Annotated in this window: 49 protein-coding genes, 1 tRNA gene and 1 pseudogene (2 of these 51 running past the window's edge); 31 read left to right on the top strand and 20 right to left on the bottom strand. The window is 65.1% G+C overall.

From position 1 onward, the window contains the following. Together rpsO and pnp are read left to right on the top strand one after the other, a co-directional pair. Positions 1-12, top strand: partial view of a 30S ribosomal protein S15 gene (gene rpsO / locus AAE027_RS31515; protein ID WP_008540131.1) — the final stretch only. Its footprint begins 258 nt before the window's first position; 12 of the gene's 270 nt are visible here — the last part of the coding sequence; the start codon falls outside the window, past its left edge; it ends in the stop codon at positions 10-12. A 379-nt stretch (positions 13-391) separates the two neighbouring features. Continuing rightward, positions 392-2554 carry a polyribonucleotide nucleotidyltransferase gene (gene pnp / locus AAE027_RS31520; RefSeq protein ID WP_370989817.1) on the top strand — a complete coding sequence of 721 codons (2163 nt, stop codon included), beginning with the start codon at positions 392-394 and terminating at the stop codon, positions 2552-2554. Between the two features lie 217 nt (positions 2555-2771). Here the strand turns inward: pnp and katG are convergent, their stop codons facing one another. Beyond that, positions 2772-4937: a catalase/peroxidase HPI gene (gene katG / locus AAE027_RS31525; protein ID WP_370989816.1), complete on the bottom strand. Its 2166-nt coding sequence runs from the start codon at positions 4935-4937 to the stop codon at positions 2772-2774. Between the two features lie 113 nt (positions 4938-5050). Between katG and AAE027_RS31530 the strand changes: the two genes are divergently transcribed. Genes AAE027_RS31530 through AAE027_RS31540 form a run of 3 tightly spaced genes read left to right on the top strand, consistent with a single transcriptional unit; the run spans position 5051 to position 7042 of the window. Then, on the top strand, positions 5051-5977 hold the full coding sequence (locus AAE027_RS31530; RefSeq protein WP_128940689.1) for a hydrogen peroxide-inducible genes activator: 927 nt from the start codon (positions 5051-5053) through the stop codon (positions 5975-5977). A gap of 7 nt (positions 5978-5984) precedes the next feature. Then, positions 5985-6449, top strand: a complete 465-nt coding sequence (locus AAE027_RS31535) for a GNAT family N-acetyltransferase (RefSeq protein WP_370989815.1) — start codon at positions 5985-5987, stop codon at positions 6447-6449. Next, complete coding sequence (locus AAE027_RS31540) at positions 6446-7042, top strand: glutathione S-transferase family protein (RefSeq protein WP_370989814.1); 597 nt, start codon at positions 6446-6448, stop codon at positions 7040-7042. The genes AAE027_RS31535 and AAE027_RS31540 overlap by 4 nt, the downstream gene beginning before the upstream one ends. 112 nt (positions 7043-7154) lie before the next feature. Here AAE027_RS31540 and fabI read toward each other — a convergent pair whose 3' ends face one another. The 3 genes from fabI to fabA form a co-directional block, all read right to left on the bottom strand. Next, positions 7155-7952: an enoyl-ACP reductase FabI gene (gene fabI, locus AAE027_RS31545; RefSeq protein ID WP_370989856.1), complete on the bottom strand. Its 798-nt coding sequence runs from the start codon at positions 7950-7952 to the stop codon at positions 7155-7157. 137 nt (positions 7953-8089) lie between these two features. Beyond that, complete coding sequence (gene fabB / locus AAE027_RS31550; RefSeq protein WP_128940693.1) at positions 8090-9313, bottom strand: beta-ketoacyl-ACP synthase I; 1224 nt, start codon at positions 9311-9313, stop codon at positions 8090-8092. 39 nt (positions 9314-9352) lie between these two features. After that, entirely contained in the window at positions 9353-9874 is a 522-nt protein-coding gene (gene fabA, locus AAE027_RS31555; RefSeq protein WP_091882246.1) for a 3-hydroxyacyl-[acyl-carrier-protein] dehydratase FabA, read from the bottom strand. Positions 9875-10226: 352 nt separating this feature from the next. On the opposite strand from fabA, the gene irrA reads away from it, so the two are divergent. Then, entirely contained in the window at positions 10227-10718 is a 492-nt protein-coding gene (irrA, locus tag AAE027_RS31560) for an iron response transcriptional regulator IrrA (RefSeq protein WP_091882249.1), read from the top strand. A gap of 162 nt (positions 10719-10880) precedes the next feature. On the opposite strand, the gene AAE027_RS31565 is transcribed toward irrA, so the two are convergent. Then, positions 10881-11411: an SH3 domain-containing protein gene (locus tag AAE027_RS31565; protein ID WP_370989813.1), complete on the bottom strand. Its 531-nt coding sequence runs from the start codon at positions 11409-11411 to the stop codon at positions 10881-10883. 339 nt (positions 11412-11750) lie between these two features. Here AAE027_RS31565 and AAE027_RS31570 point away from each other — a divergent pair, with 339 nt between their 5' ends. After that, entirely contained in the window at positions 11751-12752 is a 1002-nt protein-coding gene (locus tag AAE027_RS31570; protein ID WP_270164177.1) for a 2-hydroxyacid dehydrogenase, read from the top strand. A 13-nt stretch (positions 12753-12765) separates the two neighbouring features. Here the strand turns inward: AAE027_RS31570 and AAE027_RS31575 are convergent, their stop codons facing one another. After that, the gene (locus AAE027_RS31575) at positions 12766-13569 is read right to left on the bottom strand and encodes a HesA/MoeB/ThiF family protein (protein WP_091882261.1); all 804 of its coding nucleotides are present in this window, start codon (positions 13567-13569) and stop codon (positions 12766-12768) included. 233 nt (positions 13570-13802) lie between these two features. On the opposite strand from AAE027_RS31575, the gene AAE027_RS31580 reads away from it, so the two are divergent. Both AAE027_RS31580 and AAE027_RS31585 read left to right on the top strand, forming a co-directional pair. Beyond that, positions 13803-15161, top strand: coding sequence for a serine protease (locus tag AAE027_RS31580; protein ID WP_370989812.1), 1359 nt, complete (start codon positions 13803-13805; stop codon positions 15159-15161). A gap of 360 nt (positions 15162-15521) precedes the next feature. Next, the gene (locus AAE027_RS31585; protein ID WP_370989811.1) at positions 15522-16265 is read left to right on the top strand and encodes a nucleotide-binding protein; all 744 of its coding nucleotides are present in this window, start codon (positions 15522-15524) and stop codon (positions 16263-16265) included. 275 nt (positions 16266-16540) lie between these two features. On the opposite strand, the gene mutM is transcribed toward AAE027_RS31585, so the two are convergent. Next, on the bottom strand, positions 16541-17446 hold the full coding sequence (gene mutM, locus AAE027_RS31590) for a bifunctional DNA-formamidopyrimidine glycosylase/DNA-(apurinic or apyrimidinic site) lyase (protein ID WP_370989810.1): 906 nt from the start codon (positions 17444-17446) through the stop codon (positions 16541-16543). An 81-nt stretch (positions 17447-17527) separates the two neighbouring features. Between mutM and ubiE the strand changes: the two genes are divergently transcribed. From ubiE to AAE027_RS31650, 12 genes are all read left to right on the top strand, one after another. After that, positions 17528-18289: a bifunctional demethylmenaquinone methyltransferase/2-methoxy-6-polyprenyl-1,4-benzoquinol methylase UbiE gene (gene ubiE / locus AAE027_RS31595; protein ID WP_370989809.1), complete on the top strand. Its 762-nt coding sequence runs from the start codon at positions 17528-17530 to the stop codon at positions 18287-18289. Then, complete coding sequence (gene ubiB / locus AAE027_RS31600; protein WP_370989808.1) at positions 18286-19860, top strand: 2-polyprenylphenol 6-hydroxylase; 1575 nt, start codon at positions 18286-18288, stop codon at positions 19858-19860. The genes ubiE and ubiB overlap by 4 nt, the downstream gene beginning before the upstream one ends. 56 nt (positions 19861-19916) lie before the next feature. After that, positions 19917-21368, top strand: coding sequence for a bifunctional phosphopantothenoylcysteine decarboxylase/phosphopantothenate--cysteine ligase CoaBC (gene coaBC, locus AAE027_RS31605; protein ID WP_370989807.1), 1452 nt, complete (start codon positions 19917-19919; stop codon positions 21366-21368). Beyond that, positions 21365-21823, top strand: a complete 459-nt coding sequence (gene dut / locus AAE027_RS31610; RefSeq protein ID WP_370989806.1) for a dUTP diphosphatase — start codon at positions 21365-21367, stop codon at positions 21821-21823. Before coaBC ends, dut begins: the two co-directional genes overlap by 4 nt. A gap of 362 nt (positions 21824-22185) precedes the next feature. Continuing rightward, entirely contained in the window at positions 22186-24690 is a 2505-nt protein-coding gene (locus tag AAE027_RS31615; protein WP_370989805.1) for a sensor histidine kinase, read from the top strand. Next, entirely contained in the window at positions 24687-26207 is a 1521-nt protein-coding gene (gene tsaE / locus AAE027_RS31620; protein ID WP_370989804.1) for a tRNA (adenosine(37)-N6)-threonylcarbamoyltransferase complex ATPase subunit type 1 TsaE, read from the top strand. Before AAE027_RS31615 ends, tsaE begins: the two co-directional genes overlap by 4 nt. An 89-nt stretch (positions 26208-26296) precedes the next feature. Beyond that, positions 26297-26614, top strand: coding sequence for a PilZ domain-containing protein (locus AAE027_RS31625; RefSeq protein WP_370989802.1), 318 nt, complete (start codon positions 26297-26299; stop codon positions 26612-26614). Between the two features lie 124 nt (positions 26615-26738). Next, a complete protein-coding gene (locus AAE027_RS31630; protein ID WP_091882291.1) occupies positions 26739-27461 on the top strand; it encodes a nucleotidyltransferase family protein in 723 nt (240 codons plus the stop codon). 265 nt (positions 27462-27726) lie between these two features. Continuing rightward, a complete protein-coding gene (gene addB / locus AAE027_RS31635) occupies positions 27727-30873 on the top strand; it encodes a double-strand break repair protein AddB (protein ID WP_370989800.1) in 3147 nt (1048 codons plus the stop codon). Beyond that, a complete protein-coding gene (addA, locus tag AAE027_RS31640) occupies positions 30867-34376 on the top strand; it encodes a double-strand break repair helicase AddA (RefSeq protein ID WP_370989799.1) in 3510 nt (1169 codons plus the stop codon). Before addB ends, addA begins: the two co-directional genes overlap by 7 nt. A gap of 67 nt (positions 34377-34443) precedes the next feature. Beyond that, the gene (trxA, locus tag AAE027_RS31645; protein WP_008540017.1) at positions 34444-34764 is read left to right on the top strand and encodes a thioredoxin; all 321 of its coding nucleotides are present in this window, start codon (positions 34444-34446) and stop codon (positions 34762-34764) included. A gap of 145 nt (positions 34765-34909) precedes the next feature. Continuing rightward, positions 34910-35917, top strand: coding sequence for an ATP-dependent DNA ligase (locus AAE027_RS31650; protein ID WP_370989855.1), 1008 nt, complete (start codon positions 34910-34912; stop codon positions 35915-35917). Between the two features lie 103 nt (positions 35918-36020). Here AAE027_RS31650 and AAE027_RS31655 read toward each other — a convergent pair whose 3' ends face one another. The 4 genes from AAE027_RS31655 to trpA all read right to left on the bottom strand — a co-directional run bounded on the left by AAE027_RS31655 (position 36021) and on the right by trpA (position 40093). Further along, positions 36021-36761 carry a metallophosphoesterase family protein gene (locus tag AAE027_RS31655; RefSeq protein WP_370989798.1) on the bottom strand — a complete coding sequence of 247 codons (741 nt, stop codon included), beginning with the start codon at positions 36759-36761 and terminating at the stop codon, positions 36021-36023. 102 nt (positions 36762-36863) lie between these two features. After that, positions 36864-38207 (bottom strand): bifunctional folylpolyglutamate synthase/dihydrofolate synthase, encoded by a 1344-nt coding sequence (locus AAE027_RS31660; protein WP_370989797.1) that lies wholly within the window; start codon positions 38205-38207, stop codon positions 36864-36866. Continuing rightward, a complete protein-coding gene (gene accD, locus AAE027_RS31665) occupies positions 38204-39145 on the bottom strand; it encodes an acetyl-CoA carboxylase, carboxyltransferase subunit beta (RefSeq protein ID WP_091882310.1) in 942 nt (313 codons plus the stop codon). Before accD ends, AAE027_RS31660 begins: the two co-directional genes overlap by 4 nt. Positions 39146-39256: 111 nt before the next feature. After that, positions 39257-40093, bottom strand: a complete 837-nt coding sequence (gene trpA / locus AAE027_RS31670) for a tryptophan synthase subunit alpha (RefSeq protein ID WP_370989796.1) — start codon at positions 40091-40093, stop codon at positions 39257-39259. 106 nt (positions 40094-40199) lie between these two features. On the opposite strand from trpA, the pseudogene AAE027_RS31675 reads away from it, so the two are divergent. Next, positions 40200-40415 (top strand): annotated as a pseudogene (locus AAE027_RS31675) (endonuclease domain-containing protein); the annotation flags it as partial. A gap of 79 nt (positions 40416-40494) precedes the next feature. Here the strand turns inward: AAE027_RS31675 and trpB are convergent. The 8 genes from trpB to aroA all read right to left on the bottom strand — a co-directional run bounded on the left by trpB (position 40495) and on the right by aroA (position 48585). After that, complete coding sequence (trpB, locus tag AAE027_RS31680; protein WP_370989795.1) at positions 40495-41712, bottom strand: tryptophan synthase subunit beta; 1218 nt, start codon at positions 41710-41712, stop codon at positions 40495-40497. Then, positions 41709-42380: a phosphoribosylanthranilate isomerase gene (locus AAE027_RS31685; RefSeq protein ID WP_370989794.1), complete on the bottom strand. Its 672-nt coding sequence runs from the start codon at positions 42378-42380 to the stop codon at positions 41709-41711. Before AAE027_RS31685 ends, trpB begins: the two co-directional genes overlap by 4 nt. Positions 42381-42446: 66 nt before the next feature. Then, a complete protein-coding gene (locus tag AAE027_RS31690) occupies positions 42447-42839 on the bottom strand; it encodes a LapA family protein (RefSeq protein ID WP_091883014.1) in 393 nt (130 codons plus the stop codon). Positions 42840-42909: 70 nt separating this feature from the next. After that, on the bottom strand, positions 42910-43215 hold the full coding sequence (locus AAE027_RS31695) for an integration host factor subunit beta (protein ID WP_008539997.1): 306 nt from the start codon (positions 43213-43215) through the stop codon (positions 42910-42912). A 172-nt stretch (positions 43216-43387) separates the two neighbouring features. Next, positions 43388-44368, bottom strand: coding sequence for a signal peptide peptidase SppA (gene sppA / locus AAE027_RS31700; RefSeq protein WP_370989793.1), 981 nt, complete (start codon positions 44366-44368; stop codon positions 43388-43390). A gap of 271 nt (positions 44369-44639) precedes the next feature. Next, the gene (gene rpsA, locus AAE027_RS31705; protein ID WP_164934835.1) at positions 44640-46346 is read right to left on the bottom strand and encodes a 30S ribosomal protein S1; all 1707 of its coding nucleotides are present in this window, start codon (positions 46344-46346) and stop codon (positions 44640-44642) included. Between the two features lie 266 nt (positions 46347-46612). Then, the gene (gene cmk, locus AAE027_RS31710) at positions 46613-47251 is read right to left on the bottom strand and encodes a (d)CMP kinase (RefSeq protein ID WP_091882330.1); all 639 of its coding nucleotides are present in this window, start codon (positions 47249-47251) and stop codon (positions 46613-46615) included. Beyond that, complete coding sequence (aroA, locus tag AAE027_RS31715; protein WP_370989792.1) at positions 47248-48585, bottom strand: 3-phosphoshikimate 1-carboxyvinyltransferase; 1338 nt, start codon at positions 48583-48585, stop codon at positions 47248-47250. The genes cmk and aroA overlap by 4 nt, the downstream gene beginning before the upstream one ends. Before the next feature lie 158 nt (positions 48586-48743). Between aroA and AAE027_RS31720 the strand changes: the two genes are divergently transcribed. The 3 genes from AAE027_RS31720 (at position 48744) to AAE027_RS31730 (ending at position 49698) form a co-directional block, all read left to right on the top strand. Further along, positions 48744-49151, top strand: a complete 408-nt coding sequence (locus tag AAE027_RS31720) for a TIGR02300 family protein (RefSeq protein ID WP_091882337.1) — start codon at positions 48744-48746, stop codon at positions 49149-49151. A gap of 94 nt (positions 49152-49245) precedes the next feature. Then, positions 49246-49321, top strand: a tRNA-Ala gene (locus AAE027_RS31725). A 134-nt stretch (positions 49322-49455) separates the two neighbouring features. Beyond that, the gene (locus AAE027_RS31730; protein WP_370989791.1) at positions 49456-49698 is read left to right on the top strand and encodes a GIY-YIG nuclease family protein; all 243 of its coding nucleotides are present in this window, start codon (positions 49456-49458) and stop codon (positions 49696-49698) included. 16 nt (positions 49699-49714) lie between these two features. Here AAE027_RS31730 and AAE027_RS31735 read toward each other — a convergent pair whose 3' ends face one another. Next, positions 49715-50176, bottom strand: a complete 462-nt coding sequence (locus AAE027_RS31735; protein WP_370989790.1) for a MarR family winged helix-turn-helix transcriptional regulator — start codon at positions 50174-50176, stop codon at positions 49715-49717. 153 nt (positions 50177-50329) lie between these two features. Between AAE027_RS31735 and AAE027_RS31740 the strand changes: the two genes are divergently transcribed. The 6 genes from AAE027_RS31740 to AAE027_RS31765 form a co-directional block, all read left to right on the top strand. Next, a complete protein-coding gene (locus AAE027_RS31740; protein ID WP_061023501.1) occupies positions 50330-50755 on the top strand; it encodes an organic hydroperoxide resistance protein in 426 nt (141 codons plus the stop codon). Positions 50756-50933: 178 nt separating this feature from the next. Then, entirely contained in the window at positions 50934-52139 is a 1206-nt protein-coding gene (locus AAE027_RS31745) for a CaiB/BaiF CoA transferase family protein (protein WP_370989789.1), read from the top strand. A 387-nt stretch (positions 52140-52526) separates the two neighbouring features. Continuing rightward, positions 52527-53843 carry a sn-glycerol-3-phosphate ABC transporter substrate-binding protein UgpB gene (gene ugpB, locus AAE027_RS31750; protein ID WP_370989788.1) on the top strand — a complete coding sequence of 439 codons (1317 nt, stop codon included), beginning with the start codon at positions 52527-52529 and terminating at the stop codon, positions 53841-53843. Between the two features lie 49 nt (positions 53844-53892). Beyond that, positions 53893-54774, top strand: coding sequence for a sn-glycerol-3-phosphate ABC transporter permease UgpA (gene ugpA, locus AAE027_RS31755; protein ID WP_091882351.1), 882 nt, complete (start codon positions 53893-53895; stop codon positions 54772-54774). Then, the gene (gene ugpE, locus AAE027_RS31760) at positions 54774-55622 is read left to right on the top strand and encodes a sn-glycerol-3-phosphate ABC transporter permease UgpE (protein WP_091882354.1); all 849 of its coding nucleotides are present in this window, start codon (positions 54774-54776) and stop codon (positions 55620-55622) included. The genes ugpA and ugpE overlap by 1 nt, the downstream gene beginning before the upstream one ends. Positions 55623-55642: 20 nt before the next feature. Continuing rightward, positions 55643-56490 carry the 5' portion of a sn-glycerol-3-phosphate import ATP-binding protein UgpC gene (locus AAE027_RS31765; protein WP_370989787.1) on the top strand. Its footprint extends 235 nt past the window's final position, so only the first 848 of its 1083 coding nucleotides appear in the window; its start codon is at positions 55643-55645; the stop codon falls past the right edge of the window.

Raw genomic sequence — 56490 nt, forward strand, 5'->3', positions numbered from 1 at the left:
ATTCGTCGTTAAGAGTTCCTGCGCGCGCCACTGGCGCGCGTTTTCGCGCGTGGTTTCGAACGAAAGCGCTTCCTTAAAGGTTTTTGATCGAGGCTGCGTGCGCGTCGGATGCGAGCCGTTGACGGCGAACATCCGGGGCATGATGAGCGAAGACCAAGGTTCGGTGTTCGCGTTCGTGCCGACTGACAGTCCAGCAGCAATCCGGCGGCTGGGCACAACGGGCAAGGCGCCCGTATGACCCGAAAGGATGGACGCCATCCGACATCCAAAAACCATGGCAGGATCGCAGGACGCTGATCACCCGCTCCGATCAGCGCCCCGCAATCTTGCGCATGGTTTTTGTTTTTCGAAGCGTGTCCCTTCTTTCGAGAACCCATGAAAGAAGACCTCTATGTTCAATAAGCATTCAGTCGAGATCGACTGGGGCGGACGCCCTCTCAAGCTCGAAACCGGCAAGATCGCCCGTCAGGCCGACGGCGCCGTCATCGCCACCTATGGTGAGACCGTGGTGCTTGCCACCGTCGTCGCGGCGAAGGCGCCGCGCGAAGGCGTCGACTTCCTGCCGCTGACCGTCGATTACCAGGAAAAGACCTACGCTGCGGGGCGCATTCCCGGCGGCTATTTCAAGCGCGAGGGACGTCCGACCGAGAAGGAGACGCTGGTCTCCCGCCTGATCGACCGTCCGATCCGCCCGCTGTTCGTCGACGGTTGGCGCAACGAGACCCAGGTGATCGTCACCGTGCTCTCGCACGACATGGAAAACGATCCCGATATCGTGGCGATGGTCGCGGCCTCCGCTGCGCTGACGTTGTCCGGCGCGCCCTTCAAGGGCCCGATCGGCGCGGCGCGTGTCGGCTTTGCCAATGACGAATTCGTCCTCAACCCGACGCTCGACGAGATGGTCGACACCCAGCTCGACCTCGTCGTCGCCGGCACCGCCGACGCCGTGCTGATGGTGGAATCGGAAGCCAAGGAGCTCAACGAAGACGTGATGCTCGGCGCCGTGATGTTCGGTCACCGCCACTTCCAGCCGGTCATCAACGCGATCATCGAGCTCGCCGAGAAGGCCGCCAAGGAGCCGCGCGAAGTCACCGCGATCGACAATTCGGCGCTCGAAAAGGAAATGCTTGGCTTGATCGAGCAGGAGCTGCGCGCTGCCTATGCAATTCCGATCAAGCAGGAGCGTTATGCCGCGGTCGGCGTCGCCAAGGAAAAGGTGATGGCCCACTACTTCCCGGAAGGGCAGGAGCCGAAATACGACAAGCTCCGTGTCGCCGGCGTGTTCAAGGAGCTCGAGGCCAAGATCGTTCGCTGGAACATCCTCGACACCGGCAAGCGTATCGATGGCCGCGACGTCAAGACGGTGCGCAACATCGTCGCCGAAGTCGGCGTGCTGCCCCGCGCCCACGGCTCGGCGCTGTTCACCCGCGGCGAGACCCAGGCGATGGTCGTGACCACGCTCGGCACCGGTGAGGACGAGCAGTACATCGACGCGCTGTCGGGGACGTACAAGGAAACGTTCCTGCTGCACTACAACTTCCCGCCCTACTCGGTCGGTGAGACCGGCCGCCTCGGCGGCACCAAGCGCCGCGAGATCGGCCACGGCAAGCTCGCCTGGCGCGCGATCCACCCGGTGCTGCCGCCGCATCACGAGTTCCCCTACACCACGCGCGTTGTGTCGGAGATCACCGAGTCCAACGGCTCCTCCTCGATGGCTTCGGTCTGCGGCGCCTCGCTGGCGCTGATGGATGCCGGCGTGCCGTTGAAGCGGCCGACCGCGGGCATCGCGATGGGCCTAATCCTCGAGGACAAGCGCTTTGCGGTTCTCTCGGACATCCTCGGTGACGAGGACCATCTCGGCGACATGGACTTCAAGGTCGCCGGTACCGAACAGGGCATCACCTCGCTCCAGATGGACATCAAGATCGAGGGCATCACCGAAGAGATCATGCGCGTCGCCCTTGGCCAGGCCAAGGAAGGCCGCATCCACATCCTCGGCGAGATGGCCAAGGCCCTGACCGCGGCCCGCGCCGAGCTCGGCGAATACGCGCCGCGCATCGAGACCTTCAAGATCCCGACCGACAAGATCCGCGAAGTGATCGGCACCGGCGGCAAGGTGATCCGCGAGATCGTCGAGAAGACCGGCGCCAAGGTCAACATCGAGGACGACGGCACCGTGAAGGTCGCCTCCAGCGACGGCGAGGCGATGAAGGCCGCGATCAAGTGGATCAAGTCGATCGCGTCGGAGCCGGAAGTCGGCCAGATCTATGACGGCACCGTCGTCAAGGTGATGGAGTTCGGCGCCTTCGTGAACTTCTTCGGTTCCAAGGACGGCCTCGTCCACATCAGCCAGCTCGCGGCCAGCCGCGTGCAGAAGACCTCCGACGTCGTCAAGGAAGGCGACAAGGTCAAGGTCAAGCTGCTCGGCTTCGACGACCGCGGCAAGACCCGCCTGTCGATGAAGGTGGTCGACCAGACCACCGGCGAAGACCTCGAAGCCAAGGAGAAGGCCGCCGAGGGCGACAAGGCCCCGCGCGAAGCAGCCGGCGAGTAAGTTCTCGCTACACGGTCAAAAACACGAAGGGCGGCCGAGAGGCCGCCCTTTTTGTTTTATTGCTTCGATAGATCAGCGCGCTGCTCTTCACCTCTCCCCAATGGGGAGAGGTCGATTTGCGAAGCAAATCGGGTGAGGGGGTTTGGTCCCACGAGGAGCGTAACCCCTCACCCGGCGCTTCGCGCCGACCTCTCCCTATGGGAGAGGTGAACCAGCCTCACGCCGCGATGTCGTAGCGGTCGAGGTTCATCACCTTGGTCCAGGCCTTGGCGAAGTCCTTGACGAACTTCTCCTTGGAGTCCGAGGTGGCATAGACCTCGGCGAAGGCGCGGAGCTGCGAGTGCGAGCCGAAGATCAGGTCGGAACGCGTGCCGGTCCACTTCACCGCGTTGGTCTTGCGGTCGCGGGCCTCATAGGTGCCGTCGGCAACCGGCGCCCATTGCGTGCTCATGTCGAGCAAGTTGACGAAGAAGTCGTTGCTCAGCGTGCCCACCTTCGCGGTGAGGACGCCGTGCTTCGAACCGTTCGCATTGGCGCCGAGCACACGCAGGCCGCCGACCAGCACGGTCAGCTCGGGCCCGGTGAGCTTCAACAGCTGCGCGCGATCGACGAGCGCCTCTTCAGGCATCATGAACTGATGCTTCTTGCCGGTGTAGTTGCGGAAACCATCGGCCCGCGGCTCCAGCGGCGCGAAGGAGGCCGCATCCGTCTGCTCCTGCGAGGCGTCCATGCGGCCCGGCGTGAAGGCGACCTTGACGTCGACGCCGGCATCCTTGGCGGCCTTCTCGACCGCGGCGGTGCCGCCGAGGACGATCAGGTCCGCAAGCGAGACCTTCTTCGCGCCTGAGGACGCGTTGAAGTCCTTCTGGATCGCTTCGAGCTTGCCGAGGACCTTGGCGAGCTGAGCCGGCTGATTCACCTCCCAGTCCTTCTGCGGCGCGAGGCGAATGCGGGCGCCGTTGGCGCCGCCACGCTTGTCCGAGCCGCGGAACGTCGAAGCCGACGCCCACGCGGTCGAAACCAGCTCGGACACCGACAGACCCGAGGCCAGGATCTTGGTCTTCAGCGAAGCAATATCCTGCTCGCCGACCAGCTCGTGATTCACGGTCGGAATCGGATCCTGCCAGATCAGCGTCTCCTTCGGCACCAGCGGTCCGAGATAGCGCTGGATCGGGCCCATATCGCGATGGGTGAGCTTGAACCAGGCGCGGGCGAAGGCGTCCGCAAACTGATCGGGATGCTCGAGGAAGCGCCGCGAGATCTTCTCATAGGCCGGATCGAAGCGGAGCGAGAGGTCCGTCGTCAGCATGGTCGGCACATGCTTCTTGGACTTGTCGAAGGCATCGGGAATGACGGCCTCGGTGTTCTTGGCCTTCCACTGCTGCGCACCCGACGGCGCCTTTGTCAGCTCCCATTCGTACTTGAACAGGTTCTCGAAGAAGTAGTTGCTCCACTTGGTGGGCGTCTGCGACCAGGTGACTTCCGGGCCACCGGTGATCGCATCGGCGCCGACGCCGGTGCCGTGCTTGCTTTTCCAGCCGAGGCCCTGATCTTCCAGTGCGCCCGCTTCCGGTTCCGGACCGACCAGCGACGGATCGCCCGCTCCGTGGGCCTTGCCGAACGTGTGACCGCCGGCGATCAGTGCGACGGTTTCCTCGTCGTTCATCGCCATGCGGAAGAAGGTCTCGCGGATGTCCTTGGCCGCCGCGATCGGATCCGGCTTGCCGTTCGGGCCTTCCGGATTGACGTAGATGAGGCCCATCTGCACCGCGCCGAGCGGCTCGGCGAGTTGACGCTCGCCGCTGTAGCGCTCATCGCCCAGCCAGGTGCCTTCCGGACCCCAATAGAGCTCTTCCGGCTCCCAGACATCGGCGCGGCCACCCGCAAAACCAAACGTCTTGAAGCCCATCGATTCCAGCGCGACGTTGCCGGCCAGCACCATCAAATCGGCCCAGGAGATCTTGCGGCCGTATTTCTGCTTGATCGGCCAGAGCAGGCGGCGTGCCTTGTCGAGGTTGGCGTTGTCGGGCCAGCTGTTGAGCGGCGCGAAGCGCTGCTGACCGGCGCCGGCGCCACCGCGGCCATCGGTGATGCGGTAAGTGCCCGCGCTGTGCCAGGCCATGCGGATCATCAGGCCGCCGTAATGACCGAAGTCGGCCGGCCACCATTCCTGCGAATCCGTCATCAGGGCGGTCAGGTCCTTGACGACCGCGTTCAGGTCGAGCGACTTGAACTCCTTGGCATAGTCGAATTCTTTGCCCATCGGATCGGACAGGTCGGAATTCTTGTGCAGCATCTCGATGCTGAGCTGGGTTGGCCACCAGTCGCGGTTCACGCGCGTGGGTTTTCCGCCCGTAAACGGGCACTTCGAAGTGTCATCCATGATTACCTCCTCTGGTGGCGTCCGACGGCGCCTTTGACCAGGTAGAACCACTCTAAGCGTCGCCTCCCATCAGGTGAAGTTGACTTTAATGATCGCTGCGATAGGATTTTCTGATGATAAACCTGACGCTGCGGCAGCTCCGCTATTTCGATGCGCTGGCGCGCCACGGCCATTTCGGCCGCGCAGCCGAGGCCTGCTCGATCTCGCAGCCGGCCTTGTCGATGCAGATCAAGGAGTTGGAAGAGACCCTCGGCGGCCTGCTGCTGGAGCGCAGCGCGCGGCAGGTCGCGCTGACCCGGTTCGGCGAGGAGCTCGCGCAACGCGTCCGCGACATCTTGCGCTCGGTCGATGAGCTCGGCGATTTCGCCCGGGCATCACGGGACCGCTTCGCCGGCCGCCTGCGCATTGGCATGATCCCGACCATCGCGCCCTATCTCTTGCCCAAGATCACCAAGAACCTGACGCGCATGCATCCGGAGCTCGACATCCGCGTGCGCGAGACCATGACGCCGCGACTGATCCAGGAGCTGGTCGAGGGCCGGCTCGACACCGCCATCGTCGCGCTGCCGGTGTCCGAGCCCTCGCTCACCGAGGTCGCGCTGTTCGACGAGAAATTCCTGCTGGTGCGGCCGGGCGCGGACGAGGGAACCCCGGTGCCGTCGCGCGAGATGATGCGCGAGATGCGGCTGTTGCTGCTCGAGGAGGGGCACTGCTTCCGCGATCAGGCGCTGTCCTTCTGCAACATGCAATCGGCGCCGCCGCGCGAGATGCTGGATGCGAATTCCCTCTCGACGTTGGTCCAGATGGTCAGTGCCGGCATCGGCGTCACTTTGATCCCGGAGATGGCGGTGCCGGTGGAGACGCGATCGGCCTCGGTCTCACTGGCGCGCTTCCGTGACCCCCAACCCTCGCGCACCATCGGCATGGTCTGGCGCAAGACCAATCCGCTGGCGCGACAGCTGCTGCAGATCTCCGAGGTGGTGTGCCTGTCGGCCGGCAAGGCGCGCCCGCGTCAGGCTGCGCGCAGTCAGCGGGCTTGAGCGCCGGATGTCGCATCCGATCATCCGCCCTGCGCGCGCCGACGAACATGACGAGGTCGGCCGCGTCTGGATGGAGAGCTGGGTCTCGACCGGCCTCGCCGAGGCCAGCGACTTCCTGCTGGCTAATCTGCGCGCGCGCGTCCGGCGCGAGATCGAGACCGGCTGGAGCCTGTTCGTCGCCGACGACAACGGCACGATCGCCGCGATGCTGGCGCTGCATCTGCCGAAGCGCTATCTCGACATGCTTTTCGTCGCGCCCGCCTATCAGAGCCAATCGCTCGGCCGGCAATTGCTCGCCTTCACACGCACGCAACTGCCTGACGAGATGTACCTGCGCTGCGTGCGCGAGAACGAGAAGGCCTGGCGCTGGTACGAGCGCGAGGGCTTCGTGTTCGAGAAGGAAGAGATCGAGCCGTCGAACGGGTTCGTGATGAAGTATTATCGGTGGAAGAACAAGGGAAACGCGCCATGATCAAGCTCTATTGGTCGCCCCGCTCGCGCTCGTTCACGACGCTCTGGCTGATGGAGGAGAGCGGCCTTCCCTATGAGCGCGTGCTGACCGACATCTCGACCGGCGCGCAAAAGGCGCCGGACTATTTGAAGATCAATCCGATGGGCAAGGTGCCGGCGCTGACCGACGGCGACGCCGCACTCGGCGAGGCCGCCGCGATCTGCGCCTACATTGGCGATCGCTATCCCGGGACCAAGCTCGCTCCCGCTGTGACCGATCCGCGCCGCGCGCGCTATCTGCAATGGCTGTTCTTCTCGCCGGGCTGCATCGAGCCCGCCATCATCCAGATCTACACCAAGATCGAGATTCCGACCTCGACCGCGGCCTGGGGCAGCGCGACGCAGGTCTTCGACGTGTTGGAAGCCGCACTCGCGAAGGGACCGTGGATTCTCGGCGAGGAGTTCTCAGCCGCCGACATCACGATCGGCTCCGGCCTGAATTTCGCGGTGCGGCTGTTCAAGATGGTGCCGTCGCGCCCGGCGTTCGATGCCTATCTCGCGCGCTGCATGGCGCGGCCGGCATTCCAGCGCGCCGAGAAGATCGCGGCGGGGTAAATGAGCTCTCGTAGGGTGGGCAAAGCGTAAGCGTGCCCACCCTCTGTTTCGAATTGTCGAAAGATGGTGGGCACGTCGCTTGCGCTCCTTTGCCCACCCTACAGAATCTCAGCTATTCCGTCTTCAGTTCGTCAGGTCTCGGCATCAGGATGATGTTGTAGCCGGAATCGACGTAGTGGATCTCGCCGGTCACGCCGCCGGAGAGATCCGACAACAGATACAGCGCCGAGCCGCCGAGCTCGTCGAGCGTGACGCCGCGGCGCAGCGGCGCATGCTTCTGTTGGAACGCGAACATCGCCCGCGCCTCGCCGATGCCGGAGCCGGCGAGCGTGCGGATGGGGCCTGCGGAGATCGCGTTGACGCGGATGCCGCGCGGCCCGAAATCGGCGGCGAGATAGCGCACCGAGGCTTCCAGCGCCGCCTTGGCCACGCCCATCACGTTGTAATTCGGCATCGCGCGCTCCGAGGCGCCGAAGGTCAGCGTGATCATGCTGCCGCCCTCTGTCATCAGCTCGGCGGCGCGTTTTGCGACCTCCGTGAAGGAGAAGCAGGAGATCACCATGGTGCGCGAGAAATTCTCGCGGCTGGTGTCGGCGTAGCGGCCTTTCAGCTCGTTCTTGTCGGCGAAGCCGATCGCGTGGATCACGAAGTCGAGCTGGCCCCACTTGTCGCGGAGCGCAGCGAAAGTCGCATCGACACTGGCGATGTCCTCGACGTCGCACGGCAGCACCAGATCGACGCCGAGCTGCTCGGCCAGCGGCTTGACGCGCTTGCCGAGGGCCTCGCCCTGGAAGGTGAAGGCGAGCTCGGCACCGTGGGTATGCAATGTCTTCGCCATGCCCCAGGCGATCGAATGATCATTGGCGATGCCCATGATCAGACCGCGCTTGCCTTTCATCAATCCTTCCATCTCACGATCACCTTCCGCTTTCGTCATGCCCGGGCTTGTCCCGGGCATCCACGCCCTTCGAAACCTGAGGCCAAGACGTGGATGGCCGGGACAAGCCCGGCCATGACGAGAAAATCAACGGTGCGCCAACAACGCCGTCACGCATCCAGCCGGCTGAACACCAGCGTGGCGTTGGTGCCGCCGAAGCCGAAGGAGTTCGACAGCACGGTGCCGATTTTGACGTTGTCGATGCGCTTGCGCACGATCGGCATGTCCGCGAATACGGGATCGAGCTCCTGGATGTGCGCGCTCTCGCAGATGAAGCCGTTGTTCATCATCAGCAGCGAATAGATCGCCTCCTGCACGCCGGTGGCGCCCAGCGAGTGGCCGGTCAGCGCCTTGGTCGCCGAGATCGGCGGACACTTCTCGCCAACGCCGAAAACTCTGCGGATCGCATCGATCTCCGGCGGGTCGCCCGCGGGCGTCGAGGTCGCGTGCGGATTGATGTAGTCGACTTTGGTCTTCACCGTCGACATCGCCATGCGCATGCAGCGCTCGGCGCCTTCGCCCGACGGTGCGACCATGTCGTAACCGTCCGAGGTCGCGCCATAACCGACGATCTCGCCATAGATGCGCGCGCCGCGCGCCTTGGCATGCTCGAGCTCTTCCAGCACCAGCACGCCGGCGCCGCCGGCGATGACGAAGCCGTCGCGATTGACGTCGTAGGGACGCGAGGCCGTGGCGGGCGTGTCGTTGTATTTCGAGGACATCGCGCCCATGGCGTCGAACAGCACCGACAGCGACCAGTCCAGCTCTTCGCAGCCGCCGGCGAAGATGACGTCCTGCTTGCCGATCTGGATCGTCTCATAGGCGTTGCCGACACAATGGTTCGACGTCGCACAGGCCGAGGAGATCGAATAGTTCACGCCCTTGATCTTGAACCAGGTCGCAAGCGTCGCGGAGGCCGTGGACGACATCGCCTTCGGCACGGCAAACGGTCCGACGCGCTTCGGTCCCTTGCTGCGGGTGATGTCGGCGGATTCGACGATGGTGCGCGCCGAGGGGCCGCCGGAGCCCATGATGATGCCGGTGCGGATGTTGGAGACTTCGTCAGGCGACAGACCGGAATCCTGAATCGCCTGCTCCATCGCGACGTGATTCCACGCCGCGCCCTGACCGAGGAAACGCATGGCACGGCGGTCGACCACCGTCGCAGGATCGAGCGTCGGCTCGCCTTGCACCTGCGAACGGAAGCCGAGCTCGGCATATTTCTCAGCCCGCGAAATGCCCGACTTCGCCTCGTGCAGGCTCGCAAGCACTTCCTGGGTGTTGTTTCCGATCGACGAGACAATGCCCATCCCGGTGACCACAACCCGCCTCATGACAGCCTCGCCTAAATCGTTGCCTTCTTGGTGATGCGCTCAGCCCAGGCTCGTGCCCTGCTTGAACAGGCCGACCTTCAGGTCCTTGGCGCGATAAATAATCTGGTCATCGACCGAAAGCCACCCGTCGGCGATACCGAGCACGAGCTTTGAACGCATCACGCGTTTGATATCGACGTTGTACACAACCTTGCGGGCCTCGGGCAGCACCTGGCCGCCGAACTTCAGCTCGCTGAGGCCGAGCGCGCGGCCGCGACCTTCGCCGCCGATCCAGCCGAGATAGAAGCCGACCATCTGCCACAGCGCATCGAGGCCGAGGCAGCCGGGCATCACCGGATCGTTCTTGAAGTGGCAGCCGAAGAACCAGAGGTCGGGTTTCACGTCGAGCTCGGCGCGCACCAGGCCCTTGCCAAACTCACCGCCATTGTCGCTAATTTCCGTGATGCGGTCGAACATGAGCATCGGCGGCAGCGGCAACTGGGCATTGCCCGGGCCGAACATCTCGCCGCGGGCACACGCCAGCAGATCTTCGTATTCGTAACCGTTGCGCCTGTTCAGCATGCACGAGCCTCTGTTCTAATCCCGATTGAGCGACGTTTTTTGGCGAAAATGGGCCCCGTCTCGGTCGGAGAGCAACGCCAATTGCCATCGTGAGGCGCACCTCCCGCAAGCCCCGATGGGACTGCGGACGGGCCGCCATGCCTGGCTGCGCCAAAATCGGCTAAGCGGAACCGCGCGCTCTCTAACACAGGCATTTCGGGTCGCAAAGCGCGTCCATGAAGGTAAAATGACCGCTCCCCTCGCCCGGTTCCAAGCCTGATTAGAACCTCTCTAGTTGCGAGAAACTTGCATCTGCATCTTTCTGTTCTTATATTGCAGGGAGATATTGTTCACGCGTGCCCGAAATCTGGAAATGAGCGAGAATACCGCGCCCCATCACGACGACGACGTCCATTCCGCGGCCCTCTTGTCCGGCCGCCAGCCGGCTCTGACCGGCTGCCCGTGGCACGACGTCAACGAAATGCTCCAGTCCGCGGGGCTCCGCCCGACGCGTCAGCGCATGGCGCTGGGCTGGCTCCTGTTCGGCAAGGGTGCGCGCCACCTCACGGCTGAAATGCTCTATGAGGAAGCGACCCTGGCCAAGGTTCCGGTGTCGCTGGCGACCGTCTACAACACGCTGAACCAGCTCACCGATGCCGGCCTGCTGCGCCAGGTCAGCGTCGACGGCACCAAGACCTATTTCGACACCAACGTCACCACCCACCACCACTACTACCTCGAGAACAGCCATGAGCTGGTCGATATCGAGGATCCGCATCTGGCGCTGTCCAAGATGCCTGAAGTACCCGAGGGTTACGAGATCTCGCGCATCGACATGGTCGTGCGCCTGCGCAAGAAGCGCTGAGAACGCGCTCCAGTGTCGTCCCGGCCTAGCGCGCAATTGCGCACGGGGGGCCGGGACCCATAACCACAAATCTGAGTTGCGTTTAAGGGGCGCCGATCGGCGTGCCTCATCGAGGAATCACGCCGTATGGGTCCCGGCATTCGCCGGGACGACGGCAAGACGTCAGTTTACCTGCTCGTCCGAGTAGACGCCCCAGAGGCGCTCCTGCTGGATCCAGCCGTCAAAGCCGTTGCCGGTGACGTGGCACCAGTTTGTGGTGCACTTCTTCACCTGCGTGACGACGCCGACCTGGAGCTTGGCTGCAACCGCGCTGTCGGGATCGGGGCGGTCGTAGATCGGCGCGAGGTCGTCCTTGTGCTTCATGGTGACGACCGCGGTACGGCGACCCGACAGCAGCGAATGATAAACCCAACCCTCGGCGCCTTCGGAATCGCGCACCCGGCGCCAGTTCTCGAATTCAGCGGTGATTTCGACCGGCAGGCCGGCGCGGGTATAGACCCAGGCCACGTCATTGTCCTTGGTCGGGCCGGCGCGGACGTTGACGTGATCCGACTTGAGGCTGACATAGCGCGGCACCGGCAGCCCGCTGGCGGTCTGGGGAGTGTTGTCCTTCGCCGAATGCGAGGGGCTGACCGAGGCGCTCAACCAGGTACAAACGAGCGCCATCACCGAACAAAAACGCCCCAACGCCATCAAACCCGTCTCCTGTCGAAGACCCGCCCGAACCGGGTCCTCACCCCAAAATCCAAAATCCTGCCACGTCAGCCCCTGTCCCGCCCCACGCGGGTGTTCCCCAAAGCCAGGTCCGCAAGCCCTAACCCGTGGTTCTTGTCTTGGCCCGGCCTTCTGCTAGAGAGGACGGACGCTTGAACAACCAGTTTGCCCCGATTTTCCGGCCGGAAATATCGGGAGAGCTTGAAGGAAACGCCGGGGACGACACGGCAAGGGCAGTGTCGAACAACCGGGTTAATGAGGCCTCAACGGCCGGCCTTTGGTGACAAAGGCGGCCCGCGACGCTTCATGAGGCAGGACATGTCGGTAAAGAAAAAGCCCCTCGTCGTGGTGACGCGCAAGCTGCCGGATTCGATCGAGACGCGGATGCGCGAGCTGTTCGACGCGCGGATCAATCTCGACGACACGCCGATGTCGGCCGAGCAGATTGCGGAAGCCGCGCGCACCGCCGACGTGCTGGTTCCGACCGTGACCGACCACATCAGTGCCGATGTCGTCAATCAGCCCGACTGCAAGCTTCGCTTGATCGCCAATTTCGGCAACGGCGTCGACAATATCGACGTCGAAGCCGCGCATGCCCGTGGCATCACCGTCACCAACACGCCAAAAGTTCTGACCGAAGATACCGCCGACATGACCATGGCGCTGATCCTCGCGGTGCCCAGGCGGATGATCGAAGGCGCCTCGATCCTGACCGAAGGAAAACCTTGGCCGGGCTGGTCGCCGACCTGGATGCTCGGACACCGCATCGGCGGCAAACGGCTCGGCATCATCGGCATGGGCCGCATCGGCCAGGCGGTGGCGCGCCGCGCCCGCGCCTTCGGCCTGCAGATCCACTATCACAACCGCCGTCCCGTCGCGCCGAAGATCGCCGAAGAGCTGGGCGCGACCTATTGGGAAAGCCTCGACCAGATGCTGGCGCGGATGGACATCATTTCGGTGAACTGTCCGCACACGCCGGCGACCTATCATTTGCTCTCGGCGCGGCGGCTGAAGCTGATTCGGAAAGACGCCTACATCGTCAACACCGCGCGCGGCGAGGTCACTGACGAGGACACGCTGATCAAGCTGATCGAAGGCGGCGAGATCGGCGGCGCCGGCCTCGACGTCTACGAGCACGAGCCCGCGGTCAATCCAAAACTGGTGCGGCTCGCCAAGGCCGGCAAGGTCACGCTGCTGCCGCACATGGGCTCGGCCACGATCGAGGGCCGTGTCGAGATGGGCGAGAAGGTGATCATCAACATCCGCACCTTCCTCGACGCCCACAAGCCGCCGGATCGCGTGCTGCCGAGCATGCTCTGATCGCGTGCGGCGATCAGGTGCGGTGGGCGCTGAGGTCGGTGACGACGGGCCCATCGCCGTTGAGCGGATTGGCCGGATCTCGCCCGTAGCGCAGCGTCTCGAAGCGCATCGCGCGTGCATCGATCATCAGGAGGCGGCCGATGAGTCCATCGCCAAAGCCGACGATCTCGCGGATCGCCTCCAGGGCCATCATCGAGCCGAGCACGCCCGCCAGCGCCCCCATGACGCCGGCCTCCGCGCAGGCCGGCACCGTGCCGGGCGGTGGCGCCTCCGGAAACAGGCAGCGATAGGTCGGATTGAATTCGCCCTGCTCGTTCTTCTCATGTGCGCGGATGGTGGTGAGCGAGCCGTCGAAAGTGCCGAGCGCCGCCGTGATCAGCGGCCGCTTTGCAAAGAAGCAGGCGTCCGAGACTAGATAGCGCGTCGAGAAATTGTCGGAGCCGTCGAGCACGAGGTCGTAATCGCCGATCAGGCTGAGCGCATTGTCGGCGTTGAGCCAGGTGGCGTGGCCGACGAAACGGACATGCGGGTTGAGCGCCGCAATCCGCTCGGCGGCGCTTTCGACCTTGTGCCGGCCGATATCGGGCGTCGTATGGATCACCTGGCGCTGCAGGTTGGACAGCGACACCACGTCGTCATCGACCACGCCGAGCGTGCCGACGCCGGCGGCGGCCAGATACATCAGAGCGGGCGCGCCGAGCCCGCCGGCACCGATCACCAGCACGGAGGCCCGCTTCAGCGCAGCCTGGCCGGGACCGCCGACATCGCGCAGCACGATATGGCGGGCATAGCGTTCGAGTTCATCCGGGCTCAGCATCGTCGTATGTTCCTCTCGACCCTCATAATGAGGAGGCGCAAAGCGCCGTCTCGAACCATGAAAGGCCCCGATCTCGCCCGTGGCCATCCTTCGAGGCGCGGCCTTGAGGCCGCTCCTCAAGATGAGGACTTGAGTTCGTGGCCTCTATCGCCACCTGAACCACCGCATCATTGGTCGCGACCAAGGAGATGTGCTTCAATGACATGGCGTTCAATGGGCTGGCTGGATTTGTCATGAGATCGATGCTTGCGGCAACACTGATGTTTGCGGCTGCCACAGGCGCGAACGCCCAGATGACGGCGCCTCAGGTCTCCGGCACCAAGCCGAAGACGGTCCAGACCGTGCCGATCCAGCCTCCGGCGATGCAGACGCCGTCGGCCACAGCGGATGCCATGGCAAGAGCTGAGCGGCTGGCGCTCCAGTCCGACCTCGCCTGGGTCGGCCAGTACAACGGCGCCATCACCGGCGACGTCAGTGAGCGCATGGTCAACGCCATCAAGGAGTACCAGAAGGCCAAGGGCAGCAAGCCGACCGGCGTGCTCAATCCGCAGGAGCGCGCCGCGCTCGCCGAGACGGCACGAAAGAAACAGGAGAGCGTCGGCTGGAAGATCGTGACGGAGCCGACCAGCGGCGCCCGGCTCGGCATCCCCGGCAAGCTGGTGCCACAGCAGGCGAGCGACGCCAACGGCTCGAAATGGACTTCGCCGACCGGCACGGTTCAGGTGCTGCTCAGCCGCCGCAAAGAGGCGAACCCGACCTCGGCGAAACTCGCCGACTTGGAGAAGGAGCCGTCCGGGCGCAAGGTCGATTACACCGTGGTGAAGCCCGACTTCTTCGTGCTGTCGGGGTTGCAGGGCCTGAAGAAGTTTTATGTCCGCGGCACCTTCAAAGGCGACGAGGTCCGCACCATGACGATCCTCTACGACCAGGCGACCGAGAACACGGTCGAGCCGGTCGTGATCGCGATGTCGAGCGCGTTCAATGCATTTCCGTCGGGACCGCAAGCCGGGCCGCCGCCGCGCAAGACCGTCGAATACGGCACCGGCATCGTCGTCAGCGACGATGGTGCGATCGTCACCGACCGCCTCGTCACCGATGGCTGTCTCGCGATCACGATCGCGGGCTATGGCAGCGCCGACCGTCTCGCCGAGGACAAGGAGCACGATCTCGCGCTCCTGCACATCTACGGTGCGCGCGGCCTGAAGCCGCTCAGCCTCATCGGCGGTGCGGCAAAGACGAGTGTCGATGTCATCGGTATCGCCGATCCGCAGAGCCAGGGCGGTGCGGCCGGCGTGTCGAGCCTCAAGTCCGCGCTGGCGCCGGTCGCATCAAGCAGTTCCGCACTATCGCCGCCACCATCGGTGGGATTCTCCGGCAGCCCGGCCATTGACGCCGACGGCAAGTTCGCCGGCATTGCGCTGCTGAAGCCGGCGATGGTCGCGGGCCCCGCGACATCAATGTCGGCGTCACAGGCGGTGATGGTCGCCGCGGAGACGGTGCGCGATTTCCTCAAGGCGAACGCCGTCATCGCAAACGGCACATCGACCGATGCAAGGGCGGCCGTCGTGCGCGTGATCTGCGTGCGCAAATAAGTCTCGTGTCCCGGACGCGCTGCAACGCCCCAGCGTTGCTGCGCAGAGCCGGGACCCAGGCCACTACAAATCCTGTGCAAGAGTTTCTGGGCCCCGGCTCAGCAGCGCATCACTGCGTGCTGCGCTGCGTCCGGGGCACGAGATCAATCGGCACGCATCCTACGTACGACTACGGGTCCGGTAATGGTACGGATTCGCTGGCATTCGCTATTCCGCCATCATCGTTGCCATTGATTCGGACCTCCGCGATCCCCTTTGGATCGGGCCGGCACGTCCTGAGCGAGAAGAGCTCAGCATCGAGATCGATGCACGTTCGCGTGGCGTATTCCTGACCCAAGCATTCCAAAGGATTGATCTTCAATGCACACGATCGTACTGGCCACCCAAAAGGGTGGCAGCGGCAAGAGCACGCTTGCCATCGGCCTCGCGCTCGCAGCTCAGCAAGCCGGCTTCACCGTCCGCCTGATCGAGACCGACCCGCAGGGCACCCTGTCCAGCTGGCAGCGCCGCCGCACCACCGAGGATCTCGTCGTCGAGCCGATCTATCACGCCGCCGACATCGCGCCGCGCCTGCAAATGCTGGCCGACAGCGGCCTCCAGCTCGCGATCGTCGACACCGCAGCCGGTCTCAGCGCCGCCACCACGGCTGCGATCCGCCATTCCGATCTCTGCCTGATCCCGGCCCGCCCGAGCGTCGCCGACATCGAGGCGACCGCTTCGACGCTCAGCGTCGCGCGCGCCTGGAAGCGCCCCTTTGCCTTCGTGCTGAACCAGACGCCGATCCGCGGCCAGCGCATCGACAATGCCGCCAACACCCTGGCCGAGGAAGCCGCGCTCGATCTTGCCGAGGTGCTCGCGCGTCCGCTGATCGTGATGCGCAACGATCACCAGGACTCACTCGCGAACGGTCTCGCGGTCAGCGAATTCGCGCCGAACGGCAAATCGGCAGACGAGATCCGCGGCCTCTGGCAGTGGATCGAGACCCGGCTCGAACTCTCCGCCACGAGCCATCTGCTGGCCAGCCAGATGATAACGGCTGCGGACGGCATGCTGCATGTCAGCGCCGAGCTTTCGGCGGACGAGACCAAGATACTGGCGTCGTGAGCGGGCGATCGCTCGGACGGCAGCGGGCTCTTCACTATCCGGTTGAAGAGCCCAAGCGACGAAGCAATCCGGCCACCAGCCCGGCCGGGTTGCTTCGCTTCTCTTTTGGGGGAGAGGCTCGACCTACCCGTCATTGCGAGCGAAGCGAAGCAATCCAGAGTACCTCCGCGGTGACAGTCTGGATTGCTTCGTCGCAAGAGCTCCTCGCAATGACGGAGTGCGGTAGGCATATCGGCTAGCAGAAACTCACCTTCTGTCGGCCGCTCGCCTGATCCTCACTTCTGACATTTCGGACACCAGAAGGTCGACCGGCCGTTCTGCGTAAACCGCTTGATGGTGCCGCCGCAGCCCGGCGTCGTGCATTTCTCGCCCTCGCGGTCATAGACCCTAAACGAGTGCTGGAAATAGCCGAGCTCGCCCGAGGTCTGACGGTGATCGCGCAGTGACGATCCGCCGGCCTTGATGGCATCGTTCAGCACGGTGTGGATCGCGCCGACCAATCGCTTGGCATGGTCCGTCGGCTCGCCCCCGGCAACGCCCTTGCGTTGTCCGGCCTTGGTCGACAACGTCGCGGCGATCCGGCGCGGCGACAGATGCGAGCGGTGCAGCGCTTCACAGACATAGATGTTGCCGAGCCCCGCCACCACGCGCTGGTCGAGCAGCGCCGCCTTCAGGCTGGTGGTTTTGCCGGCACAGGACCGCGCCAGCATCGCGGCGTCGAACTCGTTGCCGAGCGGCTCGGGACCGAGCCCGCGCAGCAGCGGCTCTTCATCAAGCGCAGCGCGCGCAATCACTTTCATGTAACCGAAGCGGCGCGGGTCGTTGAAGACGATGTCGGCGCCGGAGGACATCCGAAACAGCACGTGGTCGTGCGCTGAGTCCTTGCCGCGGGGATAGTGAAACGCGCCGGGCGCGGCATCGTTGTCCGGCTTGATGACGCGGAACGAGCCCGACATGCCCAGATGCATCAGGAGCACGTCGCCGGAGGCGAGATCGGCCATGAGATATTTCGCGCGGCGGCCGAGCCCGGTGACGACCTGCCCCTTGAGCCGCGCCACGAAGTCCGGCTGGAACGGAAAGCGCAAATCCGGCCGCCGGGCCTCCGCGTTGAGGATTTTCGCCCCCTCCATGACGGGCTGAAGGCCGCGGCGGACAGTCTCGACTTCGGGCAATTCAGGCATGGTCGGGCATTCACCTTATGAGGGCGGTGTGATAGCGCCATTGCGGCGGGCGCGCTATGGTCCGCCTCGTGGAGTAGAGTAATGGATCGGCCGGGCGAAACCACGCATTTTGGCTTCAGGGACGTCCCCTTAGGGGACAAGCAGACGCTGGTGAACGATGTGTTTCACAGCGTGGCCTCGCGCTATGATCTGATGAACGACCTGATGTCCGGTGGCCTGCACCGGGTCTGGAAGGACATCATGATCAATGCGCTCGACCCGCCGAGGAGCGACCGGCCGTTCGCGCTGCTCGACGTCGCCGGCGGCACCGGCGACATCTCGTTCCGCGCCGCCAAGGCGGCAGGCTCCGGCTTCCATGCCACCGTCTGCGACATCAACACCGACATGCTCGCCGTGGGCCGCGAGCGCGCCATGAAGCAGCATCTCGAGACCCGGGTTGATTTCGTCGAGGGCAATGCCGAGACGCTCGCCTTCGCCGATCGCAGCTTCGATGCCTATACGATCGCTTTCGGCATCCGCAACGTGCCGCAGATCGACCTTGCGCTACGCGAGGCCTATCGTGTGCTCAAGCCCGGCAGCCGCTTCCTGTGCCTGGAATTCTCGACCGTCGAGATGCCGGGCCTTGATCGCCTTTACGACCTGTTCTCGTTCAAGGTGATCCCGCCGCTTGGCCGCATGGTCACGGGCGACGCCGAGTCCTACCAGTACCTGGTCGAATCGATCCGCAAGTTTCCAAAGCCAGGCGTCTTCGCCGACATGATCCGCGACGCAGGCTTTTCCCGCGTCAGCTTGCAGACACTCAGCGGCGGCATCGTCGCACTGCATTCAGGCTGGCGTTTGTGATCTCTGCCATTAGCCACATTGCGCGCCTGATCCGCGCCGCGTTCGTGTTCGCGCGCGAAGGCGTGTTCGGCTCGGTCGATCGGAGCCTGGTGCCGCCGCCGGGACAGCTCGCACTGAAGCTGGCGCGGCTCGTCGAGCGGCGCGGCGTCAAGCACGGTCCGCGGATATCGCGCGCCCTCACCCGAATGGGCCCGGCCTATCTCAAGCTCGGGCAGTTCCTGGCAACGCGCCCCGACGTCGTCGGCGTCATCATGGCGCGCGACCTCGAAAGCCTCCAGGACCGCCTGCCGCCGTTTTCGCAAGCCGAAGCGGAGGCGGCGATCACGACGTCGCTGGAACGGCCGCTGACGGATGTGTTTGCGAGCTTCGGCCCCCCAGTCGCGGCCGCCTCGATTGCGCAGGTGCATCGCGGCGAGGTCATGCGCGACGGCATCCGCAAGCCGGTCGCGATCAAGGTGCTCCGGCCCAACGTCGCCGCACGTTTCCGCCGCGACCTCTCCGACTTTTTCTTCGTCGCGCACAAGGCCGAAGCCTATTCTTCCGAGGCACGGCGCCTGCGCCTCATCGAAGTCATCAACACCATGTCGCGCTCGGTCGCGATGGAGATGGATCTGCGGCTGGAGGCCGCGGCGCTGTCGGAGATGGCGGAGAACACGCGCGACGACCCTGATTTCCGCGTGCCGATCGTCGACTGGGATCGCACCACGCACAACGTGCTGACGATGGAGTGGATCGACGGCATCGCGCTGAACGATCACAAGCGCCTTGCAGAGGCGCAGGTCGACCTGCCCGATCTCGGCCGCAAGGTGATCCAGAGCTTTTTGCGGCACGCGCTGCGCGACGGCTTCTTCCACGCCGACATGCATCCGGGCAATCTGTTCCTGGATGATACCGGCCGTCTCGTGGCGGTCGATTTCGGCATCATGGGCCGGCTCGGGATGAAGGAGCGGCGCTTCCTCGCCGAGATCCTGCTCGGCTTCATCACCCGCGACTACCGCCGCGTCGCCGAGGTGCATTTCGAGGCGGGCTATGTGCCCGCGCATCATTCGGTCGAGAATTTCGCTCAAGCGATCCGCGCCATCGGCGAGCCGATCCACAACCGCACCGCCGAGGAGATCTCGATGGCGCGGCTGTTGACGCTGCTGCTCGAGGTCACCGGCCTGTTCGACATGAGGACGCGGCCCGAGCTGATCCTGCTGCAAAAGACCATGGTCGTAGTCGAGGGCGTGGCGCGCGGCTTCGATCCCAAGCTCGACATCTGGAAGGTCGCGGACCCCGTGGTGCGCGAATGGATCGAGCGCAATCTCGGGCCGATCGGCCGGGTCCAGGGCGCGCTGGCGGGGACCGGAGACATCGCGCGCGTGCTGATGCGCCTGCCGGAGATCGCCGAGCGGTCGGTCAAGGTGCTGGAGCAGCTCGAGACCATGACGCGGGAGGGCATAGGGCTGTCGCCGGAGAGCATCGCCGCGATGGGCCGCAGCGAGGGCCGCAAGAACCGCGGGCGCACCGTGGCGCTCTGGATCATCGCCGCGACCTTCATCGGCATTCTGATCGCCGTCCGGAATCTATGATTGCACTGCAATCACAAGGATGATAGCATCGCTATCATTCCGTGCTGGAGGGCGTCATGGCAAGCCTGACCATCCGCAAGCTCGACGACGCCGTCAAAACCTACCTGCGGCTGCGCTCGGCCAAGAACCACAGGTCGGTCGAGGAAGAGGTCCGGGTCATCCTGCGAGAGCTGATCGAGGGCCGCGAGGAGCCGCTGACGCCGTTTGCGGTGCCGCCTGCGGCACCCTCAGCCCCGACACCCCAACGTATCAGCGCCGCTGCCGAGGCCAGCGTCACCCTGATCATCGGCGGCGGCATCGCTGCCTATAAATCGCTCGACCTGATCCGAAGGCTCAAGGAACGGCGCGTCGAGGTCCGCTGCGTGTTGACCAAGGCAGCGCAGCAATTCGTCACGCCGCTGGCGGTGAGCGCACTGTCGCATGAGCGCGTCTACACCGACCTGTTCGACCCCCAGAGCGAGTTCGACGCCGGCCACATTCGCCTCGCGCGCGACTGCGACCTGATCGTGGTGGCGCCGGCGACCGCCGACCTCCTGGCCAAGATGGCGAACGGCCATGCCGACGATCTCGCCAGCGCGATCCTGCTCGCGACCAGTCGCAAGGTGCTGCTGGCGCCGGCGATGAATCCGCTGATGTGGAACAACGCGGCGACGCGCCGCAACGTTGCGCAGCTCCAGCGCGACGGCGTGGTGTTGGTCGGGCCCAATTCCGGCGAGATGGCCGAGGCCGGGGAGGCCGGAACCGGCCGCATGTCGGAGGCGATCGAGATCGCCAATGCCGCCGAGCGGCTGCTGCGACCGCCCGTGCCGCGCCCGCTCGCCGGTAAACGCGTGCTGATCACCGCAGGACCCACGCACGAGCCGATCGATCCGGTGCGCTACATCGCCAATCGCTCTTCCGGCAAGCAGGGCTTTGCCATTGCCGCCGCCGCCCAGGCCGCCGGCGCCGAGGTGATTTTGGTGAGCGGCCCGGTCGATCTCAGCGATCCCCAGGGCGTCACGGTGAAGCATGTGGAATCGGCGCGGCAGATGCTGGAGCAGGTACAGGCCGCGCTCCCCGCCGACATCGCCATCTTCGCCGCCGCCGTCGCCGACTGGCGCGTCGCCAATGAAGGCGAGCAGAAGCTGAAGAAGACCTCGGCCGGCATGCCACCGCTTCAATTGGTCGAGAACCCCGACATCCTCGCCACCATCTCCAAGCTGACCGACAAGCGCCCGCCGCTGGTGATCGGCTTTGCCGCCGAGACCGAGCACCTCATCGACAACGCCAAGTCAAAACTCGCGCGCAAGGGCTGCGACTGGATCGTCGCCAACGACGTCTCGCCGGCCACCGGCGTGATGGGCGGCGACCGCAACACCGTGCACCTGATCAGCCGCAAGAATGGTGAGAAGAATGGCGAGATCGCAGTTGATTCCTGGCCGGTGATGACCAAGGAACAGGTCGCCATCGAACTGGTCGCGCATGTCGCAAGGAGCGTGGCCGACAAATCCCGGGAGCCGGCATCTTGAGCACCAAAGTCACGGTCGAACTGCAACGTCTCGCCCACGCCGAAGGCCTGCCGCTGCCCACCTATCAGACCGCCGAAGCCGCCGGGCTCGATCTGATGGCTGCGGTTCCGGACAGCGAGCCGTTGACGCTTGCGCCCGGCCAATACGCGCTGGTGCCGACGGGCCTCGCAATCGCATTGCCGCCGGGCCATGAGGCCCAGGTGCGGCCGCGCTCAGGGCCTGCCGCCAAGCACGGCGTCACCGTGCTGAACTCGCCGGGCACGATCGACGCGGACTATCGCGGCGAGATCAAGGTGATCCTGATCAATCACGGCGCGGCGCCCTTCGTGATCAAGCGCGGCGAGCGCATCGCGCAGATGGTGATCGCGCCCGTGGTGCAGGCCGCGCTGGTTCCCGTGGCCACCTTGTCGACAACCGATCGCGGCGCCGGCGGTTTTGGTTCCACCGGCCGCTAGTTCTTCACCTCTCCCGCTTGCGGGAGAGGTCGCGGAGCGAAGCGACGCGGGTGAGGGCTCTTGCCTCTGGGGGATTATCTCGTTGCGGAGAAACCCTCTCCCCAGCCCTCCCCCGCAAGCGGGGGAGGGGGTGGACCTGCATCGCGGCACGCAGATCCCCACGACACGCTAACGCGCGACAGCTCCAGCCGAATCACCCGAAGAACTACGTGCGTTGGAACATCGCGCCCGGCATTTTTGGGGGGCCGCCTTTGCGTTCACGATCTGGACTCTTACCGCCGGAGTCGCGGTGAGGGTATTGTCTTTTGATTCGCGCGCGACGGGGGTCGCCGCGCGCAAATCCGTGCGATCTTGGGGCAACTATGTCAGGCGTGATCGTGTCGATGCGTCGGACGCTGCTGTCGTGCACATCGTTGGCGCGCAACGGCTTGTTGGGGAGCGCTTTCGCGGCGCTGCTGCCGGCTGCGCCGGCTGAGGCCGCCGACCTCGTCGACACTCTCTCCATCATGCTGGATTTCAACCGGCAGGAACTTGCGGTGCTCGCCACCGCGCTGGCCCTGCTCGGCTTCTCTGTGGTGGCGGCGATCCTGTTGATGCGCACGCGCGTGCGCACGGCGGATAACGAGGCGCGGCTGCGCGCCCGGATCGGGGAACTGCAACTCCAGGCCGATCGCTTCGGCGCGCTGCTGTTCGCCGAGCCGCAGGTTCTGATCTCCTGGCCGGCCGGCGACAACCGCGCGCAGATCTCCGGCGACATCTCGATGGTGCTGCCGCGCGATTCTTCGCCGCAGCGCGTGCTCGCATTCGGAACCTGGCTGCCGCCGGAACCCGCGCTGCAGATGGATCACGCCGTCGATGCGCTGCGCCAGCACGGCGACGGGTTCCAACTGACGCTGACCACCGCGCACGGCCATACGCTGGAAGCCATCGGCCGCGCCATCGGCGGCCAGGCCATTGTCAGGATTCGCGAACTCTCCGGGCTCCGGCGCGATCTGGCCGAGACCAATCTGCGTTACAAGGCGCTCTCCGACGAGACCGAGATGCTGCGCGGCTTCGCCGCCGCTTCCCCATGGCCGATCTGGGCCAAGGGCGAGAACGGCGCACTGACCTACGCCAACCCCGCCTATGTGCGCGCGACCGAGGCGAACAGCGTCACCGATGCCCAGGAACGCAAGCTCGAGCTGCTCGACAGCGCCGACCGCACCGCAATGGACCGGGGACTGAAGGACGCCGCCAACTTCAACTCGCGGCTGCCGATCGTGATCGGCGGCGAGCGGCGCATGTATGACGTGCGCGCGGTCAATGTCGGCAGCGGCAGCGTCGGCGTCGCCATCGATGCCAGCGAGGCAGATGCGCTGAGCTCGGCCCTCGTACGCATGGCGGAGGCGCATCGCCGTACGCTGGACCAGCTCTCCTCGGGCGTGGCCGTGTTCGACGGTCAGCGCCGGCTCGCCTTTTACAACGATTCCTATCGGCGATTGTGGGATCTCGACCGCGCCTTCCTCGACGCCAACCCTGACGATTCCAGCGTGCTCGACCAGCTCCGCGCCGCGCGCAAATTGCCGGAGCAGCCGGACTTCCGCGCCTGGAAAGCCAAGCTGCACGAGGCCTATCGCGCGGTCGAGACCGCCAAGGACACCTGGTTCCTGCCCGACGGCCGCGCGCTCTCCGTCGTCACCACGCCTAACCCGGAAGGCGGCGTCACCTATCTGTTCGACGACGTCACCGAGAGCCTCGACCTCGCCCGCCGCTTCGACGGCCTGATCCGCGTGCAGCGCGAGACGCTCGACAGCCTCGCCGAAGGCGTCGCGGTGTTCGGCAGCAATGGCAAGGCGCAGCTGTTCAACCCGGCCTTCGCCCGGATGTGGAAGCTGTCCAGCGATGCCATGCGCGACGAGCCGCATATCCAGACGGTCGAAGGCTGGTGTCATCAGCTGTTCGACGACCCTGGCGTCTGGCGCCAGATCCGCGAAGCCATCACCTCGATCGAGAACCGCGCCGACATCCCGCTCAAGCTGGAACGCAAGGACGGCAGCGTGCTTCATGGCATGATCCGCCCGCTGCCTGACGGCGCGACCATGTTGACGTTCCAGGACATTACCGACACCGAGAATGTCGAGCGCGCGCTGCGCGAGCGCAACGAGGCGCTGGAGGCCGCCGACCAGATGAAGGTGGATTTCGTCCACCACGTCTCCTACGAACTGCGCTCGCCGCTCACCACCATTATCGGATTCGCGCATTTCCTCAGCGATCCCTCGACCGGACCGCTGACGCCGAAGCAGGCCGAATATCTCGACTACGTCACCAAATCGACCAACGCGCTGCTGGCGCTGACCAACAACATCCTCGATCTCGCCACCATCGACGCCGGCGCGATGAAGCTGGAACTCGGCCCGGTCGACGTCAGCAAGACCATCGAGCTCGCCGCCGAGGGCATCCAGGACCGCCTCGCCACCGACCGCATCCGCCTCAAGGTCGAGATCGCGCCCGACATCGGCAGCTTCATCGGCGACGAGAAGCGCGTGGTGCAGGTGCTCTATAACCTCCTCGCCAACGCCGTCGGGTTTTCTCCACAGGATTCCACCGTCGGCATCAGCGCACGCCGCACCGAACGCAGCGTGGTCTTCACCGTGACAGATTCCGGGCCTGGAATACCGGCCGACATGAAGGACAAGGTGTTCAACTGGTTCGAAAGCCGCTCGCAAGGCTCGCGTCACCGCGGCGCCGGGCTCGGTCTGTCGCTGGTGCGCTCCTTCGTCGAGCTGCATGGCGGCAAGGTGCGGGTGGATTCGATCGTCGGCCGGGGCACGGTCGTGATCTGCGACTTCCCGACCGACCAGGCGGCGCATCGTGACGCCGCCGAATGACCGAACCAACCACATTCTCTGTCGCGCTCCACAACGAGACGGCCACCGCGCAATTGATGGCCGACCTTGCGCTGCTGGTCGGCCCGGGCGATGTCATCACGCTCACCGGTGATCTCGGCGCCGGCAAGACCGCGGCCGCCCGCGCCATGATCCGCTATCTCGCCGGAGACGATGCGCTGGAAGTGCCGAGCCCGACCTTCACGCTGGTGCAGGGCTACGAGCTGCCGCCGTTTCCGGTGATGCATGCCGACCTCTACCGTGTCGAGGACGAGAGCGAGCTCGAGGAGATCGGACTGTCGCCGCTCCCCGATGCAACCCTGGTTCTGATCGAATGGCCAGAGCGTGCGCCGTCGGCGATGCCGGAAGATCGCATCGACATCGCGCTGACGCACCGGCCGGCGCTGGGCTCGAATGCACGCGCGGCCGACATCACCGGTTACGGCAAGGGTGCAGCGCAAGTCGCGCGGCTGCAGGCACTGCGCGAATTCCTCGATGCATCCGGCTATATCGACGCGACGCGACGGCGCATGAATGGCGACGCCTCGACGCGCTCCTATGCGCGGCTGCTGCGCGACGACGAGATCGTCATCCTCATGAACTTTCCGCAGCGGCCCGACGGAGCGGCCCTCTACAACGGAAAGTCCTACAGCGCCGCGGTGCATCTCGCCGAGAACGTCAAGCCGTTCGTCGCCATCGACGAAGGCCTGCGCGCGCAAGGAATCTCCGCGCCCGCGATCCATCATTCCGATCTCGATCATGGCTTCCTGATCACCGAAGACTTCGGCAGCGAAGGCGTGATCGAGGGCGATCCGCCGCGCCCGATTGCCGAGCGCTACGAGGTTGCGACCGATGTGCTGGCCATACTGCACGGCAGGACGCTGCCGGAAACCTTGCCGCTGGCCGGCCAGAGCTACGACATCCCCCTCTTCGACACCGAGGCACTGCTGATCGAGATCGGGTTGATGCCGGAATGGTATCTGCCCGATCGCAACGCGCCGCTGAGCGAGGAGGCGCGCGCGGAGTTTTTCGCGATGTGGCGCGAGCTGCTGAGGAAGCCGCTGGCGGCGCCGCGGACGTGGATCATCCGCGACTATCACTCGCCGAACCTGATCTGGCTTGGCAATCGCAGCGGCATCGAACGCGTCGGCGTGATCGACTTCCAGGACACCGTGCTCGGTCCGCAATCCTACGACGTGGTGTCGCTGCTCCAGGACGCCCGCATCGACGTGCCCGAAAGCCTCGAGCTGACGCTGCTGTCGCGCTACATCAAGGCGCGCCGCGCCGCCGATGCCAGCTTCGATCCGGCCGGCTTCGCCGAGCTCTACGCCATCATGTCGGCGCAGCGGAACACCCGCCTGCTCGGCACCTTTGCCCGGCTCAACCGCCGCGACGGCAAGCCGCATTACCTGCGTCACCAGCCGCGGATCTGGACCTATCTCCAGCGCTCGCTGGCGCATCCCGCGCTCGCCCATCTGCGCGAGTGGTATCTCGCCAACGTCCCGCCGCCGCAGCCCTAATCCGGGGCCCGATTTACCGGCCGTTAGCCAAGATGTCGCTATTCTGGCGGCGAGGCAGCCGGATCGTCACGGGGCTGGAGCAAGGGCAGATGGCGACGAAAGCGGATCAGCGCGGAAATAACCGGGTCGTTTTCGAGCGCGGGGTTCCGGCCCAGATGATGGGCATCGACGGCACCTGGCGGCGCGACTGCACCATGGAGGACGTCTCCGAGACCGGCGCCAAGCTGACCATCGACGGCTCGGTCGAGGGCCTGCACCTGAAGGAATTCTTTCTGCTGCTGTCGTCCACCGGACTTGCGTACCGGCGCTGCGAACTGGCCTGGGTCAATGGCGACCAGATCGGCGTCAATTTCCTCAAGCTCGGCGACAAGAAGAAAAAGGCGCGCTCCACAGCCATCGGGGCGTGACGGCAACACTCGTCGTATAACCGTCACGGCGGGCGATTAAGGCGGTTGGGATGCGGTGCGGCGGGCCGAGGCTCATGCTAGGATTGCCGCGAAAGCGAAATAAAGGGATTTGAGAAAGCGAAGAATGTCCGTCAAACCGACCAAAGCCATGGTGCTTGCCGCAGGGTTCGGCCTGCGCATGCGCCCGCTGACGGACAAGATGCCGAAGCCGATGGTGCCGGTGGCTGGCCAGCCGCTGCTCGACCACGTGCTCGACAAGCTCAGCCATGCCGGCGTGACCGAGGCGGTGGTCAACGTGCATTACCTGCCCGATCAAATCATCGATCACACCGCATCGCGCCAATCTCCGCGCGTGATCATCTCCGACGAACGCGACCAGGTGCTCGGCACCGGCGGCGGCGTGGTCAAGGCGCTACCGCTGCTCGGCGATGCGCCGTTCTTCCACGTCAATTCCGACACGTTGTGGATCGATGGAGTGCGCTCCAACCTGACGCGGCTTGCGGAAAACTTCGACCCTGCGCGCATGGACATTCTGCTCTTGATGGCGCCGACCGCGACCAGCATCGGCTATAGCGGCCGTGGCGATTACGGCATGCTGCCCGATGGCGCCCTGCGCAAGCGCAAGGAAAAAGAGGTCGTTCCATTCGTCTATGCCGGCGCGGCGATCATGTCGCCCGCGATCTTTGCCGATGCGCCCAAGGGCGAGTTCTCACTGACCAAGATGTTCGACCGCGCCAATGAGCAGGAGCGGCTGTTCGGCCTGCGCCTCGACGGCGTCTGGATGCATGTCGGCACGCCTGATGCCGTGCATGCGGCGGAAGAGGCGTTTCTGGAGAGCGTGGCGTAAAGGCGCCTCGAAGACGGTGCCGTAGGGTGGGTTAGCCTTGCGACTGCGCGAAGCGCGGTTCGCACGGCGTAACCCACCTCTTTTGTTTCTGCGGCGACAGAAGTGGTGGGTTACGCCAGCGGACTGCGCTTCGCGCCGCCGCCGTCTAACCCACCCTACGACACCTGTTCCAGCATCGCGAACAGCGGGGAAGACCTCGCCCACACCCATGACCATTTGAGCTCGCCTCCCTATATTGGCGCCTGATTCCCGAATCAGGCAGCCCATGCGCGTTTTCAGCGTTCCCATCTCAGTTCCGTTCCTGCGCACGGTCGTCGCGGCCCTGCTCGACGGCCGGCTGGTCGATGGCTTCGAGGCGCGTAAGGAGCCGGCGCGGCTCGCGGACGCAACGTTGTACCTGCCGACCCGGCGCGCGATGCGCGTGGTGCGCGAGATCTTCCTCGACGAGATGAAGGCGGATGCGGTCGTGCTGCCACGCATCGTCGCGCTCGGTGACATCGACGAGGACGAGCTCGCCTTCGCCGACGAGGGCGAGCAGTTTTCGGGTGCAACACCGCTCGACATTCCGCCGCGGCTGGGTGAGCTCGAACGGCGGCTGACGCTGGCGCAGCTCGTCGCCGCTTGGGCCAAGGGCCCGGTGCTGGCGCCGCTAGTGGTCGGCGGCCCAGCTTCGACACTGGCGCTGGCGGGCGACCTCGCGCGGCTGATCGACGACATGGTGACGCGCGGCGTCGACTGGAGCGCGCTCGATGGTCTCGTGCCTGATAACCTCGACCGCTACTGGCAGCACTCGCTCGAGTTTTTGCGCATCGCGCGCATTGCCTGGCCCAGCCATCTCGCCGAGATCAAGCGGATCGAGCCAGCGGCGCGACGCGATCTCCTGATCGCGGCGGAAGCCAGGCGGCTGACCGCGCATCCGAGCGGGCCGGTGATCGCGGCCGGCTCAACCGGCTCGATGCCGGCCACCGCAAAATTCCTCCATGCGGTCGCATCGCTGCCACATGGCGCCGTGGTGCTGCCGGGCCTCGACACCGATCTCGACGATGACGCCTGGCGCACTATCGGCGGCGTGCGCGATGCGCTCGGCAAATTCGCGGAGCATCCGGCCTCGAACCATCCGCAATATGCCATGCACGCGCTGTTGCAACGTTTTGGCATCAAGCGCAGCGACGTCGAGATTCTGCAGCCGCCGGCAGAAGGCGGCCGCGATCTGCTTGCGTCGGAATCGATGCGGCCCTCGGCCAAGACGGAAATTTGGCATGACCGGCTGAAGCAGCCGGATGTCGCCGCAAAGATCGCCGGCGGCATGAAGAATCTTGCGGTCGTGGAGGCTCCCAATCCTGAAATGGAAGCCCTCGCGATCGCGATCGCGATCCGCGAGGCGCGGCACCTCGACAAATCGGCGGCACTGGTGACGCCCGATCGCGCGCTGGCGCGGCGGGTGATGGCTGCGCTGACGCGATGGGATCTCGCCTTCGACGATTCCGGCGGCGACGTGTTGATGGAAACACCCGCCGGCGTTTTTGCCCGCCTGGCGGCAGAAGCCGCGACCAAGGGCCTGGAGCCGCCGACGCTCTTGGCGATGCTGAAGCATCCGCTGTGCCGGCTCAGCCGTGCGCCCAGTGCGTGGAAGGCAGCGATCGAGGGACTCGAACTCGCGGTCCTGCGTGGCACGCGCCCACCCGCAGGCACGGCCGGCCTCCTGCGCGAATTCAACCGCTTTCGCGACGAGCTGGCAAAACTGTGGCGCAGCGAAGTCTCCGCGCTCCATAAGGCCGAGCCGCGCGCGCGGCTCAAGGCCGAGGACCTCGACCGCATCCAGGCGCTGATCGATTTCTTGCAAAAAGCATTGGCGCCGATCGAGAGCCTGGCCTCGTCAAGACCGTATGACTTCGCCGAGCTCGCGCACCGGCATCGCGAGATCATGATCGAGCTGTCGCGCGACGAGCAGGGCATTCCGCTCGCTTTCGAGGAGCGCGAAGGCCTCGCCCTCGCCAGCGCCTTCGACGACCTGCTGCGCGGCGGCACGACCAGCGGGCTGATGGTGCCGTTGCCTGACTATCCCGATGTCTTCCAGACCGCGTTCGGCGATCGCGCGGTGCGGCGGCGCGACAGGCCGGGCGCCCGGCTGCAAATCTACGGCCCCCTGGAATCGCGCCTGATGCAGGCCGACCGTATCATCATTGGCGGCCTGATCGAGGGCGTCTGGCCACCGGCGCCGCGGATTGATCCCTGGCTCAGCCGGCCGATGCGGCATGAGCTCGGTCTCGACCTGCCGGAGCGCCGCATCGGCCTCTCCGCGCACGACTTTGCGCAATTGCTCGGTGGCGACGAGGTGATCCTCACCCATTCCGCCAAGGCCGGCGGCGCGCCGGCGGTGGCGTCGCGCTTCCTGCACCGGTTAGAGGCGGTGGCGGGCGATGATCTCTGGAAGGCGGCAGTTCGCGCCGGCGAGAAATACGTGCAGTTCGCCGGCGCAATGGACCAGCCCGACGAGGTCAGGCCGATCAAGCAGCCCGAGCCGCGACCACCGCGCGCGACGCGGCCGCTCAAAATGTCCGTGACCGCGATCGAGGACTGGCTGCGCGATCCCTACACGATCTACGCAAAGCACATTTTGCGGCTGGATGCGCTGGATCCGGTCGACATGCCACTCTCGGCCGCCGATCGCGGCTCGGCGATTCATGATGCGCTCGGCGAGTTCACGGAAACATATGCGGCACGCCTGCCCGACGATCCCGCCCGCGTTCTGCGGGCAATCGGCGAGAAGTATTTTGCGCCCCTGATGGAGCGCCCCGAGGCGCGGGCACTGTGGTGGCCGCGCTTCCAGCGCATCGCGCGCTGGTTCGGTGAATGGGAGACGGCGCGGCGCGATGCGATCGAGGCCATCACGGCGGAGACCCACGGCGAGATCTCGATCACGCTCGACGCCACGCGTAGCTTCCGCCTCTCAGCGCGCGCGGACCGCATCGAGCGCCGCAAGGGCGGCTTCTATGCCATCCTCGACTACAAAACCGGGCAGCCGCCAAGCGACAAGCAGGTCCGCATGGGCCTGTCACCGCAGCTGACGCTGGAAGCCGCGATCCTCCGCGAAGGCGGCTTTCCCGACATCAACGCCGGTGCGTCGGTCAGCCAGCTCGTCTATGTCCGCCTGAGCGGCAACAATCCGGCCGGGGAAGAGCGCATCCTCCAGCTCAAGGTAAACAAAGGTGACGAGCCAATTCCGCCGGACACTGCCGCCGCCGACGCCAGAGCCAAATTGGAGGCGCTGATCCGCGCCTTCGAGGACGAGAACCAGCCGTACACCTCGCTGAACCTGCCGATGTGGGCGAACCGCTACGGCACCTATGACGATCTTGCCCGGATCAAGGAATGGTCTGCGGCCGGTGGATTGGGGATCGAGGAATGGTGAAGGTGCCGCGCCCCATCCCCGACGAGGTGCGCGCGCGGCAGGCGCGCGCATCCGATCCGACCGCCTCCGCTTTCGTGTCGGCCAATGCCGGCTCGGGCAAGACGCATGTGCTGGTGCAGCGTGTCATCCGGCTGCTGCTGTCGGGCGTGCCGCCGGAAAAGATCCTCTGCATCACCTTCACCAAGGCCGCCGCTGCGAACATGGCCGAGCGCGTGTTCACCACGCTCGGCCATTGGGTGACGCTGGACGATGCCGGGCTCGATGCAGCCATCCGCGCCGTCGGCATTCCCTACCCCAGCGCAAAGCTGCGACGCGAGGCGCGAAAGCTGTTCGCTTGTGCGCTGGAAACGCCGGGCGGCTTGAAGGTGCAGACCATCCACGCGCTCTGCACCCGCCTGCTCCAGCAATTCCCGTTCGAGGCCAACGTGCCGGCGCGCTTTGCCGTGATCGACGAGCGCGACCAGACCGACATGATGGAGCGCGCCAATCTGAAGGTGCTGCTCGACGCCGCGCGTGATCCGGAGAGCGTCACAGGCCGCGCGCTGCTGACGGCGATGGCGAGCGCCGCCGACGTCACCTTCAAGGAGGTCGTGCGCGAGGCGTGCCTCAGTCGCGATCATTTCATGGCCTGGACCGACGAGGCCGGCAACGCCGAGGCAGCTGCTGCTCAGATGGCGGCGGTGCTGGGTGTCGACCCAAGTGATCGCATCGAGGACGTCGAGACCGAGATTCTCGACGGTCCGTTCCTGCCGCGGCCGCGCTGGGACGACATCGCTTTTGCGCTGGAGGACGGCAGCAAGTCCGACAACGACCAGGCCGGCCGGCTCCGCGAAGCAAAAGTCTTTTCCGGCAGCGCACAGGTCGACGCCTATCTCTGCGTCTTCCTCACCGACGACAAGCTGCCGCGCAAGACAGTGCTGACCAAGAAGTTTTGCGATCACAACCCGTCCGTCGCCCGCCTGTTCGAGGCCGAAGGGCAACGCATCGGTGAGCTGGTCGAGAAGCGCCGCGCGGTGATCATGCGCGACCGCACCGCGGCCCTGCTGCATATCGCGACCGCGGCCGCGGCCAACTACCGGCGCGAGAAGCAGGAACGCGGTCTGCTCGACTATGACGACCTCATCGACAAGACGCTGGCGATGCTGGACCGCGTCTCCTCGGGCTGGGTGCATTACAAGCTCGACCGCGGCGTCGATCACGTGCTGATCGACGAGGCCCAGGACACCAGCCCGCGGCAATGGGACATCGTCGCGCACATCATCTCCGAATTCACCGCAGGCGAAGGCGCGCGCGAAGGGCTGAACCGCACCATCTTCGCCGTCGGCGATGAGAAGCAGTCGATCTTCTCGTTCCAGGGCGCAGCTCCCCACGAATTCGACGCGCGCCGGCGCGAGCTGCACCGCAAGTTCACCGCGGCCGGGCTGAAGTTCGATCCGGTCGCCTTCACCTATTCGTTCCGCTCGGGCGCCGCAATCCTGCACTCGGTCGATCACGTCTTCCGCGATCCCCAGATCTACAAGAGCATCCACTCGGTCGAGATCGGCCATCCCCTGCACAATGCGCTCGCCGATGCAGGCCCGAGCGTGATCGAGCTGTGGGATCTCGCGGAAGCCGACGACAGGCAGGACATCGAGGGCTGGCGCGCGCCGTTTGACGGCGTCGCCGTCACCAGCCCCGAGGTCAAGCTCGCGCGCCGCATCCAGACTGAGATCAAGCACCTGGTCGAAAGCGGCACGCTGACGGGACACGAAGGCGAACGGCGGCCGCTGCGCTATGGCGACATGCTGATCCTGGTGCGGCGACGCGGTAATGCCTTTGACGCCGTGATCCAGGCGCTGAAGCACGCTGGCGTCCCGGTCGCCGGCGCCGACCGGCTCAAGCTCACCGAACACATCGCCATCATCGACCTGATGAACCTTGCGGACGCGCTGCTGCTGCCGCAGGACGATCTCGCGCTCGCGGTGGCGCTGAAGAGCCCGCTGTTCGGGCTCGATGACGACGACCTGTTCACGCTTGCCTGGGACCGCAAGGGATCGCTGCGCCGCGCGCTGGGCGAACATGCGGACACAAGCGAGAAGTTCGCCACGGCATTGCGGCGCCTGGAAGCCTGCGAGATGCGCGCGCGCGAGGAGACGCCGTTCGCGTTCTACGCTTGGCTGCTCGGCGGCGATGGCGGCCGCGCACGCATCCTGCGCCGTCTCGGCTTTGAGGCCAACGACGCGCTCGACGAGTTCCTGGAGCTGGCGCTGAACTATGAGCGCAAGGCGCCGGCCTCGCTGCAGGGCTTCATGGCCTGGCTGCGTTCAGCCGATACCGAGGTGAAGCGCGACATGGAGATCTCGCGCGACGAGGTGCGGGTGATGACCGTGCACGGCGCCAAGGGCCTGGAGGCCTCGGTCGTATTCATGGTCGACACGACATCCTCGCCCGCGGACTCGCAGCGGCTGCGGCTGATCCACGTGCCGCGCGGCAATGGCGGCGAGGTGGTGGTCTGGGCCGGCCGTAAGGCCGACGATCCCAAGCCGGTCGCCGAGGCGCGCAAGGCCATGCTCGAGGAGACCGAGGACGAATATCGCCGCCTGCTCTACGTCGCGATGACGCGCGCCGCGGACCGGTTGATCGTCGGCGGCTGCATGCCCGGCAATATGAGGACCGTCCGCAAGCTGAGCTGGTACGATCTGGTCGACACCGGCCTCGCCGGCTCGGCCCTGGACAAGCAGATCATCGAGACGCCGCTCGGCAAGGTGACACGATTCGCCCGGCCGGAAGACGTCGCAGCGCTGGGCACGCCGGCGACGTCGGCGGACCAGACAATCGCTTTGCCGGACTGGCTGCGAGCGACGGCCCCGCGCGAGATCATCGACGAGGATCCCGTGCGCCCCTCGGGCCAGTCGGCCGAAGAGGGCCGCCGCGTACGCACCGGCGAATCGGTGCAGTCCCGCGCGCTGGCGCTTCAGCGCGGCACGCTGGTGCACCGGCTGCTGCAATCCCTGCCCGACATCGCCGCCGAGCGCCGGCGCGAGGCCGCACGCGACTTCATGGCACGCAATGCCTCGGACTGGCCCGAGGCCGACCGTGCCGCGCTGGCCGACAAGGTGCTCGCCTTGATCACTGAGCCGCGCTTCGCCCCGGTCTTTGCCGCCGGCAGCCGGGCCGAGGTCGCCATCGTCGGCAAATTGGAGCGGCCGGGCCGCACCCCGGCGCTGGTGTCGGGGCAGATCGACCGGCTGGTCGTTGATCCGGATCAGGTTTTGATCGTGGATTTCAAGACCAACCAGGCGGCACCCAGAAGCGTGGCCGAGGCCCCCGCCGCCTATGTCCGGCAGCTCGCACTGTACCGGGCGGTGCTGGCGCGGCTTTATCCCCAAAAGTCGATCCGCGCCGTGCTGCTCTGGACCGAGGCCCTTGAATATATGGAGATTTCAGCCCCCGCGCTGGACGCGGCGCTGGCATCCCTTCATCTCGGTGTGAGCGTCCTTGACCCGGCAAGGAGCCGTTCATAGGTTGACCCCATGATCCCGGGCGCGATTCCAGGTCGCGCCGATTCTTTCAACCGAGTGAGGTACTCCAATGGCCGTTAGCAAGGTTTCCGACGCCGATTTCGAAGCCGAAGTGCTCAAGGCGAACGGCCCCGTGGTCGTCGATTTCTGGGCTGAATGGTGCGGCCCCTGCCGCATGATCGCGCCCGCCCTCGACGAGATCGCCGGTGCGATGGGCGACAAGGTCAAGATCGTGAAGCTCAACGTCGACGAGAGCCCGAAGACCGCCTCGAAGTATGGCGTGATGTCGATCCCGACCCTGATGATCTTCAAGGGCGGCGAGATGGCCTCCCGCCAGGTCGGCGCGGCGCCGAAGGCAAAGCTCCAGCAGTGGATCACCTCCGCGGTCTGATCCTTCTCGCGCAGGATTATTTTCGAGAACGGCCGGCGATAGCCGGCCGTTTTGCGTTGATGGGACGTGTTCAGCGTAGGACGAGTCCCAGCCCTTGCCCGCCCCTCCCGCAAAGCGCGCGCGAAAATCGACCTCCCTCGTTGCGATGGAGGCACGGTCGGTCGATGCGATCCCGCGCGGCAAGGAGTGGCAGTACGAGCCGAAATGGGACGGCTTTCGCTGCCTGCTGTCGCGCAACGGCAGCGACGTCGATCTGCGCTCGAAGTCCGGCGAAGACCTCGCGCGCTATTTCCCCGAGATCGTTGCCGCCGCGTTGAAGCTGAAGGCGGACCGTTTCACGCTCGACGGCGAGATCGTCGTGCCGCACGGCAAAGGCTTTTCCTTCGACGCGCTCCTGCAACGCATTCATCCCGCGGCAAGTCGCGTGAAGAAGCTCTCGCAGGACACGCCGGCGCTCTACCTCGTCTTCGATCTGCTCGCGACGGCCGGGGAGAAACGTCTGGCTGAAAAGACGCTGGGCAAGCGACGACCGGCGCTGGAAGCGTTTGCCAAAGCCAACCTGAAAGGCAGCATTTTCCGCCTCTCACCGGCGACGGCAAGTTATGCCACTGCCCAAAAATGGCTGGCGCAGTCCGGCGGCGGATCGGACGGCGTCATCGCCAAGCGCATCGACCTGCCCTACCAAGCCGGCACGCGCGACGGCATGCAGAAGATCAAGAAATTCCGCAGCGCCGATTGCGTCGTCGGCGGCTTCCGCTACGCCACCAACAAGATCACCGGCCGCGACGTGGTCGGCTCGCTGCTGCTCGGGCTCTACGACGATGATGGCTTGCTGCATCACGTCGGCTTCACCTCGGCGATCAAGGCGGAGCAGAAGCCTGATCTGACCGATCGGCTCGAAGCATTGATTGGCGAGCCCGGCTTCACCGGCAACGCGCCGGGTGGGCCGAGCCGCTGGTCGACCGAGCGCTCCGCGAAATGGTGTCCGCTCAAGCCAAAGCTGGTGATCGAGGTCTGCTACGACCATTTCAGCGGCGAACGCTTCCGCCACGGCACCTCGCTCCTGCGCTGGCGCCCCGACAAGGCGCCGCGGCAATGCACATTCGAGCAGCTGAAGCAGAAAGTGGCCGATCCGATGAAGCTGTTGAAGTGAGCTAGCAGTAGCCCGGATGGAGCGCAGCGTAATCCGGGAATTGTGCCACAAGCGACGACGGCCCCGGATTACGCTGCGCTCCATCCGGGCTACAAGATCACAACTACCCGATCCATCCCGTCGCCAGCGCGTTCGCCAGCTCCGGCTGCCCGTTTCGCCGCGCCAACTCCGCCATCGCTTCATGATCGTACACGACGTGCCGGAACGTCACCTGCCAGGCGCCATCAGCAAGTTCGAGAATGGCATAACGCGCGTGCGGCGTGCCGGCTTCGACGACGTGCGGATACGGATGCTTGTCGCGATAACCAGGACTGCCGACGCTGCCGGGATTGACGATCAGCCGGCCGTCGCGCAGGCGCACGGCGCGGGCGAGGTGAGTGTGGGCGCAGAGGATCAGCGACTGCGTGATGCCTTGCGCAAATTGCTCGATGCGATCGAGCGGGGACAGCGCCACCGTGCCGTCGGGATGCACCGTGTCGAGCCAGTACACCTCGTCGCTGCCGGGCGTCGCGTGGCACAGGAACACCTGCTCTCGGAACACCCGCGTCATCGGTTGCGCACGCAGCCAGTCGAGCTGCGCGGCATTGAGCTGCGCATGGGCGGGACGATCCCATGAGCCCATCTGTTCCGGAGCGCGGTCGAGCAGATAGCGGTCGTGATTGCCGAGCACGTGCACGGCGTCGAGCGTCATCAGGATCTCGATCGTCCGGCGCGCATCGAGCGGTCCGCTCAGCATGTCGCCGAGATTGACGATGTCGGCAATGCCTTGCGCGCGGATGTCGGAGAGCACGGCTTCGAGCGCGAGATAGTTTCCGTGGACGTCGGCAATCGCGGCAAAACGCATTGTTCATCACCGTAGCCCGGATGGAGCGAAGCGAAATCCGGGGCCTTCATCGCTTGTGGCACGATCCCGGATTGCGCTGCGCTCCATCCGGGCTACGCAAACTCATGCAGGCGGCGTGCCGTTGATCGCCAGCACGTGGCCGGCCAGATACAGCGAGCCGGTGATCAGGACGCGCGGTGGCACCTCGTAGGCGAGCTTCGCCAAGGCGCGCAACGCGGCCTCGATGCCGGGCGCGGGCTCGACGCGCATGCCGAGACTGCGCGCGGCGTCCGTGAGGCGGTCGACCGGCATCGCGTTCTCGGTATCGGGGATCGGCACCGCGATGATGTGACGGGTGAGACCGGCGAAATTGGCGAGAAAGCCCTGAGCATCCTTGTTGGCCATCATGCCCGCGATGACGACCAGCGGCCGCGACACCCGCTCTTCGAGATCGCCGAGCGCAGCCGCCGCGACACGGCCGCCCTCGGCATTGTGCCCGCCATCGAGCCAGATTTCCGAGCCCTGCGGCCCCCAGGAGAGCAGCTCGCCGGAGGTGATGCGCTGCATTCGGGCCGGCCATTCCGCGCCGACGATGCCGGCCTCGAACGCCGCCTGGTTAACCTTGAACGCCGGGACGGCGCGCAGCGTCGCGATTGCAAGGCCGGCGTTGTCGAACTGGTGGCGGCCGAACAAGCGCGGCGCTGCCAGGTCCATCAAACCGCGATCGTCGGAATAGACCAGGCGTCCGCGCTCGACATTGACGTGCCAGCTTTCGTTCGCCGCAAACAGCGGTGCGCGCATGCGCCTGGCCTGCGCCTCGATCGCGTTCATCGCCTCCGGCGATTGCTCGGCGCAAATCACGGGTACGCCGCGCTTGATGATCGCGGCCTTCTCGCCGGCGATCGATGCCAGGGTCGACCCAAGGAAGTCCATGTGATCCATGCTGACAGGCGTGATCACGCAGGCCGCCGGCACATCGATCACGTTGGTCGAATCGAGCCGGCCGCCGAGGCCGACTTCGAGCAGCACCACGTCGGCCGGATGCTGTGCGAACAGATGCAAGGCCGCGGCGGTCTTCAGCTCGAACAGGGTCGCAGCCTCGCCGGCATTGACGCGCTCGACCTCTTCGAGAGCGGCGCGCAATTCATCGTCACTGACGAGCACGCCGCCACCGACGCGGCCCAGCCGGAAGCATTCGTTGATGCGGACGAGATAGGGCGAGGTGTAGGCGTGGACGCGCAAGCCTGCTGCCTCCAGCGTCGCGCGCAGATAAGCGAGCGTCGAACCCTTGCCATTGGTGCCGGCGATGTGGATCACCGGCGGCAGCTTGCTTTCGGGGTGGCCGAGCCGCGCGAGCAGGCGGTGCATCCGCTCGAGCCCGAGATCGATGCGTTTCTGATGCAGGGCCGACAGCCGCCCGATCAATTCGCCGAGCGGCGGCTTTGCGCTGTCAGAGGACGCGTTCACGCGTGGGGCGCGGCCGGCGCCGTCTCGGCGGCCGATACGATCTGCGCCGGGCTCGCAACCGGCTGCACCGGCTTCGATGCGCTTTCCAGCGCCGGCGCCTTGGTCAGCAGGCGGCAGAGTCGCGCCAGCGTCGGACGCAATTCGTGGCGATGCACGACCATGTCGACCATGCCGTGCTCCTTGAGATACTCGGCGCGCTGGAACCCCTCGGGGAGTTTTTCGCGGATGGTCTGCTCGATCACGCGCGCGCCGGCAAAGCCGATCAGAGCGCCGGGCTCGGCGATCTGCACGTCACCGAGCATCGCATAGGATGCAGTGACGCCGCCGGTGGTCGGATTGGTCAGCACGACGATATAGGGCAGTTTTGCCTCGCGGAGCATCTGCACCGCAACGGTGGTGCGCGGCATCTGCATCAGCGACAAAATGCCTTCCTGCATGCGCGCGCCGCCGGATGCGGCGAACACGATGAACGGCGCATTCTTCTCGACCGCAAGCTCGAGCCCGCGCACGATGGCTTCGCCCGCGGCCATGCCGAGCGAGCCGCCCATGAAATCGAAATCCTGCACGGCAACGACGACGGCGGAGCCTTCGAGCTTGCCGTAGCCGACCTTGATCGCGTCGTTCAGGTTGGTGCGGGCGCGCGCGTCCTTGATGCGGTCGACGTATTTCTTCTCATCGCGAAACTTGAGCGGGTCGGGCGTGACCTCGGGCAGTGCGACGTCGAACCAGGTCTCGTTGTCGAAGATCGACTTCAACCGGGCCACCGCACCCATGCGCATGTGGTAGTTCGAGCCGGGGATGACGAACTGATTGGCTTCGACGTCCTTGTAGAACACGAGCTGTCCGGAATCTGGGCACTTGATCCACAGGTTCTCCGGCGTCTCCCGCCGCAGCATGTTGCGGATCTTCGGCCGGACCACATTGGTAAGCCAGTTCATGGTTTGCTCCGAGGTGCGAACCCGCCTCGCGGATCGCCTGAAGGGATATATGGCGGCCGGGCCGCTGCCCGGCAAGCGCCGTGTCGCCCGCCCGAAAAGCGGAATTATGGCCTATTCCGCCGCCTGTTGCGCGCCCTTGACGCCCTGGGCCAGGGCCGCCGTCAATTCAGCGACGGCGTTGACGGTTTTGCCAGTCGCCCGCCCGTCCGCATCGAGGCTGTTCTTGAGCGCATCGACCAGCGCGGTGCCGACCACGGCACCATTGGCATGCGAGGCAATGGCGCGCGCAGCCTCCGGCGTGCGGATGCCGAAGCCGACGCAGACCGGCAGTTTTGTGTGTCGCTTGATGCGGGCAACTGCTTCGCTCACCGCCGAGGAATCCGCGGCCGCAGCACCGGTGATGCCGGTGATCGAGACGTAGTAGACGAAGCCCGAGGTGTTGGCGAGCACGGCCGGCAGACGCTTGTCGTCGGTGGTCGGCGTCGCCAGGCGGATGAAGTTGAGGCCGGCCTTCATCGCGGGCAGGCAGAGCTCGTCGTCTTCCTCCGGCGGCAGATCGACGATGATCAGACCATCGACGCCGGCGCTCTTGGCATCGACGAGGAACTTGTCGACGCCATAGATGTAGATCGGATTGTAATAGCCCATCAGCACGATCGGCGTCGTGTTGTCGTCCGTGCGGAAGCCGCGCACCAGCTCGAGCGTCTTCTTCAGCGTCATGCCGGCCTTGAGCGCGCGGAGACCCGCAGCCTGGATCGACGGACCATCGGCCATCGGATCGGTGAAGGGCATGCCGATCTCGATCACGTCGGCGCCAGACTTCGGCAGCGCCTTGATGATCTCGAGCGACGTCGCCGCATCGGGGTCGCCGGCCATCAGGAAGGTCACGAAGGCCGAGCGGCCCTGCTTTTTCAGCTCGGCAAAACGGGTGTCGATACGCGTGGTCATGGTTTTGCGGCCGCTGTGCTATACCTCTCCCCTCCGGGGAGAGGTCGGCTGCGAAGCAGCCGGGTGAGGGGGATGGAGAGGTTCAAATCCAGAGCGCGAAGGCTCCGCGAGTCGGTACGTCGTCGACTTCGTGACGCTGGACGGAAAACTGATCATTGAGGTCGACGGCGTGACACATTCCACTGCCTCGGAGCTCGATCGAGACAAACGTCGGACCGAAGCGCTCGAAGCTTGCGGCGTCGTTCGTGTCTCGAATACCGACGTGTACGAAAATCTCGAGGGTGTCCTCGAGCTGATCGCAACCTCACTGAGGTTCGAGTGAGTGGATAGACCCCTCACCCGGCTGCTTCGCAGCCGACCTCTCCCCGACGGGGAGAGGTGAAGAGAGTGCGACACCCGCCTCACTTGCTCTTGCCCCTGAGGATATCGCCGACCTGCGGGACGTCCTTGTCGCCGCGGCCGGAGAGGTTGACGACCATCAGGTGATCCCGAGGCCGCTTCGGCGCGAGCTCCATCACCTTGGCGATGGCATGGGCGGGCTCGAGCGCGGGAATGATGCCTTCGAGCCGCGACAGCAGCTGGAACGCGGCGAGGGCTTCGTCGTCGGTCGCGGAGAGATAGTTCACGCGGCCGATCTCGTGCAGCCAGGAATGCTCGGGGCCGATGCCGGGATAGTCGAGACCGGCCGAGATCGAATGCGCGTCCTGGATCTGCCCGTCTTCATCCATCAAGAGATAGGTGCGGTTGCCGTGGAGCACGCCGGGACGGCCGCCCGCGATCGAGGCGGCGTGCAGCTGCGTGAGGCCATGGCCCGCGGCCTCGACGCCGAAGATCTCGACCGAGGGGTCGTCGAGGAACGGATGGAACAGGCCCATCGCGTTGGAGCCGCCGCCGATGCAGGCCACCAGCGAATCCGGCAGCCGGCCCTCGACCTCCTGCATCTGCGTCTTGGTCTCGTTGCCGATGATCGACTGGAAGTCGCGCACCAGCGTCGGATAGGGATGCGGGCCCGCCACCGTGCCGATGCAGTAGAACGTGTTGTGCACGTTGGTGACCCAGTCGCGCAGCGCCTCGTTCATGGCGTCCTTCAGCGTGCGCGTGCCCGACTGCACCGGGAATACCTTGGCGCCCAGCATCTCCATGCGGATGACGTTGGGCTGCTGCCGCTCGACGTCGACGGCGCCCATATAGACCACGCATTCCAGGCCGAAGCGCGCGCACAGCGTCGCGGTGGCGACACCGTGCTGACCGGCGCCGGTCTCGGCGATGATGCGCTTCTTGCCCATGCGCCGCGCCAGCATGATCTGGCCGAGCACGTTGTTCACCTTGTGCGAACCGGTGTGGTTGAGCTCCTCGCGCTTGAGGTAGATTTTCGCACCGCCAAGATGCTCGGTGAGGCGCTCGGCGAAATACAGCGGCGAGGGCCGGCCGACATAGTACTTGAGGTAGCCGTTCATCTCGGCCTGGAACGCCGGATCGGCCTTGGCTTCGGTATAGGCCTTCTCCAGATCAAGGATCAGCGGCATCAAGGTTTCGGCGACGAAGCGGCCGCCGAAAATGCCGAAATGGCCGCGCTCGTCGGGGCCGCTGCGATAGGAATTGGGTTTGGCGACGTTCATCGGACACTCAACTCTTGGCTTGTATCTTGGCTGGCGCGCGCGGCGCGAATGAAGGCCTTGATCATCTCGGGATCCTTGACGCCGGGGGCGCTCTCGATGCCGGAGGAGACGTCGACGCCGCCGGCGCCGGTGACGCGGAGGGCTTCGGCGACGTTGTCGGCGTGAAGCCCGCCCGAGACCATGTAGGGCAGGATCAGATCGAGATTTTCGAGCAGGTGCCAATCGAAGGGCGCGCCGAGACCGCCGGGGCGGGTTGCATCTTTCGGTGCGCGCGCATCGAACAGGATGCGGTCGGCGATTGCGGCGTAGCCGGGCAGCACGGCGAGATCGGCAGATGTGGCGACCGGCACCGCCTTCATCACCGGACGGCCGAACCGCTGCTTGATATCGCGCAGCCGCGCCACGCTCTCCTTGCCGTGGAGCTGGAGAATGTCCGGCGACAGCGCGTCCATGATGTTGTCGAGCGTGGCGTCGTCGGCATCGACGGTGAGCGCGACCTTGAGCGCGCGCCGCTTCACCTGGCGTCCGAGCTCGCGGCCCGCTTGCAACGACAGATGCCGCGGCGACGGCGGAAAGAACACGAACCCCACCATGTCGGCACCCGCCTCGAGCGCCACCTCGAGCGTCTCGGGCGTAGACAGGCCGCAGATCTTGACGAGCAGGGACATGGTCTCAAAGCGAATGGTGGCCGCGGGCCTGCGGCCGGAAAACAGGGCTTTCGGTTGCGGCCGCTTCTACAACGTCGCGCGCTGCTTGTCTCGCCCGATGGGCCCGTAAAGGCCGACCCCCGAGGCGACGGGGAGGCGCTGGGACTCGGGCTTTGCTGCAGCCATTTGGGCCCGCAGATCGGCCAGTTCGCCCCTGGCAGCCCGTGCATCCGCATCATTCCGGCGCGCCGCGCGCCGCCAGTGCCGCTGGCCGAGCCAGACGGCGCAGCCACCTGCCAGGACGCCAAGGGCGGCGACCAGGATCAAAAGCAGGAACAGCGGCAAGGTGACCGACAGGGACGGGTCGGACGACAGGAAGGGATCGAAGGAGACGGTGACGAAATGCCGGTTGGCGACGGCGAAGACCACCAGGAGCAGGCCCAGCGGAATCACGATCAGCGCGGTCAGGAACTTTCGCATCTCGCTTCGCTCGCCTTGAATCAAGCTTGCGGCCGCATCGCCGCGACCGCAGGAAATCTTGACGCCGGCCTCAGTCTGCCGCGCCGGGATCCGGATGGTCTCGGTTCAACCGCTCGCGCATTTCCTTGCCGGTCTTGAAGAACGGAACGCTCTTCTGGTCGACCGGCACATGGGCGCCGGTGCGCGGATTGCGCCCGGCGCGTGCCGGGCGGTGCTTGACCGAGAAGGCACCGAAGCCGCGCAGCTCGACGCGATCACCGCGTGCGAGGGCCGCTACGATCTCCTCGAGAATCGCATTCACAATGTTCTCGACATCCCGCTGGTACAGATGCGGGTTGTGCTCGGCGATACGCTGAACAAGTTCGGATTTGATCATCGAGAGATAGGACCCGGAAGCGTGCGGATGACCATTTCCGTGAAAATACCGTGATCTGTCAAGACGCTAAATCAAGGTTGAGCGTCGTGAAAATGCGTGACAAATGCCGAAAAAGCAGGCTGCCCCGGCACCCGTCCCGCGGGAAAAAGCTCTCGGACTCGCCCAGTTCCCGTCAGTTTGACGCGGCCGGCTGCCACAAGGCCAGCATTCCATCCATTCCGAACCGATCGACCGCCTGTGCGACGCCAGTTTGCCCGATTTGATGCGCAATCGCGCCTAAACCCAGCGCTTCCAGCGTTACGGCGGCCGCCGTCTTGAGGAACGGCAGATCTCCGAAGCGCGGCTGCAGCTTGTAATCGCGCACGCTGAGCCCCTTCTTGACGCCCTTCTGCTCGACCAGCCAGGTCACCGCCGTCTTCTCGTCGCCGATCTGATCGATCAGCTTGAGATCGATCGCCTGGCGGCCGGTGAAGACGCGGCCATCGGCCACTTTCTCGAGCTGCGTGTCATCCATGCCACGCCGCTCCTTCACCAATCCCCTGAACCAGGCGTAGGAGTCCTTCACCAGCGCATCGAGCGCGGCGCGGGCCTCGGGACTGGTGGGCTCGAAACCGTTGGGCGCGGCCTTCAGCGGCGACGACTTCACCTCCTCGACCTTGACGCCGATGGTCTTCAAGAGCTCGGTGACGTTCGGATACTGGAACAGCACGCCGATCGAGCCGACCAGCGAGCTCTGCTGGGCGATGATGTGGTCGCTCGCAATCGCGGTGATGTAACCGCCGGAGGCGGCAAGACCCTCGACCACGACGACGAGCGGCTTCTTCGCCTTCAGCCGGGTGAGCGAATCGTAGAGCTGCTCGGAGCCGGCGGTGGTGCCGCCCGGCGAGTTGATGTGAACGATGACGGCCGCGGCCTGCGAATTCTCCAGTCGCTCCAGCGCCTGGGTGCGATCGGAATCGCTGCGGATCAGGCCCTCGATGTGGACGCGCGCGATCGACCCGGCAGATGCGAACGTGCCGCGTGCACCTGGCGTCGCGATCAGCGCGAAGCTCGCGATCGCCGCGATCGCGATCAACGCGGCCATCACGCGCCAGAACGTCAGCTTGCGGCGGATCCTGCGGCGATCAACGATGATGTCCGAATCGAGCGACATCGGAATATCTCCAAATGAATGGCTAGGCGCGTTGTGCCGTCACAGCGTGACCAACGGCTTATCTGGATACATCAATTGCGGCGCAATTTGAAGAAAACAAGGCTGTGACCGCGGTAGGTGCGTAGCCCGGATGGAGCGCAGCGAAATCCGGGACAGTCCGTCCGTGAGGCAACGACCCCGGATTACGCTTGCGCTCCATCCGGGCTACAAGCGTAACAAAAAAGCCCCGGCTCGCGCCGAGGCTTTGATGTCAGCGAAACCTGCGTTTCGCTTACTTGTTGTCGCGGTTCTTGAGCGCAGTGCCCAAGATGTCGCCGAGCGTCGCACCCGAATCGGAGGAGCCGTACTGCGCGATGGCTTCCTTCTCTTCGGCGACTTCGAGCGCCTTGATCGACACCTGGACCTTGCGGGCCTTCTTGTCGAACTGGATCACGCGGGCATCGACCTTCTCGCCGACGGCGAAGCGTTCGGCACGCTGGTCGTTGCGGTCACGGGCGAGCTCGGAGCGCTTGATGAAGGTCGAGAAGTCGGTACCGGCGATCTTCACCTCGATGCCGCTCTCCTTCACTTCGAGCACTTCGCAGGTCACGACCGCGCCCTTCTTGACATCGCCCGGCTCGGCGAAGGGGTCGCCTTCGAGCTGCTTGATGCCGAGCGAGATGCGCTCCTTCTCGACGTCCACATCGAGCACCACGGCCTTCACCATGTCGCCCTTCTTGTAGTTGTCGATCACCTGCTCGCCCGGAAGCTTCCAGTCGAGATCGGAGAGGTGGACCATGCCGTCGACGTCGCCTTCGAGACCCAGGAACAGACCGAACTCGGTCTTGTTCTTGACCTCGCCCTCGACCACCGAACCGGTCGGGTGACCTTCGACGAAGACCTCCCAGGGGTTACGCATGGTCTGCTTGAGGCCGAGCGAGATGCGGCGCTTGACGGAATCGACTTCCAGCACCTGCACATCGACTTCCTGCGAGGTCGAGACGATCTTGCCGGGGTGCATGTTCTTCTTGGTCCACGACATCTCGGAGACGTGGATCAGGCCTTCGATGCCCGGCTCGAGCTCGACGAACGCGCCGTAGTCGGTGATGTTGGTGACGCGGCCGGTGAAGCGGGCACCCAGCGGGTACTTGGCTTCGATGCCCTGCCACGGATCGTCCAAGAGCTGCTTCATGCCCAGCGAGATGCGATGCGTCTCGTGGTTGATCTTGATGATCTTGACCTTCACGGTCTGGCCGATCGAGAGCACCTCGGTCGGGTGGTTGACGCGGCGCCACGCGATGTCGGTGACGTGCAAGAGACCGTCGATACCGCCGAGATCAACGAACGCACCGTAATCGGTGATGTTCTTGACCACGCCGTCGATGACCTGACCCTCTTCGAGGTTCTGCACCAGCTCCTGGCGCTGCTCGGCGCGAGTCTCTTCCAGCACGGTGCGGCGCGACACGACGATGTTGCCGCGACGCCGGTCCATCTTGAGGATCTGGAACGGCTGCGAGTTGTTCATCAGCGGCGCGACGTCGCGGATCGGACGGATGTCGACCTGCGAGCGCGGCAGGAAGGCCACGGCACCGTCGAGGTCGACGGTGAAGCCGCCCTTGACCTGGTTGAAGATGACGCCGTTGACCTTCTCGTTGTTCTGGAACGCCTTCTCGAGCTTGCCCCAGCTCTCTTCGCGGCGCGCCTTGTCGCGCGACAACACGGCTTCGCCGAGGGCGTTCTCGATGCGATCGAGGAACACTTCCACCTCGTCGCCGACCTTGAGGTCGCTGTCACGGCCGGGGCCGGAAAATTCGCGCAGGGCCACGCGGCCCTCGGTCTTCAGGCCGACGTCGATGACGGCCATGTCCTTTTCAATTGCAACCACCTTGCCCTTGACGACGGAGCTTTCCTGCAGGTTGCCACCTGCGAAGGACTCGTCGAGCATCGCGGCGAAATCGTCGCGCGAGGGGCTGTAGGTATCAGCAGAAGTCGAAGCCATTTGTTCTCCAGTTGCGGATGTCTTGCCGGCCGTTGGGTTCATGGGCGCATCGCACACGCAGTGTCGGAAGGTCCGCAAGACCTTCGAGCGACCGCTCGCTGCCCCGGCTCGGCGCCGGAACTGCGGAAGCGGGCCGGCTGAGGCCCGCGCGTTCGATACGTGGAATCGTTGTCCGGAGCCTTGGATCGCGCCGGCCCCCAACAGGGACCGAAGGTTATCGACCTCAAAGAGCGGGAGCGGGCGCTTCCTCCAATGACGGCTGCGGCTTAACCCCGCGACCGGCCCGCTCGGACGGCCTCGATAATGTCGATGGCGGCCCTGACGCCGCCTTCTATATCCAGTTGGGAGTTATCAAGCAAGTGAGCATCCGGGGCTGGTTTTAAAGGCGCAATCAGCCGGTTCTTGTCGCGCTCGTCGCGCTGGACGATGTCGGCGAGCACGGCCGCCTCGTCCGCCTCCTCCCCCCGCGCCCTCGCCTCCATGGTCCGGCGATGGGCGCGGACCTTGGGATCGGCGACGACGAAAATCTTCACGTCGGCATGGGGGCAGATCACGGTTCCAATATCCCGGCCATCGAGCACGGCCCCGGGCGGATCAGCGGCGAATTGCCGCTGGAAATTGACCAGGGCCTCGCGGACCCCAGGGATCGCCGAGACGATGGAGGCCCCCTCGCCGACCTTCTGGGTCTTCAGGGCGGGATTGCCGAACCTTTCGGGGTCGAGCTCCAGCGCCGCCGCGACCGCCGCGGCTTCATCGCGGAGATCGTGACCGGACTGCATCAGCTCGTAAGCCACCGCACGATAGATTACGCCGGTATCGAGATGACGATAACCGTAATGGTGGGCGAGGCGCTTGCCGAGCGTCCCCTTGCCCGAGGCCGCCGGCCCGTCGATGGCGATGATCATGAAAACTCGGCCCCTAGCGAACGCATCATCGGGATGAAGTCCGGAAAGCTGGTGGCGATGAAGGCGGTGTCGTCGACGCTCACCGGCTGGTCGGACGCGCAACCCATCACCAGCGCGGACATCGCGATGCGATGATCCATATGGGTGGCAACAACGCCCCCGCCGGGCACGTGACCGTGGCCCTCGACGATCAGATCGTCGCCGGAGACCTCGACCTTCACGCCGTTGACGCGGAGCATGGCAGCCGTGGCTTCCAGCCGGTCGGATTCCTTGACGCGCAGCTCTTGCAGGCCGCGCATGATGGTGGTGCCTTCGGCGAAGGCGGCTGCGACCGCCAGCACCAGATATTCGTCGATCATCGACGGCGCGCGCTCCGGCGGCACCTCGACACCGCGCAGTTTCGACGCGCGCACGCGCAGCTGCGCCATCGGCTCGCCGGCATCGCGACGGACGTCGTTTTCCTCGATCGAGGCGCCCATTTCGCGGAGCGTGGTGAACAGGCCGGTGCGCAGTGGATTGGTCATCACGTCGGACAGCACCACGTCGGAGCCCTCGGCGATCAGCGCGGCAACGACCGGGAAGGCCGCCGACGAGGGATCCGCGGGCACGACGACGGTGGCACCGTGCAGCTCAGGCTGGCCGATCAGCGTGATGCGGCGGCCGTGCTGGCCTTCCTGCACTGATGTGATGTCGGCACCGAAATGCTTCAGCATCAGCTCGGTATGGTCGCGGCTCGCCTCGCTCTCAATCACCGTGGTGGTGCCGGGCGCAGCCAGGCCCGCCAGCAGCACGGCCGATTTGATCTGGGCCGAGGCGACCGGGGTCTTGTAGATGATCGGCAGCGGATCGCGCGCGCCCTGGAGGGTCAGCGGCAGACGGCCGCCCTCGCCGCCCGACACGACCCTGGCGCCCATCTGTTCGAGCGGGTCGAGGATCCGGCGCATCGGGCGGCTGCGCAGCGAGGCATCGCCGTCGAACACTGCCGAGATCGGGCACCCCGCAACGGCGCCCATGACGAGGCGGCAGCCGGTGCCGGAGTTGCCGAAATCGAGCGCCGCCTTGGGCTGGGCGAAGCCGCCGACACCGACGCCGTTCACCGTCCAGGCGAAATCGCCGGTGCGCTCGACCCTGGCGCCCAGCGCCTGCATTGATTTCGCGGTGTTGAGGACGTCCTCTCCCTCGAGCAGGCCCGAAATGCGGGTCTCGCCGACCGCGAGCGCGCCGAGGATCAGGGCACGGTGGGAGATCGACTTGTCCCCGGGCACCCGTACTTTCCCGGTCAGGGGGCCGCTGGCGCGAGACTGGAGCGGCCTCGGTTGGTCGGAATGGGTCAAGATTGTGTCCTTGGATGCGCCTTGAAGGCTGGGCCGCAGGTACCACATGGTCCGCGCCCCGTCACGGGCATGTCGTTCTTCCGTAATGCGCTATTGACAGCGGGCCGCCAACTAGCCAAGTGAAGCACCGCTTTTCAGACATTCCCAGGATTCCTGCCGTGGCCAAGTCCGAACTCGGAACCAAACGTATTTGCCCGACCACGGGCAAGAAATTCTATGACCTCAATAAGAATCCGGTGATCTCGCCCTATACCGGCGAGGTGGTGCCGATCGCCCCCATCGCTCCCGCACGTGCGTCCCGCGGCACTGAAGCCCGCAGCATGGCCCAGGACACCGCGCCGGAGCCGGCGGAGGCCGAGGAACTGGTGTCGCTCGAGGAGGCCGATGCCGAGGAGAACACCGGCAAGGTCAAGGCTGTCGTACCCGAGTCCGAGGACGATATCGAGGTCGACGAGACCATCGACGACGACGATGATGATGATTCGACCTTCATTGCCGACGAGGAAGAGGGCGATGAGGACGTGACCGACATCATTGGTGATGTCGGAGGTGATGAAGAGACTTGAGATCAGCCCTGATCTGTGAAAAAGGGTGCACCGCGCGAGTCACCAGGGCTCGCCGGTTGGGGTGATCCACCAGATTCACCCCGTCTAAGGTTAAGGGGCCATAGCTCAGCTGGGAGAGCGCTTGCATGGCATGCAAGAGGTCGGCGGTTCGATCCCGCCTGGCTCCACCACGCTTCGCCCTTCGGGCTTCGCGTGGCGCAGCCGCGCAGAGCCCGAAGGGTGAAGCGTGGTTCCGGCGTAGCCCGAAGGGCGAAGACGGACTGGTGCGATGCCCACCTAACGACTACCCAAGCGATAGCCGTCAATGTGGTACGTCTACATTCTCCGAAGCGTTGACTTTCCAGATCAGGATTACATCGGCGCCTCGGAAGATTTGAAGCGGCGAATTCCGGAACACAATGCCGGCAAGTCTAGCCACATCGCTAAATATAAGCCTTGGAAATTGATCTGGTACTGCGCCTTTCCTGATAAGTACAAAGCTCTGGCGTTTGAAAAGTACCTGAAGTCTCACTCCGGCCGCGCTTTCACGAAGAAGCGGCTTTCCTAGGCTCTGACGAGCTTCCCTACTCCCCGATCATCGCATTGAGCCGGTCGCGCAGCGCGACGATCTCGTCCTTCATCGCGACCAGTTCCGGCACCGAGCAGTCCGACGCCGCCAGAATCGATTGCGGCACGTTGCGCGCCTTGTCCTTCAGCGCATGGCCCTGCGGCGTCAGGGCGATCAGCACCTGACGCTCGTCCTCGCTCGAGCGGGTGCGCCTCACGAGATGGGCGGCCTCGAGCCGCTTGAGCAGCGGTGTCAACGTGCCCGAATCCAGGAACAGCTTCTCGCCGATGTCCTTGACCGGCACGTCGTCGCGCTCCCACAGCACCAGCATCACCAGGTATTGCGGATAGGTCAGGCCGAGCCGGTCGAGCAGCGGCTTGTAGACGCGGTTGAAGGCATGCGCGGCCGAATAGACCGCGAAGCAGATCTGATTGTCGAGCCGCAGCGGCGCGTCCGCTGCCGATAGTTTCCGGGCCATGGGGACTCTCACGGGATTTGCCCCGCATTGTGGGGCCGGGCGGCCGCATATTCAATTGCGAACAATTAAATGTGAGGCACCACAATTTATATTGTGCGCAATCTAATTGTCTGCGATACAGATCGCACCACCCGAACCCCCAGGGAGATGAAGATGTCCGTGAACGTCCTCTACAAGACCAGTGCCAAGGCGACCGGCGGCCGCGACGGCCATGCAGCGACCCTCGACGGCGCGCTCGACGTCAAGCTGACCACGCCGAAGGAGCTCGGCGGCGGCGGCGGCGCCGGCAACAATCCCGAGCAGCTGTTCGCGGCCGGCTATGCCGCCTGCTTCATCGGCGCGATGAAGTTCGTGGCTTCGCAGGGCGGCCCCAAGGTTCCCGCCGACGCCTCCGTCACCTCGACCGTCGGCATCGGCCCGCGCTCCGAGGGCGGCTTCGGTCTCGACATCGATCTGGCCGTCTCGCTGCCCGGCCTGGCCCGCGCCGAGGCCGAGGCGCTGGTCGAGAAGGCGCACCAGGTGTGCCCGTACTCCAACGCCACGCGCGGCAATGTCGACGTTCGCCTGACGGTCGTCTGACCGGAAGTGCGGATTGGCTGGCCCGAGATCCCCCCTCGGGCCGGCCGCTTCCACCTGATTTGCCACGCTGCGGGATTGCGCCGCGGCGGTGCATACGGCCCTACGCGCGGGGCCATTGCTGGCGTGCACGAACCTCGCTAGGCCTGTGATCAAACGTCGACACAGGGGAAGCGAAGGCATGAGTTCTGAAGCCGCCACGGGTGCCATGAGCGGATTGCGCGTCATCGATCTCACGCGCGTGCTCGGCGGTCCCTATTGCACCCAGATCCTCGCCGACCATGGCGCCGACGTCATCAAGGTCGAGCCGCCCGCGGGCGACGAGGTGCGCGAATGGGGCCCTCCCTTCCACGAGGAGGACGCGGCCTATTTCGTCGGCATCAACCGCAACAAGCGCTCGATCGGCCTCGACCTCGCCTCCGAGGGCGGCCGCGCCGTGCTGCTGAAGATGCTGGAGACGGCCGACGTCCTGATCGAGAATTTCAAGCCGGGCACCCTTGAGAAATGGGGCATCGGCAACGAAGTGCTGCGCGCAAAATTCCCGCGCCTCGTGCATTGCCGGATCTGCGGCTTCGGCGCCGACGGCCCGCGCGGCGGCAATCCCGGCTATGACGCCATCATCCAGGCCATGACCGGCATGATTGCGGCGACCGGCTCGCCCGAGAGCGGGCCGATGCGGATCGGCGTGCCACTGGTCGACATCACCACCGGTCTCTATGCGGCGATCGGCATCCTGATGGCGCTGTCGGAGCGGCAACGTTCGGGCCAGGGCCAGTTCCTGGAGACGACGCTGTACGAGACCGGTCTTGCCATCATGCATCCGCACACCGCGAACTATTTCATGCACGGCAAGCCGCCCTCGCTCACCGGCAACGAGCATCCCAACCTCGTGCCTTACGCGATCTTCCCGACGAAAACCGACAACATCTTCATCGGGGTCGGCAATGACGGCACCTTCCGCAAGCTCGCCAAGGAGATCGGCAAGCCCGAGCTCGGCACCGATCCGCGCTTTGCCCGCAACAAGGACCGCATCGCCAACCGCGAGGCGCTGCGCGCCGAGCTTGCGGCCGTGTTCAGCCAGCACGAGGCCGAGCCGCTGTGCAATCGCCTGCTCGCGGCCGGCCTGCCCGCAGGGCCCGTGCAGAAGATCGACCAGGCGCTGACCAACCCGCACACGATCGCGCGCGGCGATATCATCGAGAAGGACTGGTACAAGGGCGTGGCCTCGCCGATCCGGCTCGACCGCAGCAAGCCCAGCCTGCGCCGCCTGCCGCCGAAATTCAGCCAGCACTCCGCGGAGGTGCTGGGCGAGTTCGGCTACTCCAAGGCGGAGATCGAGGCGATGGTCGAAAAAGGCGTGGTCTGCGGCCCCGAGCGCAAGCGCTGAGATAAGACGAAGGTCGAGCGGCGACGCCGGTCCGCTCCCTCCCCCGCTTGCGGGGGAGGGCTGGGGAGAGGGTGTCTCCAAAACGGGACAATCCCCAAGCGGAGAGAGCCCTCACCCGCGCCTTCGGCGCGACCTCTCCCGCAAGCGGGAGAGGTTTTCGAGTTTGCGGCCGCACGCATTGCCCACGAGCTACCAGCTCTGCTGATCGATCCGCTCGCCGCCAACCAAATGCTGCGGCGCGGTCGCACGCACGTCTTCGCCTATTTTCCGGCTTCCCTTTTCCAGCGCTTGCCGCTTTCGTTTCGGCCGCTTACACAGTCATGTGAACGTCATATGGCGCTGCTAGCGCAAGCGCTTCTTTATTGACGGGCAAGGGAGGTTTTCTTGATGGCTCTTCGACATTTTGGTGCGGCTGCGGCTGTTGCAATCACGGTTGGCTTGTCGGCCTCGCCGGCCCTGGCCGTGACTGAAATCCAGTGGTGGCACGCGATGACCGGCGCGAACAATGACGTCATCGTCAAGCTCGCGAACGACTTCAACGCATCGCAGAGCGACTACAAGGTGATCCCGACCTACAAAGGCAATTACGCCGACACGATGAATGCCGGCATCGCCGCCTTCCGCGCCGGCAACGCCCCGCACATCATGCAGGTGTTCGAGGTCGGCACCGCGACCATGATGGCCGCGACCGGCGCCGTGAAGCCGGTGTACAAGCTGATGGCCGAGACCGGCGAGAAGTTCGATCCGAAGGCCTATCTGCCCGCGATCACCGGCTACTACTCGACCTCGAAGGGCGAGATGCTGTCCTTCCCCTTCAACTCGTCGTCGACGGTGATGTGGGTGAACCTCGACGAGCTGAAGAAAGCCAATGTCGAGATCCCGAAGACCTGGCCTCAGGTGTTCGACGCCGCCAAGAAGCTGCACGACAACGGCCATCCGACCTGCGGCTTCTCCAACTCCTGGGTCACCTGGGTCAATCTCGAGCAGCTCTCCGCCTGGCACAACGTGCCGCTGTCGACCAAGGCCAACGGCCTCGACGGCTTCGACACCGTGCTCGAATTCAACAGCCCGGTCCAGGTCAAGCACCTCGAGAAGCTGGTCGAGCTCCAGAAGGACAAGACCTACGACTATGCCGGCCGCACCAACACCGGTGAAGGCCGCTTCACGTCAGGTGAATGCCCGCTCTATCTGACCTCCTCGGCGTTCTTCGGCAACGTCAAGGCGCAGGCCAAGTTCAACTTCACCGCCGTCCCGATGCCCTATTATCCCGACGTGAAGGGCGCACCACAGAACTCGATCATCGGCGGTGCCTCGCTCTGGGTCATGGGCGGCAAGTCGGCCGAGGATTACAAGGGCGTCGCGAAATTCCTGAGCTTCCTCTCCGATACCGATCGCCAGGTCTACATCCACAAGGCCTCGGGCTATCTGCCGATCACCAAGGCGGCCTATGAGAAGGCCAAGGCGGAAGGCTTCTACAAGGATCAGCCCTATCTCGAGACCCCGCTGCTCGAGCTGACCAACAAGGAGCCGACCGCGAACTCCCGCGGCCTGCGCCTCGGCAACATGGTTCAGCTCCGTGACGTCTGGTCGGAAGAGATCGAGCAGGCGCTCGCCGGCAAGAAGACCGCCAAGCAGGCGCTGGATGCCGCCGTCGAGCGCGGCAACACGATGCTGCGGCAGTTCGAAAAGACCGCCGTCAAGTGAGGCGATCAGCGGCAGGCTGGTAACCCGGCCTGCCGCTCCTGCGTGCATCATGCAAAAACAAGCCATTTTCCAATCGAAGCTATTGCCCTACGCGCTGGTTGCGCCGCAGCTCGCGATCGTCCTGATTTTCTTCTACTGGCCGGCCTGGCAGGCGGTGATCCAGTCCTTCCTGCTCCAGGACGCCTTCGGTCTTTCGACCAGCTTCGTCTGGTTCGACAATTATCTCGAGCTTCTGAAGGACCGCGCCTATTTCGAGGCGATCGTGCGGACCTTCTTCTTCTCGTTCGCCATCGCAGTCTCGTCGCTGTCGTTTGCACTGCTGCTCGCGGTGATGGCGGACAAGCCGCTGCGCGGCTCGATGCTGTACCGCACGCTCTTGATCTGGCCCTATGCGGTGGCGCCGCCGGTCGTCGGCGTGCTCTGGATCTTCATGCTGCACCCCTCGCTGGGCGTGCTCTCGCGGTACTTGCGCGCCCTCGGCGTCGACTGGAATCCGCTGCTCGACGGCGACCAGGCCGCAACGCTGATCATCCTCGCCGCCGCCTGGAAGCAGATCTCCTACAACTTCCTGTTCTTCCTCGCCGGCCTGCAGAGCATCCCCCGAAGCGTGCTCGAGGCGGCCGCGATCGACGGCGCGCGCCCGATGCGCAGGTTCTGGACCGTGACCTTCCCGCTGCTGTCGCCGACCATCTTCTTCCTGCTGGTCGTCAACATCGTCTACGCCTTCTTCGACACCTTCGGCATCATCGACACCATGACCCGCGGTGGTCCCGGCAAGTCGACGGAAACGCTGGTCTACAAGGTCTATTCCGACGGCCTGCTCGGCGGCAATCTCGGTAGCTCGGCGGCGCAATCGGTGATCCTGATGATCATGGTGATCGTGCTGACGGGGATCCAGTTCCGCTTCGTCGAACGCAAGGTGACCTACTGATGGTCGAGGAAGAAGGCTTTCGGCGCTACGTCGCGCACATCATCCTCTGGATCGGGATCGCGATCGTCGCGTTTCCCGTCTACATCGCGATCGTCGCCTCGACCCAGGACAACGCGCTGATCGCGAACGGGCAGATGTCGCTGTTGCCCGGCGGCCATTTCTTCCAGACCTACTATCAGACCATCTTCGTCGGCACGAGCGGATCGACCCGCGAGCCGGTCGGCAACATGATGCTGAACTCGCTGATAACGGCGCTGCTGATCGCGGTCGGCAAGATCGCGATCTCGATCATCTCGGCCTATGCGATCGTGTATTTCCGCTTTCCGTTCCGGATGCCGATCTTCTGGCTCATCTTCATCACCCTGATGCTGCCGGTCGAGGTGCGCATCTATCCGACCTACAAGATCGTCGCCGATCTGCACATGCTCGACAGCTATGCCGGCCTGTCGCTGCCGCTGATCGCATCCGCCACCGCGACGCTGCTGTTCCGACAGTTCTTCATGACGGTGCCGGACGAACTGCTGGAGGCGTCACGCATCGACGGCGCCGGTCCCTTCCGCTTCTTCTGGGACACGCTGCTGCCGCTGTCGCGCACCAACATGGCGGCGCTGTTCGTGATCCTGTTCATCCTCGGTTGGAATCAATATCTCTGGCCGCTGCTGATCACCACCCGCGACGACATGCAGACGATCCAGATCGGCATCCGCAAGATGATCACCACCACCGACGCACTCACCGAATGGCCGATCGTGATGGCAACCGCCGTGTTGGCCATGCTGCCGCCGGTGTTCGTCGTCGTCGCCATGCAGAAGCTGTTCGTGCGCGGCCTGGTCGAGACGGAAAAGTAGGTTCTTGGAAATGAGTTTTCATGGCTAACGTCACCCTGCGCAGCGTCCGCAAGACCTATCCCGGCGGCTTCGAAGCCATCAAGGGCGTCGACGTCGATGTCGGCGACGGCCAGTTCTGCGTGCTGGTCGGACCAAGCGGCTGCGGCAAGTCCACATTGCTGCGCATGGTCGCGGGGCTGGAGACCGTCACCGGCGGCGAGATCGACATCGGCGGCCGCGTCGTCAACCAGATCGAGCCGGCCGATCGCGACATCGCGATGGTGTTCCAGAACTACGCGCTCTATCCGCATATGAGCGTCTACAACAACATGGCTTACGGCCTGCGCAATCGCGGCATGGCGGAAGCCGAGATCAAGACCCGCGTCGAGGAAGCCGCGCGTGTGCTCGAGCTCTCCGCCATGCTGGAGCGCAAGCCGCGCCAGCTTTCAGGCGGCCAGCGCCAGCGCGTCGCCATGGGCCGCGCCATCGTGCGCCAGCCAAAGGTGTTTCTGTTCGACGAGCCGCTCTCCAATCTCGACGCCAAGCTGCGCATCGCGATGCGGGTCGAGATCCGCAAATTGCAGCGCCGCCTCAACACCACGTCGATCTATGTCACCCATGACCAGCTCGAGGCGATGACGCTCGCCGACATCCTGGTGGTGATGAATGGCGGCCAGGTCGAGCAGGTCGGCAACCCACTCGCGATCTACGAGAAGCCGGCCACCACTTTCGTCGCCTCTTTCATCGGAGCACCACCGATGAATCTGATGTCGATGCGCCCTGACGAGATCAGATCGCAGCTCAATGGTGCAGGCGAGGCCGGCATCCTCGGCATCCGCCCGGAGGATTTCGTCATCACCGACCAGACGCCCGCCGGCGGCGTCGCGCT

The sequence above is a fragment of the Bradyrhizobium sp. DN3 genome, assembly GCF_041357655.1.
GTDB lineage: Bacteria > Pseudomonadota > Alphaproteobacteria > Rhizobiales > Xanthobacteraceae > Bradyrhizobium.

What these genes read in the sequence shown, in the direction of transcription:
- pnp (WP_370989817.1), top strand. Translation starts at nt 392, where the DNA reads ATGTTCAATAAGCATTCAGTCGAGATCGACTGGGGCGGACGCCCTCTC.
- katG (WP_370989816.1), bottom strand. Translation starts at nt 4,937, where the DNA reads ATGGATGACACTTCGAAGTGCCCGTTTACGGGCGGAAAACCCACGCGC.
- AAE027_RS31530 (WP_128940689.1), top strand. Translation starts at nt 5,051, where the DNA reads ATGATAAACCTGACGCTGCGGCAGCTCCGCTATTTCGATGCGCTGGCG.
- AAE027_RS31535 (WP_370989815.1), top strand. Translation starts at nt 5,985, where the DNA reads ATGTCGCATCCGATCATCCGCCCTGCGCGCGCCGACGAACATGACGAG.
- AAE027_RS31540 (WP_370989814.1), top strand. Translation starts at nt 6,446, where the DNA reads ATGATCAAGCTCTATTGGTCGCCCCGCTCGCGCTCGTTCACGACGCTC.
- fabI (WP_370989856.1), bottom strand. Translation starts at nt 7,952, where the DNA reads ATGGAAGGATTGATGAAAGGCAAGCGCGGTCTGATCATGGGCATCGCC.
- fabB (WP_128940693.1), bottom strand. Translation starts at nt 9,313, where the DNA reads ATGAGGCGGGTTGTGGTCACCGGGATGGGCATTGTCTCGTCGATCGGA.
- fabA (WP_091882246.1), bottom strand. Translation starts at nt 9,874, where the DNA reads ATGCTGAACAGGCGCAACGGTTACGAATACGAAGATCTGCTGGCGTGT.
- irrA (WP_091882249.1), top strand. Translation starts at nt 10,227, where the DNA reads ATGAGCGAGAATACCGCGCCCCATCACGACGACGACGTCCATTCCGCG.
- AAE027_RS31565 (WP_370989813.1), bottom strand. Translation starts at nt 11,411, where the DNA reads ATGGCGTTGGGGCGTTTTTGTTCGGTGATGGCGCTCGTTTGTACCTGG.
- AAE027_RS31570 (WP_270164177.1), top strand. Translation starts at nt 11,751, where the DNA reads ATGTCGGTAAAGAAAAAGCCCCTCGTCGTGGTGACGCGCAAGCTGCCG.
- AAE027_RS31575 (WP_091882261.1), bottom strand. Translation starts at nt 13,569, where the DNA reads ATGCTGAGCCCGGATGAACTCGAACGCTATGCCCGCCATATCGTGCTG.
- AAE027_RS31580 (WP_370989812.1), top strand. Translation starts at nt 13,803, where the DNA reads ATGAGATCGATGCTTGCGGCAACACTGATGTTTGCGGCTGCCACAGGC.
- AAE027_RS31585 (WP_370989811.1), top strand. Translation starts at nt 15,522, where the DNA reads ATGCACACGATCGTACTGGCCACCCAAAAGGGTGGCAGCGGCAAGAGC.
- mutM (WP_370989810.1), bottom strand. Translation starts at nt 17,446, where the DNA reads ATGCCTGAATTGCCCGAAGTCGAGACTGTCCGCCGCGGCCTTCAGCCC.
- ubiE (WP_370989809.1), top strand. Translation starts at nt 17,528, where the DNA reads ATGGATCGGCCGGGCGAAACCACGCATTTTGGCTTCAGGGACGTCCCC.
- coaBC (WP_370989807.1), top strand. Translation starts at nt 19,917, where the DNA reads ATGGCAAGCCTGACCATCCGCAAGCTCGACGACGCCGTCAAAACCTAC.
- AAE027_RS31615 (WP_370989805.1), top strand. Translation starts at nt 22,186, where the DNA reads ATGTCAGGCGTGATCGTGTCGATGCGTCGGACGCTGCTGTCGTGCACA.
- tsaE (WP_370989804.1), top strand. Translation starts at nt 24,687, where the DNA reads ATGACCGAACCAACCACATTCTCTGTCGCGCTCCACAACGAGACGGCC.
- AAE027_RS31625 (WP_370989802.1), top strand. Translation starts at nt 26,297, where the DNA reads ATGGCGACGAAAGCGGATCAGCGCGGAAATAACCGGGTCGTTTTCGAG.
- AAE027_RS31630 (WP_091882291.1), top strand. Translation starts at nt 26,739, where the DNA reads ATGTCCGTCAAACCGACCAAAGCCATGGTGCTTGCCGCAGGGTTCGGC.
- addB (WP_370989800.1), top strand. Translation starts at nt 27,727, where the DNA reads ATGCGCGTTTTCAGCGTTCCCATCTCAGTTCCGTTCCTGCGCACGGTC.
- addA (WP_370989799.1), top strand. Translation starts at nt 30,867, where the DNA reads ATGGTGAAGGTGCCGCGCCCCATCCCCGACGAGGTGCGCGCGCGGCAG.
- trxA (WP_008540017.1), top strand. Translation starts at nt 34,444, where the DNA reads ATGGCCGTTAGCAAGGTTTCCGACGCCGATTTCGAAGCCGAAGTGCTC.
- AAE027_RS31650 (WP_370989855.1), top strand. Translation starts at nt 34,910, where the DNA reads ATGGAGGCACGGTCGGTCGATGCGATCCCGCGCGGCAAGGAGTGGCAG.
- AAE027_RS31655 (WP_370989798.1), bottom strand. Translation starts at nt 36,761, where the DNA reads ATGCGTTTTGCCGCGATTGCCGACGTCCACGGAAACTATCTCGCGCTC.
- accD (WP_091882310.1), bottom strand. Translation starts at nt 39,145, where the DNA reads ATGAACTGGCTTACCAATGTGGTCCGGCCGAAGATCCGCAACATGCTG.
- trpA (WP_370989796.1), bottom strand. Translation starts at nt 40,093, where the DNA reads ATGACCACGCGTATCGACACCCGTTTTGCCGAGCTGAAAAAGCAGGGC.
- trpB (WP_370989795.1), bottom strand. Translation starts at nt 41,712, where the DNA reads ATGAACGTCGCCAAACCCAATTCCTATCGCAGCGGCCCCGACGAGCGC.
- AAE027_RS31685 (WP_370989794.1), bottom strand. Translation starts at nt 42,380, where the DNA reads ATGTCCCTGCTCGTCAAGATCTGCGGCCTGTCTACGCCCGAGACGCTC.
- AAE027_RS31690 (WP_091883014.1), bottom strand. Translation starts at nt 42,839, where the DNA reads ATGCGAAAGTTCCTGACCGCGCTGATCGTGATTCCGCTGGGCCTGCTC.
- AAE027_RS31695 (WP_008539997.1), bottom strand. Translation starts at nt 43,215, where the DNA reads ATGATCAAATCCGAACTTGTTCAGCGTATCGCCGAGCACAACCCGCAT.
- sppA (WP_370989793.1), bottom strand. Translation starts at nt 44,368, where the DNA reads ATGTCGCTCGATTCGGACATCATCGTTGATCGCCGCAGGATCCGCCGC.
- rpsA (WP_164934835.1), bottom strand. Translation starts at nt 46,346, where the DNA reads ATGGCTTCGACTTCTGCTGATACCTACAGCCCCTCGCGCGACGATTTC.
- cmk (WP_091882330.1), bottom strand. Translation starts at nt 47,251, where the DNA reads ATGATCATCGCCATCGACGGGCCGGCGGCCTCGGGCAAGGGGACGCTC.
- AAE027_RS31730 (WP_370989791.1), top strand. Translation starts at nt 49,456, where the DNA reads ATGTGGTACGTCTACATTCTCCGAAGCGTTGACTTTCCAGATCAGGAT.
- AAE027_RS31735 (WP_370989790.1), bottom strand. Translation starts at nt 50,176, where the DNA reads ATGGCCCGGAAACTATCGGCAGCGGACGCGCCGCTGCGGCTCGACAAT.
- AAE027_RS31740 (WP_061023501.1), top strand. Translation starts at nt 50,330, where the DNA reads ATGTCCGTGAACGTCCTCTACAAGACCAGTGCCAAGGCGACCGGCGGC.
- AAE027_RS31745 (WP_370989789.1), top strand. Translation starts at nt 50,934, where the DNA reads ATGAGTTCTGAAGCCGCCACGGGTGCCATGAGCGGATTGCGCGTCATC.
- ugpB (WP_370989788.1), top strand. Translation starts at nt 52,527, where the DNA reads ATGGCTCTTCGACATTTTGGTGCGGCTGCGGCTGTTGCAATCACGGTT.
- ugpA (WP_091882351.1), top strand. Translation starts at nt 53,893, where the DNA reads ATGCAAAAACAAGCCATTTTCCAATCGAAGCTATTGCCCTACGCGCTG.
- ugpE (WP_091882354.1), top strand. Translation starts at nt 54,774, where the DNA reads ATGGTCGAGGAAGAAGGCTTTCGGCGCTACGTCGCGCACATCATCCTC.